42 protein-coding genes, 1 tRNA gene, 21 pseudogenes and 1 other annotated feature are annotated in these 55,587 nt (G+C 42.3%); of the genes and pseudogenes, 63 read left to right on the top strand and 1 reads right to left on the bottom strand.

From position 1 onward, the window contains the following. The first annotated feature begins 512 nt into the window (after window positions 1–512). The 13 genes and pseudogenes from JCM19033_RS17835 to rsmI all read left to right on the top strand — a co-directional run bounded on the left by JCM19033_RS17835 (window position 513) and on the right by rsmI (window position 7,516). Window positions 513–719 carry a sigma factor G inhibitor Gin gene (locus tag JCM19033_RS17835; protein ID WP_054637325.1) on the top strand — a complete coding sequence of 69 codons (207 nt, stop codon included), beginning with the start codon at window positions 513–515 and terminating at the stop codon, window positions 717–719. A gap of 70 nt (window positions 720–789) precedes the next feature. Next, window positions 790–1,482 (top strand): aminotransferase class I/II-fold pyridoxal phosphate-dependent enzyme, encoded by a 693-nt coding sequence (locus tag JCM19033_RS17840; protein WP_054637326.1) that lies wholly within the window; start codon window positions 790–792, stop codon window positions 1,480–1,482. A gap of 2 nt (window positions 1,483–1,484) precedes the next feature. Continuing rightward, window positions 1,485–1,643 (top strand): annotated as a pseudogene (locus tag JCM19033_RS28420) (arginine decarboxylase); the annotation flags it as partial. Between the two features lie 54 nt (window positions 1,644–1,697). After that, entirely contained in the window at window positions 1,698–2,063 is a 366-nt protein-coding gene (locus JCM19033_RS26470) for a hypothetical protein (RefSeq protein ID WP_269758361.1), read from the top strand. After that, window positions 2,033–2,236 carry a hypothetical protein gene (locus tag JCM19033_RS17850; RefSeq protein ID WP_054637328.1) on the top strand — a complete coding sequence of 68 codons (204 nt, stop codon included), beginning with the start codon at window positions 2,033–2,035 and terminating at the stop codon, window positions 2,234–2,236. Before JCM19033_RS26470 ends, JCM19033_RS17850 begins: the two co-directional genes overlap by 31 nt. A 5-nt stretch (window positions 2,237–2,241) precedes the next feature. Further along, entirely contained in the window at window positions 2,242–2,880 is a 639-nt protein-coding gene (gene tmk, locus JCM19033_RS17855; RefSeq protein WP_054637329.1) for a dTMP kinase, read from the top strand. Between the two features lie 165 nt (window positions 2,881–3,045). After that, window positions 3,046–3,375: a cyclic-di-AMP receptor gene (locus JCM19033_RS17860; RefSeq protein ID WP_054637330.1), complete on the top strand. Its 330-nt coding sequence runs from the start codon at window positions 3,046–3,048 to the stop codon at window positions 3,373–3,375. Between the two features lie 15 nt (window positions 3,376–3,390). Next, window positions 3,391–4,374, top strand: a complete 984-nt coding sequence (holB, locus tag JCM19033_RS17865; RefSeq protein WP_054637331.1) for a DNA polymerase III subunit delta' — start codon at window positions 3,391–3,393, stop codon at window positions 4,372–4,374. A 1-nt stretch (window position 4,375) separates the two neighbouring features. Beyond that, window positions 4,376–5,191, top strand: coding sequence for a stage 0 sporulation family protein (locus JCM19033_RS17870; protein ID WP_054637332.1), 816 nt, complete (start codon window positions 4,376–4,378; stop codon window positions 5,189–5,191). A 28-nt stretch (window positions 5,192–5,219) separates the two neighbouring features. Further along, window positions 5,220–5,569, top strand: a pseudogene (gene yabA / locus JCM19033_RS17875) (DNA replication initiation control protein YabA). A gap of 87 nt (window positions 5,570–5,656) precedes the next feature. Beyond that, window positions 5,657–6,396, top strand: a pseudogene (locus JCM19033_RS17880) (tRNA1(Val) (adenine(37)-N6)-methyltransferase). Further along, entirely contained in the window at window positions 6,383–6,646 is a 264-nt protein-coding gene (locus JCM19033_RS17885; RefSeq protein ID WP_054637333.1) for a GIY-YIG nuclease family protein, read from the top strand. Before JCM19033_RS17880 ends, JCM19033_RS17885 begins: the two are co-directional and overlap by 14 nt. After that, window positions 6,643–7,516, top strand: a pseudogene (gene rsmI, locus JCM19033_RS17890) (16S rRNA (cytidine(1402)-2'-O)-methyltransferase). The gene JCM19033_RS17885 and the pseudogene rsmI overlap by 4 nt, the downstream one beginning before the upstream one ends. Before the next feature lie 132 nt (window positions 7,517–7,648). On the opposite strand, the gene JCM19033_RS17895 reads toward rsmI, so the two are convergent. After that, window positions 7,649–7,942 (bottom strand): AbrB/MazE/SpoVT family DNA-binding domain-containing protein, encoded by a 294-nt coding sequence (locus JCM19033_RS17895; RefSeq protein WP_054637334.1) that lies wholly within the window; start codon window positions 7,940–7,942, stop codon window positions 7,649–7,651. A gap of 396 nt (window positions 7,943–8,338) precedes the next feature. Continuing rightward, window positions 8,339–8,597: a binding site (T-box leader), on the top strand. A 158-nt stretch (window positions 8,598–8,755) separates the two neighbouring features. On the opposite strand from JCM19033_RS17895, the pseudogene metG reads away from it, so the two are divergent. From metG to lysS, 50 genes and pseudogenes are all read left to right on the top strand, one after another. Continuing rightward, window positions 8,756–10,726 (top strand): annotated as a pseudogene (gene metG / locus JCM19033_RS17900) (methionine--tRNA ligase). Window positions 10,727–10,871: 145 nt separating this feature from the next. Next, window positions 10,872–11,639, top strand: a complete 768-nt coding sequence (locus JCM19033_RS17905) for a TatD family hydrolase (RefSeq protein ID WP_054637335.1) — start codon at window positions 10,872–10,874, stop codon at window positions 11,637–11,639. A 295-nt stretch (window positions 11,640–11,934) separates the two neighbouring features. Then, window positions 11,935–13,221 (top strand): G5 and 3D domain-containing protein, encoded by a 1,287-nt coding sequence (locus JCM19033_RS17910; RefSeq protein ID WP_054637336.1) that lies wholly within the window; start codon window positions 11,935–11,937, stop codon window positions 13,219–13,221. 717 nt (window positions 13,222–13,938) lie between these two features. After that, window positions 13,939–14,504 (top strand): annotated as a pseudogene (gene rnmV / locus JCM19033_RS17915) (ribonuclease M5). Further along, window positions 14,501–15,381, top strand: a pseudogene (rsmA, locus tag JCM19033_RS17920) (16S rRNA (adenine(1518)-N(6)/adenine(1519)-N(6))-dimethyltransferase RsmA). The pseudogenes rnmV and rsmA overlap by 4 nt, the downstream one beginning before the upstream one ends. A gap of 93 nt (window positions 15,382–15,474) precedes the next feature. Beyond that, window positions 15,475–16,350: a sporulation peptidase YabG gene (gene yabG / locus JCM19033_RS17925; protein WP_054637337.1), complete on the top strand. Its 876-nt coding sequence runs from the start codon at window positions 15,475–15,477 to the stop codon at window positions 16,348–16,350. 346 nt (window positions 16,351–16,696) lie between these two features. Continuing rightward, a pseudogene (locus JCM19033_RS28425) lies at window positions 16,697–16,860 on the top strand (Veg family protein); the annotation flags it as partial. Between the two features lie 213 nt (window positions 16,861–17,073). After that, entirely contained in the window at window positions 17,074–17,250 is a 177-nt protein-coding gene (locus JCM19033_RS17935; RefSeq protein ID WP_054637338.1) for a small, acid-soluble spore protein, alpha/beta type, read from the top strand. A gap of 134 nt (window positions 17,251–17,384) precedes the next feature. After that, a pseudogene (ispE, locus tag JCM19033_RS17940) lies at window positions 17,385–18,247 on the top strand (4-(cytidine 5'-diphospho)-2-C-methyl-D-erythritol kinase). Between the two features lie 59 nt (window positions 18,248–18,306). Further along, window positions 18,307–19,149 carry a pur operon repressor gene (purR, locus tag JCM19033_RS17945; RefSeq protein WP_054637339.1) on the top strand — a complete coding sequence of 281 codons (843 nt, stop codon included), beginning with the start codon at window positions 18,307–18,309 and terminating at the stop codon, window positions 19,147–19,149. Further along, window positions 19,146–19,523 carry a RidA family protein gene (locus tag JCM19033_RS17950; protein WP_054637340.1) on the top strand — a complete coding sequence of 126 codons (378 nt, stop codon included), beginning with the start codon at window positions 19,146–19,148 and terminating at the stop codon, window positions 19,521–19,523. Before purR ends, JCM19033_RS17950 begins: the two co-directional genes overlap by 4 nt. A gap of 146 nt (window positions 19,524–19,669) precedes the next feature. Next, on the top strand, window positions 19,670–19,963 hold the full coding sequence (gene spoVG / locus JCM19033_RS17955; RefSeq protein WP_054637341.1) for a septation regulator SpoVG: 294 nt from the start codon (window positions 19,670–19,672) through the stop codon (window positions 19,961–19,963). A 191-nt stretch (window positions 19,964–20,154) separates the two neighbouring features. After that, entirely contained in the window at window positions 20,155–21,525 is a 1,371-nt protein-coding gene (glmU, locus tag JCM19033_RS17960; RefSeq protein ID WP_054637342.1) for a bifunctional UDP-N-acetylglucosamine diphosphorylase/glucosamine-1-phosphate N-acetyltransferase GlmU, read from the top strand. A gap of 21 nt (window positions 21,526–21,546) precedes the next feature. After that, a complete protein-coding gene (locus JCM19033_RS17965) occupies window positions 21,547–22,497 on the top strand; it encodes a ribose-phosphate diphosphokinase (RefSeq protein WP_083465565.1) in 951 nt (316 codons plus the stop codon). A gap of 179 nt (window positions 22,498–22,676) precedes the next feature. Next, the gene (locus tag JCM19033_RS17970; protein WP_054637343.1) at window positions 22,677–23,342 is read left to right on the top strand and encodes a 50S ribosomal protein L25/general stress protein Ctc; all 666 of its coding nucleotides are present in this window, start codon (window positions 22,677–22,679) and stop codon (window positions 23,340–23,342) included. Window positions 23,343–23,489: 147 nt separating this feature from the next. Next, window positions 23,490–24,061 (top strand): annotated as a pseudogene (gene pth / locus JCM19033_RS17975) (aminoacyl-tRNA hydrolase). Between the two features lie 62 nt (window positions 24,062–24,123). Then, window positions 24,124–24,357, top strand: a complete 234-nt coding sequence (locus JCM19033_RS17980; protein ID WP_054637344.1) for an anti-sigma-F factor Fin family protein — start codon at window positions 24,124–24,126, stop codon at window positions 24,355–24,357. A gap of 230 nt (window positions 24,358–24,587) precedes the next feature. Beyond that, window positions 24,588–28,121 (top strand): transcription-repair coupling factor, encoded by a 3,534-nt coding sequence (mfd, locus tag JCM19033_RS17985; protein ID WP_054637345.1) that lies wholly within the window; start codon window positions 24,588–24,590, stop codon window positions 28,119–28,121. A 210-nt stretch (window positions 28,122–28,331) separates the two neighbouring features. Next, window positions 28,332–28,870, top strand: a pseudogene (gene spoVT / locus JCM19033_RS17990) (stage V sporulation protein T). Between the two features lie 151 nt (window positions 28,871–29,021). Further along, window positions 29,022–29,348, top strand: a complete 327-nt coding sequence (locus JCM19033_RS17995) for an oligosaccharide flippase family protein (protein ID WP_054637346.1) — start codon at window positions 29,022–29,024, stop codon at window positions 29,346–29,348. Further along, window positions 29,339–30,007, top strand: a complete 669-nt coding sequence (locus JCM19033_RS18000) for an oligosaccharide flippase family protein (protein WP_269758362.1) — start codon at window positions 29,339–29,341, stop codon at window positions 30,005–30,007. Before JCM19033_RS17995 ends, JCM19033_RS18000 begins: the two co-directional genes overlap by 10 nt. A 32-nt stretch (window positions 30,008–30,039) precedes the next feature. Then, window positions 30,040–30,627, top strand: a complete 588-nt coding sequence (locus JCM19033_RS18005; RefSeq protein WP_054637348.1) for a polysaccharide biosynthesis C-terminal domain-containing protein — start codon at window positions 30,040–30,042, stop codon at window positions 30,625–30,627. After that, window positions 30,624–32,107, top strand: a pseudogene (gene mazG, locus JCM19033_RS18010) (nucleoside triphosphate pyrophosphohydrolase). The gene JCM19033_RS18005 and the pseudogene mazG overlap by 4 nt, the downstream one beginning before the upstream one ends. Then, a pseudogene (locus JCM19033_RS18015) lies at window positions 32,104–32,384 on the top strand (RNA-binding S4 domain-containing protein). Before mazG ends, JCM19033_RS18015 begins: the two co-directional pseudogenes overlap by 4 nt. 110 nt (window positions 32,385–32,494) lie before the next feature. Further along, a complete protein-coding gene (gene yabP / locus JCM19033_RS18020) occupies window positions 32,495–32,791 on the top strand; it encodes a sporulation protein YabP (RefSeq protein WP_054637349.1) in 297 nt (98 codons plus the stop codon). After that, window positions 32,788–33,387 carry a spore cortex biosynthesis protein YabQ gene (gene yabQ, locus JCM19033_RS18025; RefSeq protein ID WP_054637350.1) on the top strand — a complete coding sequence of 200 codons (600 nt, stop codon included), beginning with the start codon at window positions 32,788–32,790 and terminating at the stop codon, window positions 33,385–33,387. The genes yabP and yabQ overlap by 4 nt, the downstream gene beginning before the upstream one ends. 76 nt (window positions 33,388–33,463) lie before the next feature. After that, window positions 33,464–33,781, top strand: coding sequence for a septum formation initiator family protein (locus tag JCM19033_RS18030; RefSeq protein WP_083465568.1), 318 nt, complete (start codon window positions 33,464–33,466; stop codon window positions 33,779–33,781). Window positions 33,782–33,964: 183 nt separating this feature from the next. After that, window positions 33,965–34,432 (top strand): S1 domain-containing RNA-binding protein, encoded by a 468-nt coding sequence (locus tag JCM19033_RS18035; protein WP_054637351.1) that lies wholly within the window; start codon window positions 33,965–33,967, stop codon window positions 34,430–34,432. Window positions 34,433–34,636: 204 nt separating this feature from the next. Beyond that, window positions 34,637–34,713: transfer RNA gene (locus JCM19033_RS18040), tRNA-Met, on the top strand. Between the two features lie 400 nt (window positions 34,714–35,113). Beyond that, window positions 35,114–36,667: a hypothetical protein gene (locus JCM19033_RS26475; protein ID WP_269758363.1), complete on the top strand. Its 1,554-nt coding sequence runs from the start codon at window positions 35,114–35,116 to the stop codon at window positions 36,665–36,667. Further along, window positions 36,612–37,616 carry a SpoIIE family protein phosphatase gene (locus tag JCM19033_RS26480; protein WP_269758364.1) on the top strand — a complete coding sequence of 335 codons (1,005 nt, stop codon included), beginning with the start codon at window positions 36,612–36,614 and terminating at the stop codon, window positions 37,614–37,616. Before JCM19033_RS26475 ends, JCM19033_RS26480 begins: the two co-directional genes overlap by 56 nt. A 92-nt stretch (window positions 37,617–37,708) precedes the next feature. Then, entirely contained in the window at window positions 37,709–38,452 is a 744-nt protein-coding gene (locus JCM19033_RS18050; protein ID WP_054637352.1) for a VWA domain-containing protein, read from the top strand. Further along, window positions 38,412–39,257, top strand: coding sequence for a serine/threonine-protein kinase (locus JCM19033_RS18055; RefSeq protein WP_306301387.1), 846 nt, complete (start codon window positions 38,412–38,414; stop codon window positions 39,255–39,257). The genes JCM19033_RS18050 and JCM19033_RS18055 overlap by 41 nt, the downstream gene beginning before the upstream one ends. Before the next feature lie 187 nt (window positions 39,258–39,444). Continuing rightward, a complete protein-coding gene (locus JCM19033_RS18060; protein WP_054637353.1) occupies window positions 39,445–40,212 on the top strand; it encodes a threonine/serine exporter family protein in 768 nt (255 codons plus the stop codon). Window positions 40,213–40,219: 7 nt separating this feature from the next. Beyond that, the gene (locus JCM19033_RS18065) at window positions 40,220–40,663 is read left to right on the top strand and encodes a threonine/serine exporter family protein (RefSeq protein ID WP_054637354.1); all 444 of its coding nucleotides are present in this window, start codon (window positions 40,220–40,222) and stop codon (window positions 40,661–40,663) included. A gap of 75 nt (window positions 40,664–40,738) precedes the next feature. Next, complete coding sequence (gene tilS, locus JCM19033_RS18070) at window positions 40,739–42,016, top strand: tRNA lysidine(34) synthetase TilS (RefSeq protein ID WP_054637355.1); 1,278 nt, start codon at window positions 40,739–40,741, stop codon at window positions 42,014–42,016. A gap of 193 nt (window positions 42,017–42,209) precedes the next feature. After that, window positions 42,210–42,749, top strand: a complete 540-nt coding sequence (hpt, locus tag JCM19033_RS18075; protein WP_054637356.1) for a hypoxanthine phosphoribosyltransferase — start codon at window positions 42,210–42,212, stop codon at window positions 42,747–42,749. Window positions 42,750–42,819: 70 nt separating this feature from the next. Beyond that, window positions 42,820–44,859 carry an ATP-dependent zinc metalloprotease FtsH gene (gene ftsH, locus JCM19033_RS18080; RefSeq protein ID WP_054637357.1) on the top strand — a complete coding sequence of 680 codons (2,040 nt, stop codon included), beginning with the start codon at window positions 42,820–42,822 and terminating at the stop codon, window positions 44,857–44,859. Window positions 44,860–45,095: 236 nt separating this feature from the next. Further along, window positions 45,096–45,860, top strand: a pseudogene (locus JCM19033_RS18085) (type III pantothenate kinase). Between the two features lie 39 nt (window positions 45,861–45,899). Next, the gene (gene hslO / locus JCM19033_RS18090) at window positions 45,900–46,799 is read left to right on the top strand and encodes an Hsp33 family molecular chaperone HslO (RefSeq protein ID WP_054637358.1); all 900 of its coding nucleotides are present in this window, start codon (window positions 45,900–45,902) and stop codon (window positions 46,797–46,799) included. A 122-nt stretch (window positions 46,800–46,921) separates the two neighbouring features. Continuing rightward, a pseudogene (gene cysK, locus JCM19033_RS18095) lies at window positions 46,922–47,850 on the top strand (cysteine synthase A). A 165-nt stretch (window positions 47,851–48,015) separates the two neighbouring features. Next, on the top strand, window positions 48,016–49,485 hold the full coding sequence (pabB, locus tag JCM19033_RS18100; protein ID WP_054637359.1) for an aminodeoxychorismate synthase component I: 1,470 nt from the start codon (window positions 48,016–48,018) through the stop codon (window positions 49,483–49,485). Further along, window positions 49,482–50,066: an aminodeoxychorismate/anthranilate synthase component II gene (gene pabA, locus JCM19033_RS18105; RefSeq protein ID WP_054637360.1), complete on the top strand. Its 585-nt coding sequence runs from the start codon at window positions 49,482–49,484 to the stop codon at window positions 50,064–50,066. Before pabB ends, pabA begins: the two co-directional genes overlap by 4 nt. 1 nt (window position 50,067) lies before the next feature. Next, window positions 50,068–50,918 (top strand): annotated as a pseudogene (pabC, locus tag JCM19033_RS18110) (aminodeoxychorismate lyase). Window positions 50,919–50,941: 23 nt separating this feature from the next. Next, a pseudogene (gene folP / locus JCM19033_RS18115) lies at window positions 50,942–51,783 on the top strand (dihydropteroate synthase). Further along, window positions 51,776–52,134: pseudogene (gene folB, locus JCM19033_RS18120) on the top strand (dihydroneopterin aldolase). The pseudogenes folP and folB overlap by 8 nt, the downstream one beginning before the upstream one ends. Continuing rightward, window positions 52,135–52,660, top strand: a pseudogene (folK, locus tag JCM19033_RS18125) (2-amino-4-hydroxy-6-hydroxymethyldihydropteridine diphosphokinase). Beyond that, complete coding sequence (locus tag JCM19033_RS18130) at window positions 52,612–52,815, top strand: helix-turn-helix domain-containing protein (RefSeq protein ID WP_054637361.1); 204 nt, start codon at window positions 52,612–52,614, stop codon at window positions 52,813–52,815. The pseudogene folK and the gene JCM19033_RS18130 overlap by 49 nt, the downstream one beginning before the upstream one ends. 36 nt (window positions 52,816–52,851) lie before the next feature. After that, window positions 52,852–53,394, top strand: a pseudogene (locus tag JCM19033_RS22660) (tRNA-dihydrouridine synthase); the annotation flags it as partial. Between the two features lie 287 nt (window positions 53,395–53,681). Beyond that, window positions 53,682–55,170 (top strand): annotated as a pseudogene (gene lysS, locus JCM19033_RS18140) (lysine--tRNA ligase). Window positions 55,171–55,587 lie beyond the last annotated feature (417 nt).

The raw sequence follows: 55,587 nt of genomic DNA on the forward strand, positions 1-55,587 counted from the left end.
AGGCAAAATCTGAAAGCACCCATGTTATGGGTGCTTTTTTTCATGTCTACCAAAGAAACAATCTCCTGGGAGCACTCAAAGCTGTACACCTATTTTTTGAAGGCTCTGTTGCTGTCCACTGTTGATCAGATAAAAGAGCAGATGGATTCGGGGATAGCATGTGATGCGAAGAATCTCTGCCCGGTGCTTATGTCAAGGAAGCTCAGGCCATGCTCGAGGCATAGAAAATATTGTGAATGCGAATGAAATGAAGCACGGATGGATGTGTCACTTGTACCATGGGGGGTGCAATCGAGCTTTTTTCACAAAAATCAACAACAAATGTAACAATGTTTGTTTCTCGGTGTCTTGGGAGAAGAAACGTCCCACTCGCTTTTTCCTTATGACCATAAGGAAAAAATAGGCACATTCCTTGTTGTTGACGCGTATGCTACTAGAAGAACAAGTGAAATCGTGACGACTTTGTATAAGAAGCAAAAAAGTGGCCATCCTATGTGTAAGGGGTGAAAACTATGAAACCGAGAAATGAAAGCGATTCTAGTGTAACTGAATTATGTTTAATATGTGAAAGAAAAAAAGAAAAAGGGATTCATATTGTAACAGCTTTTATTTGCTCAGAGTGTGAGCAGGATATTGTTCAGGCGACCACAGAGGATCCAAATTACCGCTTTTATATTGAAAGACTTAGAGAGATAAAGACTAACAAGCTGACTTCCTGAAGAGAAGGGCTTGTCTTTTTTTTAAAAGAATATATGGTTAAGGAATGAATGTAAAAAAGGATTGTAAACGATGAATAATCAGTATAAACGTCCTCTATATGACAAAGTTGCAGCTTTTGCAGGCAGCTCTCCTCTTTCTTTTCATGTTCCAGGACACAAGAATGGAGTTGTATTTCCCACCTTTTCCAAGGAACACTTTTCCTCTCTGTTGCCTTTTGATCTCACAGAACTTGAGGGATTAGATGACCTTCATGAACCCGAGGGGGTCATAGGGGAAGCACAGGATCTTGCAGCAGATTTATACGGAACGTTATCAACTTTCTTTTTAGTGGGCGGCTCGACTGCTGGGAACCTTGCTATGATCATGTCTGCTTTTCAAGAAGGAGATAAAGTAGCTGTCCAAAGAGATGCTCATAAGTCAGTCATTAACGGCCTCAGGCTTGCTAAGGTCGAGCCTGTATTTATATCGCCGATTTATGACAATAAGACAGGACTTTCACTTGGAGTAACGATCGAAAGAATAAAGGAAGCTTTTCAATTATATAAAGGAATCAAAGGGATTGTATTAACATCTCCTACTTACTACGGGTGGGCTGCTCCTCTGCACAACATTATTGAGTATGTTCATGAGCAGGAAGGAGTAGTGTTAGTAGATGAGGCTCATGGTGCACATTTTGTTTATGGAGAACCTTTTCCCATACAAGCATTGGATCAGGGGCTGATATGGTTGTTCAATCTGCCCATAAAACATTACCGGCTATGACAATGGGCGCATTTTTACATGTGAAAAGAAGCTCCAGGCTTTTGAAAAAAGCAAAGGAGTATACTGGAATGCTTCAATCAAGCAGTCCATCTTATCCCATTATGATGTCACTGGATATGGCAAGAAGCTATCTGGCTCTCTTAACCAAAGAAGACAAACAGAAGATAAAAAACTCTCTTCTTTCTTTTCGACAAGAACTCCAGCAAATAGAAGAATTGGATATCGTGTTTCCTCCTCCTGGCATAAAGGATGATCTTCTAAAATGCACTCTCAAGGCGCCTTTCTCCCAAACAGGATGGGTTTTTCAATCTTTTTTGCAAAAAGAGGGGGTCTACCCAGAACTAGCTGACCACCGGCATGTTTTATTGGTTCTGCCTCTATCGAGTGATTTCCCCTGGGACATAGCAGCAGAAAAAATAAGAAAAGCAGTGAAAAAAATGGCTGTTTACAAAGAGATACAGTCATCCAGGAGAGTTTGGTCCTTCCCGTTTCCTCCTATTACAAGGCTATCTTTTCCGATAAAGGAACTTGAAAACAAAGGCATCATTTCATGTCCCTTGAGGAGGCAGAAGGAGAAATAGCTGCAGAGGACATGATTCCCTATCCTCCTGGTGTACCTTTGCTGTTAAAGGGTGAGAAAATTGACCGTCCCCGGTTGGATGCGTTAAGTGCCTGGCTTAAGGAAGGTGGAAGAATTCAGGGAGGAACAAAAGAGACAGATAAGTGTATGACTCTACGAATATATAAAGGATGACGAAAATGAAAAAGAATGGTTTATTCGTGACATTTGAAGGCGGCGAAGGTGCTGGAAAGACAACGGTGATAGAAGCTTATTATGAGAAATTAATAGAATCGGGATACCATGTAATTAAAACGAGAGAGCCCGGGGGAATAGATATTGCTGAACAAATCCGTCATATTATACTGACGCCCCAAAACACGGCAATGGAAGGCAGGACAGAAGCATTGCTGTATGCTGCTGCAAGAAGACAGCATTTAGTGGAGAAGGTTATTCCTGCCCTTAAACAAGGCGGGATTGTTCTTTGTGATAGATTCATTGACAGCAGCCTGGCTTATCAAGGATACGCTAGAAACATAGGAATAGAGGAAGTCCTGGCTATCAATGAATTTGCAATTGATCAGTACATGCCTGACTTGACCATTTACCTGGACATTGAGCCTCAGGCAGGAATGAGGAGAATCCAAAAGAACAACAGCCGCGAGGTTAATCGATTAGATATGGAAAAAATTGAGTTTCATGACCAAGTGCGGGAGGCTTATCACAAATTATTAGAGAGATTCCCCGAACGAATACATAAGGTTGATGCAAACAGGGAGATAGAAAACGTTCTCGATGAGGTAAAACAAATCATTTCTCCTGCCTTACCAAACTTGTAAGCCGCAGCCTGCTTCTTTTAAAAAAAGGATTTTCATTGTAAGAGCAATCCAGTAAGATAACAGTAAAGAGTTCTCCCTTCCATGCTCTCCCTATTACGACCCTGGCGCTATCCAAGATTGGGAGAGCAGCTGAAACGGGAGATTATTACGAAGGAAGGGGTTAATATGAAACTTATTATTGCCGTGATTCAAGATAAGGACAGTAACCGTTTGTCTAATGCTCTGGTGGAGAATAATTTTCAAGCCACGAAATTAGCTAGTACAGGCGGGTTTTTAAAAGCAGGCAATACAACGTTTCTGATCGGGGTGAAGGACGAAGAGGTGGAAGACGTTCTTGGGATTATTCAAGGGAACTGTAAAGCAAGAGAACAGCTGGTAGCTCCTGTTTCACCAATGGGAGGCAATGCTGATTCTTATGTGCCTTACCCTGTAGAAGTGCAAGTGGGCGGGGCAACAGTGTTTATTATGCCTGTAGAACAATTTGAAAAGTTTTAATGATAGAGGGATCATATGGATTGGGAGACAATGAAAAAACAACAGCCAACGGTCTTTCAAATGCTTGAACGAAGCTTTGAAAAAAATCGGCTGGCTCATGCCTATATATTTGAAGGAACCAGAGGTGCAGGGAAAAAGGAAACAGCCATTCTCCTTGCCCAGCGGATGTTTTGTAGTAAACATCATAGAACGGTGCCTTGTGGCTCATGCAAAGACTGCACACGGATAAGACATGGAAATCATCCTGATGTTCTTCTAGTGGAGCCGGATGGGAAGTCAATAAAAAAAGGACAAGTAGAACAGCTTCAAAAAGAATTTGGATATAAAGGAATGGAGTCTTCTACAAAGGTTTATATCGTCAATGACTCTGATAAAATGACAGCAAGTGCTGCCAATAGCCTCTTAAAGTTTCTAGAGGAACCAGAAGGGGAAACGCTGGCAATTCTGCTTACTGAAAATATCCATTTTTTACTTGAAACGGTTATTTCTAGGTCGCAGGTTCTCACCTTTGCACCACCTTCTTATGAAAGGAAAGCAAAACTGCTTGTATCCGAAGGCATCGGCGAAAGTGTCGCACCGCTTCTTGCCAGACTTCCAGACCACCTCCTAGAAAGGTATAACGAGGACAAAGAGTGGATTGTACAAGGAAGAAGTCTAGTGATACAATTGACGGAAGAGGCGTTAAATAGGCCTCATCAAATGCTCTTAACGCTGCAGGATAAGTGGCTTGCCCATTTTAAGGATAGAGAAGAGCTGGATGCGGGGTTAGATTTGCTTCTCTTCTGGTACCGGGATCTTCTTACTGTACGACATGAGGAAACAGGTCTGGCTTTTCCAGAACAGCGGGATCAATTGAAGGCAGAAGCCTTTCAACGGACAGAACTGGAGGTTACCAGTCAGTTACAGGCTGTACTGGAAGCGAAGCGGCAGCTGCAAGCCAATGTTAACCCACAGCTCTTAATGGAGCGTTTACTGCTCCGTTTACAGGAGGGATTGTAACTTGCATCAAGTGGTAGGAGTACGATTTAAAAAAGCAGGGAAAATATATTATTTTTCACCTGGTGACTTAGCTATAGAAGAAGGACAATGGGTGATTGTTGAGACAGCCCGTGGCATAGAATATGGGAAAGTCGTTTTGGGAACAAAAGAAGTAGGAGAAGACGATGTTGTGCTCCCATTGAAGAAAGTGATTCGACTGGCCACAGAAAAAGACAATCAGAATGTGGCTGAAAACATGCAGCTTGCAAAAAAGGCTTATGATGTTTGCGTTAGCAAAATTAATGAACATAAGCTGGATATGAAGCTGGTGGAAGTAGAGTATACGTTTGACCGAAATAAGGTATTATTCTACTTTACTGCGGACGGGCGTATTGATTTCAGGGAACTCGTCAAGGATCTTGCTTCTATTTTCCGGACAAGGATTGAGTTACGTCAGATTGGTGTACGTGATGAAGCGAAAATGCTCGGTGGCGTAGGGCCGTGCGGACGTATACTTTGCTGTTCAACTTTCCTGGGTGATTTTGAGCCAGTCTCAATCAAGATGGCAAAAGATCAAAACTTATCTTTAAATCCGGCAAAAATATCTGGTTTGTGCGGTCGTTTAATGTGCTGTCTAAAATACGAAAATGACACATATGAAACAGCCAAGAAGGAATTACCTGATGTAGGCCAGCAAATTAAAACACCGGATGGAAAAGGAAAAGTCATTGGTTTAAATATCTTAGAAAGAGTAATCCAAGTATCTCTCAGTGACCCGGACCGGGTTCTTGAATACTCCCTGGAAGAAATAATGGATGAAGGCTCCTTGACGAGCTAAGGCGAAAGGATGGCGAGGTGGGAAAAAAGTGAACAAAAAAGAAATTTTCTCCCAGGTCATTCATATGGAAGAGAGAATAGGAGCTCTGCACGATGAGTTAGGAGAATTAAAAGAGCAGCTTGTCATGTTAATAGAGGAAAACCAGGCTCTCATGCTTGAAAACAAGCACTTGCGAAAGAGGCTTGACAATAAGGAAGAAGAAGCAGAGAAGAAAGAGACTGAAAAACCAACTCCCCACCTTAAAGCGAATCCTGGAGAAGGATATGATAATCTCGCCCGCCTTTACCATGAAGGTTCCATATCTGCAACCTCCATTACGGAAGCTTGCGGGTAGATGGAGATTGTCTCTTTTGCCTATCCTTTTTAAATCAAAAATAATGAAGAGGCCTTTCCATGATGGAAAGGCCTTTTTTCAGGAATCATTTACTTATAAAAGAAAAAAGGTAAAAGAAAGGAGAAGAAGGAATGAAAGAGGTAAAAGAGGGAGAACGGCTTGATTACATTAATAAAGGAAGGCTTCAAATTATTCAAAGCCCTTCGGTATTTTCTTTTTCCATTGATGCAGTGTTGCTGGCCCGTTTTGCTCAGTACCGCGAACAAAAGGAAATATCATAGATTTTTGCTCTGGAAATGGCATCATCCCCCTTGTACTTACAGAAAGAAGTCAGGTACCTATCCTTGGCGTGGAAATCCAGCCGCTGCTGTGTGATATGGCTCGAAGAAGTGTGCAAATCAATAAAAAAGAAAAGCAAGTGACAATTAAGCAAGGAGATATCATTACAGTGGCGAAGGAAGCAGGGTCTGCTAAATTTGACTTGGTGACGTGCAACCCTCCTTATTTTGCTACAAAAGGGGAGAAAGAATATAATGAAAATCCACACCTTGCTATTGCCCGCCATGAAATATACTGCAGTCTGGAAGAAGTCATTCACGCATGCAGCCAAGTTGTAAAGCAAAAAGGTAAGGTGGCAATGGTGCATCGTCCAGAGCGGCTTTCAGAGATGATAACGCTTTTTGAGAAGCATCGAATAGCACCAAAAAGAGTGAAGTTTATTCACCCAAAGAAAGACAGAGATGCAAACATCGTTCTTCTCGAAGGAATAAAAGACGGAAAGCCAGGGATGGCCTGCCTTCCTCCTCTGTTTGTTTATGATGAAAAAGGAAGCTATACAAAGGAGTTTCAAAATTATTATGAAGGAAAATAAGCACTTTGTGTACATCTTAAAGTGCGGGGATGGCACTTATTACACCGGTTACACTACAGATGTGCAAAAAAGGCTGATCACACATGAGATGGGAAAGGGAGCGAAATATACAAGGGGAAGAGCACCTCTTTCCCTTGTGTATGAAAGTTCTTTTTCCACAAAGTCAGAAGCTCTGAAAGCTGAACGAGCAATAAAAAAACTAACTAAAGCCCAGAAGAAAAACTTAATTGATTCGGGGGAAAGTAAATGAACCAGCAAAAAAGCTATCATACAGCTGAGGCCGATAAAGGCCACTTATATCTTGTGCCGACACCCATAGGGAACCTGGAAGACATGACTTTCCGGGCAGTTCGTATCCTTCAGGAAGCAGATGTGATTTTAGCTGAAGATACAAGGCAGACGAGAAAGCTTTGTACTCACTTTGAAATTCCCGGCCCGCTTGACAGCTATCATGAACATAATAAAGAACAAAAGGAAGAAAAAGTGCTGGGCTACTTAAAAGAAGGGAAAACAGTAGCCTTGGTCAGTGATGCTGGCACTCCACTCGTTTCAGATCCAGGACAGGAGCTTGTATCTTCCTGTGTTCGTGCGGGTTTCTCTGTGATTCCTCTTCCTGGCGCAAATGCTGCTGTCACTGCCCTTATTGCATCAGGGTTAGCAGGAGGTCCCTTTTACTTTTATGGCTTTTTGCAAGAAAAAACAAAGAGAAGGCAGAAATCCTGGATAAACTTTCCTATGTAGACGGCCCGGTTATTTTTTACGAATCCCCATACCGAATTGGTAAAACGGTTGAAGATATTGAAAAGCAGTGGGAGATAGAGAAGCAGCTCTTGCCAGAGAGTTAACTAAGCGGCATGAAGAAATTTTCCGTGGAACCCTTACTACCATCAGGGAAGCTTTAGAAAAAGAGCCAGTCAAAGGAGAATGCTGTCTCATTGTTCAGGGGACTGGAAAAGCTCCGGTTGAAGAACAGGCGTGGTGGCAGGCTCTGGATCCTGCTGAGCATGTGAAGAGCTACATCAAGGAAGGGATGTCTTCAAAAGAGGCGATAAAGCAGGCTGCAAAGGATAGAGAGGTTCCAAAGCGTGAAGTCTACTCGGCTTTTCACGAGTTGGATTAAAAGGGGATAGTGAAAACAAAGACTCTATGCCACAATAAAAAAGGCAAAGCCTGATGAGGCTTTGCCTTTTTTTCTCTATCTATAAGAAATACATTTTTAAGTGTAAGCTTGTTATCTCTTTATCTATAAAGCTTATGCGTTTGTTTTGTGCTTATCGACGTATGACTGAAGATCCTTAATTACTTCTTCTGCGCCTTCAGGGCTTAAGATAATCTTTCCGTCCGCAATGGATACGTTGTCATCAGATACTTCACCAGTAACCTGACAAGTCATGTTAGGCTTGTACTTTTTCAGTACAATGCGGTCATGATCTACATAGATTTCAAGAGCGTCTTTTTCTGCAATATCTAACGTACGACGCAATTCAATAGGAATAACTACACGGCCAAGCTCATCAACCTTACGTACAATACCAGTAGATTTCATTAATAAATCCTCCTTATATTTTCATAGCTTTGTAGGAAGAGTCAATATTCGACAATTTTCTCTTTCTTCTTTCTAAATATACCAATCTTTAGAAAAGACGTCAATTATTATGCATAAAAAAATATTGAAGAAATTTGAAGAAATTGAAAATATATAGGAAAAATAGAAAAATAGTTTTTTATAAAGGCGTTTTATGTAAAAAGTGTTCCTTTGTTAATACAAACTAGCAAACTATGATTAATAATTTTCGACAAAATGCACCGAAACCAAAAATCAACGGATACAAAAAATGGAAATTACAAATAATTCTTCCTATCCTTTTCAAGGAAGCTTGACACATGTTCTTCTCCTTCGATATAGTTTTTTTAAAAGACAGGAAATATGGAAACCATAGATGTAAATCCGATGAAGGGTAGAGTATGCGAAGAAGCTTCTCACAGAGAGCCGGAAAAGGTGAGAACCGGTGAGGCAGAACCGCAGAAAATGGGCCAAGAGGAGTTCTTTCGAGTTGAAAGCCAACAAGGGTGAAACGTCTCCAGCGTTATATGGAACACTGCAAATATGTCTGGCAGCAGAGCAGTGAGAAGAGACCTTTGTTTCACATGAAACAAAGAAATTTGGGTGGTACCACGTGAGCGAAGCTTTCGTCCCTTAGCAGGATGAAGGCTTTTTTATGTCTTTTTAGAGAAAAGAAAGCATCTCTTTGTTTAGACTCTCGCCTTTTAACAAAGATGTAAGATTGGAAGGTGAGAGGAATGAAGCAGGCAGATGAAAAGAACATCAAATATCAAAATACATGAAGGAGGAAATAAAATGGCAAAGCAAAAAGAAACCTTCTATATTACAACTCCTATTTATTATCCAAGTGACAAGCTTCATATTGGTCATGCTTATACGACTGTAGCCGGAGACGCCATGGCAAGATACAAGCGTCTTCGTGGATATGATGTGCGTTATTTAACGGGAACCGATGAACATGGTCAAAAGATTGAAAGGAAAGCTGAAGAAAAAAGGCCAAAGTCCACAGGAATTTGTTGATGAGATTGTCAGTGGCATTCAAAATCTATGGGATAAACTTGATATTTCCTATGATGATTTTATCCGAACGACCGAGGACCGTCATAAAAAGGTAGTTCAAAAGATCTTTGAGCAGCTAAAAGAGCAGGGAGACATTTATCTTGACCACTATGAGGCTGGTACTGTACGCCCTGTGAATCCTTTTATACAGAACACCAGCTGGAAGATGGGAAATGTCCGGATTGCGGGAGAGCTGTAGAAAAAGTAAGGGAAGAGTCTTACTTCTTTAGAATGAGCAAGTACGCTGACCGGCTCCTTGAGTTTTATGAGAAAAACCCTCAGTTTATACAGCCGGAAACAAGAAAAAATGAGATGATTAACAACTTTATTAAACCGGGACTTGAAGATTTGGCTGTATCACGAACGGCATTTTCATGGGGAGTTTCTGTAAAAAGCGACCCTAAGCATGTCGTGTACGTATGGATTGATGCGTTGTCTAACTATATCACAGCATTAGGATACGGAACAGATCAGCCTGATTTATATGAGAAATACTGGCCGGCAGACGTTCACTTAGTTGGAAAGGAGATCGTACGCTTTCACACTATTTACTGGCCGATCATGTTAATGGCTTTGGATCTGCCGCTGCCAAAGAAAGTGTTTGGCCATGGCTGGCTGCTTATGAAAGACGGAAAAATGTCGAAATCAAAGGGAAACGTCGTAGACCCTGTCCCATTAATTGACCGCTACGGCCTGGATGCCCTTCGTTATTATCTTCTCCGTGAAGTGCCATTTGGATCCGACGGAGTCTTTACTCCGGAAAGCTTCGTAGATCGGTTGAACTATGACCTGGCCAATGACCTTGGAAATTTACTAAACCGAACTGTAGCTATGATTAATAAGTATCTAGGAGGCTCCTTACCAGCGTACTTAAAGGACGGCACTTCTTTTGATAACTCATTGGTGGAGTTGGTAAATGCCACAGTTACAAAAGTCGAGAAAGCAATGGAAGACATGGAGTTTTCTGTGGCTCTTACAGCTATTTGGCAGCTCGTGAGCAGGACAAACAAATACATTGATGAAACACAGCCCTGGATTCTGGCAAAAGATGAGGGAGAAAAAGAACAGCTTGGCGCGGTGATGTACCATCTTGCTGAATCCCTGCGGTATATTTCCATTCTTATTCAGCCATTCATGACAGAAACACCAGGGAAGATATGGAAGCAGCTGGGGATTTCAAATGAGTTAACTGAGTGGGAAACAATGAAGGAATTTGGAAAGATACCGGAAGGGACTACCGTCGTAAAAAAAGGAACGCCTCTCTTCCCTCGTCTTGATGTAAAAGAAGAAACCGCTAATATTATTCGCGATATGGGCGGAGTAGTAAAAACAAATGAAGAAGAGAACAGTGAAAGGAAAGACCCAGAAGAAAACGCACAAGATACTGAAATTACCATAGAGGATTTCTCTAAAGTAGATTTACGAGTAGCAGAAGTGCTGAAAGCAGAGCCAGTTAAAAAAGCAGACAAGCTGTTAAAAATCCAGCTGGATTTAGGTTACGAGAAACGACAGGTTGTCTCTGGCATTGCAAAATATTATACGCCTGAAGAGCTCGTCGGCAAAAAAGTGATCTGTGTGGTGAATTTAAAGCCTGTAAAACTTCGCGGCGAAATGTCACAAGGCATGATTCTTGCCGGATCAGAAGGAAAGCAGCTTACCTTGGCAACCATTGATGACAGTCTTCCAAACGGAGCGAAAGTGAATTAATTTAGTGAGAGAAGTCCGGCTTAAGCCGGACTTTTTTATCAATGGTACTACATGGGCTTACACACGATTCTTGAAGAAAAGCCCAGGGCTTATGTATAGTACAAAGATAGTAGAAGCTGAACAAAAGAGCTGAGGAGGATTCATAATGTTGTTTGATACACATGTTCATTTAAATGCAGATCAATTTGAAGAGGATGTGGAACAAGTCATTGAAAAAGCGCGGGGCGAAGGAGTTCGTTTAATGAATGTGGTCGGGTTTGACCGCAAAACAATCAAAGGAGCTCTGTCCCTGGCTGACAAATACGATTTTATTTATGCTTCTGTAGGCTGGCATCCCGTTGATGCGATAGATATGACAGAAGATGACTTGAAATGGTTAGAGGAGCTTTCTGAACATCCTAAAGTCGTAGCATTAGGAGAAATGGGGCTCGATTACCATTGGGATAAATCACCAAAGGAGGTCCAAAAAGAGGTCTTTAGAAAGCAAATACGACTTGCAAAGAAAGTAAACCTTCCAATCGTCATTCATGATCGAGATGCACATCAGGATATAGTAGATATTCTCAAGGAAGAAAAAGCAGAAGAAGTAGGAGGAATCATGCACTGCTTTGGGGGAAGTTTAGAGATCGCCCGAGAGTGCTTAAAAATGAATTTTCATATCTCCTTTGGAGGGCCGGTGACTTTTAAAAATGCTAAAAGGCCAAAGGAAGTAGCAAAGGAAATTCCCATGGATAAGCTTCTTGTTGAAACGGACTGTCCATTTCTTGCTCCGCACCCATACAGAGGAAAAAGAAATGAGCCTGCTTACGTGAAGCTTGTTGCCGAGAAAATTGCTGAGCTGAAAGAACTTTCTCTGGAAGAAGTAGCGGAGCAAACGACAAGCAATGCAAAAAAACTTTTCAACATTAACTAAGTAATTTTGATAGCGGATCTTGTACATTCTCCTCCAAACGTGAGTTTTTTTCTTTAGGAATCCTTACAAATGCTGAATTAGTCGATAAATATTTCTTCTCCTTTTCCCCTGTTTTTTGCATAATGTCAACATATGCCAGCGCTTCTTTTATTGACATAAGGAGGGGAAGAAGCTAACTTCTGATCTTGTATAGAACAGTACGTTTATACATGGCAGCGAAAGGGAGACCCTACGTCTCTTTATATATTTGTAAACCTTATGGAAAAGAGCACGCTAGTTAGGAGGAGAAGAAAATATGGACCTTAAGCAGAGACTCATGCCTTTAACAATGAGCATGAGAAAGAAGCTGATGGCCTTATTTGCTTTCATGCTGATAATTTTTATTTCTACATATGGGATATATGAAATGGCAAAGTCTTCAGTGACTATTGTGGTTGATGAAATGGAAGAAATAACAGCAGCCACTCATGCCCAAACGGTAGAAGAATTGTTCAGGGAGCAAGGGTTGCAAGTGAAAGATGCTGATGATGTAAGCCCTGACCTTACCTCTCCGATAGAAAACAATATGTCGGTTGAATGGACAAGGGCTGTACAAGTTGAAGTAATGATAGGGGATGACTTTGACGAGGTTTGGACGACAGCACGAACAGTTGAAGATTTAACATCAGAATTGGAAGTAGAAGTAAATAAACACGACTATATTAGTCATGACCTTGACCAGACTGTGGAAGAAGGATTAGCACTGAGGTACGAACAAGCTTTTCCAGTAAGTGTAATTGTCGATGGTCAAGAAAAAGAGCTTTATACCACTTCGACTACTGTCGCTGATTTTTTACAGGAAGCTGAGGTTATCCTTGAGGAAGACGACCGGGTAAAACCGGAACTCAAGGAAAAGCTTACGAATGAAACAGAAATTCAAGTGACCAGGGTAGAAAAAATCACCGATGTAGTGGAAGAGGAGATAGATTTTAAAACTGTGACTTCCAAGGATGACAGTCTGGAAAGCGGAGAGGAAAGAGTAAGCGAAAAAGGAGAAAAAGGACTTCTTGAAAAGAAGTATGAAGTGGTTCTTGAAGATGGAGAAGAGGTATCAAGGAAACTTGTAAAAGAAGAAAAAGTGAAAGAAAAGAAGGACAGGCTGGTCACAATAGGCAGCAAGCCATCAACGTCTGGGCAAAGCAACAAGCAGACACAATCAGCACCTGAACAAGACAGCTCTCCTTCCCCTACGAACAGCACTTCTTCAGCACAGAGCAGCTCTGGTCCGGAACATGAGCAGGATTCACAGGAAGAAGAAACTGTTACGATGGAAGCAACTGCTTATACAGCGGACTGTAAAGGGTGCAGTGGAAAGACGGCTACAGGAATTGACTTAAATAATAATCCAGATAAAAAGGTGGTAGCGGTCGACCCCGATGTGATCCCACTTGGAAGTGAAGTACATGTGGAGGGCTATGGGAGGGCTGTGGCTGGTGACACAGGAGGAGCTATCCAGGGAAATCGTATTGATCTTCATGTGCCTACCACTTCTGATGCCACTAGCTTTGGCCGCAAAACGGTAGAAGTTACAATCATTGATTAAACGAACGGGAGCCTTCAGCCAAGTTGATTTTAGTTCCCTGCAGATGAATGCCTGTAAATTGCAGCTGGATAAGAAATAGCTGAAGTGGACGCAGTGAATGGTCTTTGTTCATGTGACTTCCAAAGACAGTCGTCAAACTGTTTCGTGCACATCATTGAGTGCGTTACTGGAACCATGGGGTAAGATCTTAAAAAGGTTGGGTAACTTGTCATATATAAGCCATTCCCCTCTTATATCCGGCAAGGCTTAATGATTTTTCTTCGCCATAAAGGTGCAAATTTCGAAAGTGATGTAGAAACTGGAATAATACGACCATGTTGAGTACGATTCAAACAGGATTCTCCTTTGGTGATGGGTTGTTGTTGGACCTCCCTCATCATAGCGGAGAGTCCTTTTTTTGCTGAACTGTTATTCCTAATAGAAATAAGAATGCAATGGCACTAGGAAATGACAATTTTCCAATAGGATGAATGTTGACCGGCCATGGTTGGAGTTGAAGGGAAGGTTGAACGGAGAACGTACTTGTACCGTTGTGTAAAAGCACCTCCATCCAGCGGTTGCAAATCACAGCTTTTAGCAGTTTTCTGAAGAAGGAGGCGCTTGCTCAATAGGGATCAGCTTTTTTGGGGTAAAATAAAGAAAGAGATAAAGCCTTTCATGTATAATAGATAACGACTTTTGGACTTTGAAGTGTAAATGAGTAAACTTGGAGGAAACATGAAAATAAAAGAGTGTATTGTAGTGGAAGGAAAAGACGATACAACGGCGATTAAACAGGCAGTGGATGCAGATACAATAGAAACAAATGGTTCTGCCGTCTCCCACGGGGTCCTTAAGAGGATTAAGCTTGCATGGAACGGCGAGGAGTGATTGTGTTTACGGATCCGGACACGCCTGGTGATCGTATCCGCAGAATAGTAAGTGAAGCCGTTCCAGGCTGCAAGCATGCCTTCCTGCCAAAACGAAAAGCCCTTTCTCAGAACAAAGGAAGCAGCATCGGAGTAGAACACGCCTCTCCCGAAGCAATCAGGGAAGCTCTCGCGGCTGTCAGAACTGAGAGTGAAGAACAAACTTCTCAAACCATAAGCCAGCAGGATTTAATGGACGCAGGGCTCCTGGCCGGCCCTTTTGCACGAAAAAGAAGAGAACGGTTGGGAGAGGAGCTTGGCATAGGATACGCTAACGGGAAGCAGCTGTTAAAAAGACTGGAAGTATTTTGTATTACCGAGGATGAATTCGCCCGAGCAGTTATGACGGTAATAGAGGAGGAAGATACAAAGTGACAAAAGACATTGCCACTCCAATTCGCACGCGAGAAATACTTAACAATCATAAATTCTCATTTAAAAAAAGCCTGGGACAAAACTTTCTGATTGATGTGAACATCCTGAGAAAGATTGTAGATGCCACAGGCCTGACACAAGAGGATGGAGCAATTGAAGTTGGCCCCGGCATAGGGCACTGACAGAACAGCTGGCCAAAAGAACAAAAAAGGTTACGGCTTTTGAAATTGATCAGCGTCTTATCCCTATCTTGCAAGATACGTTAGCTCCCTACAGCCATGTAGCGGTGCATCATCAAGATATACTAAAAGCTGATGTGAAGTCAGTAATAGAAAACGATATGCAAGATGTAAGACGTGTGGGAGTGGTGGGCAATCTCCCGTATTATGTTACGACTCCTATTCTCATGTCTTTGTTGGAGCAGGACCTTCCTGTCAGCGGCTACACAGTCATGATTCAAAAAGAAGTCGCGGATCGCATTGCTGCAAAGCCGGGTACCAAGGATTATGGTTCTTTATCTATTGCTGTTCAGTATCACGCGAAAGCAAAGAAAGTGATGACTGTCCCAAAGACCGTCTTTGTTCCCCAGCCTAATGTTGATTCAGCTATCCTTCACTTAGAGCTTCTTGAAGAGCCCCCAATAAAAGTTCCAGATAAGGATTTTTATTTTCAGGTTGTACGAGCCTCCTTTGCCCAAAGACGCAAAACCCTTCTGAACAATCTTCAGCATAATCTGTTAGGTAAGGAACAAAAACAGGAAATTATTCAGGCTCTGGAGGAAGCAGGCATTGATTCTCAGCGGCGGGGAGAAACCTTGTCCATGGAGGAGTTCTCTCGCTTAAGTTTTGCTTTGTACCCCCTTTATAATCAAGGGTAATCCAAGGGGATCACCAGAATAAACTAATTACAGAGTGGGCAGGCACACCTCTTTTTGCTGTGCATAGGCTATGTGGTGAAGGAGGAGTGTCTAATGGGCTTTCAAGCAGGTGACTTGGTAGCGAGATACTCGTATAACTGCGATATTTTGTTTAGAATTACGGCGGTTAAGGATGGGAAAGCCGAGCTGATTGGAGAAGAGGTTCGGCTTCAGGCGGATTCTCCGTTGTCGGATTTAAAAAAGATTGACGATCAGGAAAGAGAAAAACGTCAGAAGGAATCCAAAGAAAAAGAGGAAAACTGCTATCGCCTTTTCCGTCAGGAATGCAGGCTCTTAAAAGAAAGAAATGAGTATGAAACAACGGATAGTTATTCCTCATCGACTCCTTATTTTGAAATGAGAGGAAGGGTTCTCCATCTGGATGGAGACCCCTCTTATTTGGAAAAGTGTACGGCTTTATATGATCGTTTGGGGATCCCGGTATATGGTGTCCATCTTCCTGAAAAAGAAATGCCTAATCAAGTTGCCTCTCTTCTTCATATGGTCCGACCGGATATTTTAGTAATAACCGGCCACGATGCCTATTTGCCTTCTAGAGGAGAAGAAAATGATCTTAAGGCATACCGGCATTCAAAAGCGTTTGGCCAGACAGTGCGGGAGGCGAGAAACATTGTACCCCAGCTGGATGATCTCGTTATCTTTGCAGGGGCATGCCAGTCCTATTTTGAGTGGCTGATTAAAGCAGGGGCTAACTTTGCCAGTGCTCCGAATAGAGTCAACATCCATGCCTTGGACCCGGTTTATATTGCTGCCAAAATAAGCTTGACGCCGTTCATGGATCAAGTGAGTATCCTTCAGCTTATCCGGAATACAATAACCGGTGAAGAGGGACTGGGAGGACTGGAGACAAAAGGAGTACTTCGAAGAGGCGTACCGTGGAAAAGTGAAGATTCTGCATTGAACCGCTAGCCAAAAAGGTGAGCGGTTTTTTGTACGCCTCCTTATTTCAGAAAGGAGAAAATAAAAATATTTTTAGCGAAGGAAAAAAGGCAGTAGTGTCGAGAAAGCAAGGAAAAAAATCCTCTATCTTGTGGAAGTATGTATGTATTTATCGAAAACCCTTTTAAATAATAAAAATAATCACTAGTTTTTTACATATTTTTGAGAAAGTGGTACAGACTAAACAAAGCAGTAGCAGATGGAGAGGGTTAAAGGTTATTGACAACACTTTCAAAACACTGTTATAATAAAAAATTTTATTTGACAATGTGAAGGTGAAGTGATACAATTCATATTAGTGAGGTGGGTATTAACTATGGGAAAAACGCTGGTCGAAATTAAACAAGCTTTAGATGCCAATGTAGGTAAACGAGTGACAGTAAAGGCGAACGGCGGAAGAAGAAAGACTGTAGAACGCTCTGGCTGATTGAAGAGACATATCCTTCAGTTTTTATTGTTAAGCTGGATAGGGAAAAGTATCCAATTGAAAGGATTTCCTACAGTTACACAGACGTGCTCACCAAGACGGTTCAGCTCACGCTTACAGAAGAAGAAGAGCTGCAAGCATAACAAACATACCAGCTCCCAGTTATGGGAGAAGATGGCTTTCTGTTCTTTGGGCAGAAAGCTATATTTATGTCTGTTTAAGCTCATACTATTCTTGACCAGCGGTGAAAAAAGGGGCTGGTGACCTTGAGTCGCAGACGAGGAATCATGTCCGAGAATTTCAAGTATGAGTTGGCCAAAGATCTGGGATTTTATGAAACCGTGCAAAAAGAAGGATGGGGTGGAATCAAATCTCGTGATGCAGGAAACATGGTCAAACGTGCAATAGAAATGGCCGAAGAACAGATGGCAGGAAAGAAGTAACATTACACCGCTGGTTTTGGGTCAGGCATTCATGCCTGACCCCTATTTTTCTGTACATGGCTTCATTTTTCGACTAAAATGGACAGATGATAAGCAATATGAAAGGAAACAAAGCAAATGAAGGAGAATGGAACGTGAAGCTATCTGTAAAAGCTCCTGCCAAAATAAATTTATCCCTTGATGTTCTGAACAAGCGGGAAGATGGCTACCATGAAGTCAAAATGGTTATGACACAGGTTGATCTTGCTGACAGGGTGGAACTTCAAAGCCAAGAAGGAACTAAAATCACTGTTGAGATGTCCTCAGGTTTAGTTCCAACCGATAACCGAAATTTAGCGTATCAGGCTGCTGCCCTGCTGCAAAAGCGATTTACTGTGAATCAAGGGGTCTCAATTTACATAAAAAAGAACATCCCGGTAGCTGCAGGCTTAGCCGGAGGAAGCAGTGACGCTGCTGCTGTGTTAAAGGGATTAAATATCCTTTGGGACCTTCATTTAAGCAAAGAAGAGCTTGCTGGCCTGGGGGCAGAAATCGGTTCCGATGTTTCGTTTTGTGTTTACGGAGGAACAGCCCTTGCTACAGGCAGAGGAGAAATTATTCAGCCACTGTCTTCGCCGCCTCCTTGCTGGGTAATCCTGGCAAAACCGCCGATTGGAGTATCTACTGCCGATGTGTACCGACGACTCAGCATCGATCAATCAAAGCCAAATTGTTCGGATATCATGAAGAGAGCCATTGAAGAACATGATTATAAAAAATCTGCGACATGCTTTCTAATGATTTGGAAGACGTTACGCTGAAGATGCATCCAGAGGTAAAACAAATAAAAAAGCGAATGGAAAAGTCCGGTGTTGATGCAGCATTAATGAGCGGCAGCGGGCCTACTGTTTTCGGTCTGATTCAAAAAGAAGCAAGAGTTCATCGTGTATATAATGCCCTGAGAGGATTTTGTGACCAGGTTTATGCCGTCCGTTTAATTAGTCAGCCCAACACTTGATAAAATCCGTACAAAGATGGTATATTAAACTAAAATATTCGGTTTTTCCGGAGGGGCTTATGAAAAAAATGAAACGCAGCGGACGTCTAGTTGACATGACTCATTTTCTCTTACAGCATCCGCACCAGTTAATCTCGTTAAGTTATTTTGCCGATCGATATACATCTGCTAAATCCTCAATTAGTGAAGATTTAGGTATTGTAAAAGAGATGTTTGAATCACAGAGTATCGGATCTCTTTTAACCATTCCCGGGGCAAACGGCGGGGTGAAATATGTTCCCACTGTTGCTCCTGAAGAAGGGGAAGAGATTATTTATAACCTTTGCAGGAAGCTAGAAGATCCGGAGCGGCTGTTGCCAGGCGGGTATTTATACATGATGGACATTCTTGGTTATCCCCGGTTAATGAATGAAATTGGACGATTATATGCAGCTGTATTTGCAGATCAGAAGATTGATGCCGTGATGACTGTAGCTACCAAGGGAATACCGCTTGCTTATGCGGTAGGCTCCTATTTGGACGTGCCAGTGAGCATCGTGAGAAGAGATCATCGGGTCACGGAAGGCTCAATGGTAAGCATTAATTATGTCTCTGGTTCATCGAAGCGGATTCAAACCATGTCTCTTGCCCGCCGCAGCCTGCCAGAAGGTGCCAATGTATTAATTGTGGATGACTTCATGAAAGCAGGAGGCACTGCTTTAGGCATGATGGATCTCTTGAAGGAATTCCGCGCCAACGTGGTCGGGATTGGTGTTCTTGTAGAAGCAGAAGATGTGGAAGAACGCCTTGTTACCGATTACGTGTCAATCACCAGACTGGCTCAGGTAAATGAAAAACAAAAAGAAATAAAAGTGGTACCAGGAAATTGTCTCGACAAAATCAAAGAGGTGGTCAAAGCATGAAAAAAGTATACACGACCAAGGCACCAGAAGCCATCGGTCCTTATAGTCAAGGGATTATAGTAAACAATATATTTTATAGTTCAGGCCAAATTCCTCTTACTCCCGAAATGGAAATCGTAGAAGGCGGAGTTCAGGAGCAGACCCATCAGGTCTTTCAAAACCTCAAAGCTGTCCTTGCTGAAGCCGGAGCATCACTGGACACCGTGGTAAAAGCCACCGTTTTCATAAAAAATATGGACGAATTTCCGTTAATCAATGAAGTATACGGTGAATATTTCAGTGAGCATCAGCCAGCTCGTTCTTGTGTAGAAGTGGCACGTCTTCCAAAGGATGTGCTTGTGGAAATTGAAGTAATTGCTCTTATAAAAGGGTAGAAGAACCATTTGAATCCACCCTTCTTTTCTTCAGAAAAATAAAAGGAACAAAAAAATATTATTTTTATGAAAGGAAAGAAGGAATTGCTGCCTTAGTCGTTGAATTTGAGTATCAAGACTTTTATTTGGCAAAAGGTGGTGACAGAATGGAAGTGACAGACGTAAGACTTCGCCGGGTAAATACCGATGGAAGAATGAGAGCGATAGCCTCTATTACAATTGATAATGAGTTTGTTGTTCATGACATTCGTGTGATTGATGGGAATAATGGTTTGTTTGTAGCTATGCCTAGTAAACGTACCCCGGATGGAGAGTTTAGAGACATCGCCCACCCTATTTCTTCACAAACGCGTGAAAAGATCCAAACAGCTGTTTTGGGTGAGTACGAACGTCAGGGAGAATTAGAAAACGTAGAATTCGAAGAAGCTGGAGCTTCTTAATTTATACTTACACGCCAAGCGGCCTTGCAGAATTTGAGCAAGGTCGCTATTTTTTGGGAAAATAATGAAGTTAATGTGAGCCGCGTGAAAAAAAGTTGTAAAGGTTTTATGACCAGATCAAGACAAACCTTGAAAAGGTCTTTTTTTTAGGATATATTCGTAATGGAAAAAGCATGCTTGGGGGATAAATAATGAGTGATCGCTTTGCAGTTATTTTGGCTGCGGGACAAGGAACACGAATGAGATCTGACTTGTATAAAGTACTTCATCCTGTATGTGGTAAACCTATGGTTCAACATGTGGTAGAGCAGGTCCGCCATGCAGGCTTATCAGAAATCGTTACAATTGTAGGGCACGGTGCGGAGATGGTAAAAGATCATTTGGGAGACCGGAGTTCTTACGCTCTGCAGGAAGAACAACTGGGAACAGGGCATGCTGTAGAACAGGCAGAAAACCAGCTTGCCGGCAGGGACGGAATAACCGTTGTTTTATGTGGTGATACACCGTTACTCACTGCGGAAACAATAACCGATTTAATGGACCACCACGAAAAAACAAGTGCAAAAGCTACAATTTTGACTGCTAAAGCAGATGACCCAACGGGCTACGGCAGGATTCTGCGTGATGAAAAAAGTGGAGTTGTTACCCGTATTGTAGAACATAAAGATGCAAATGATACTGAACGGGCTGTAAAGGAAATAAATACAGGTACCTATTGTTTTGATAATAAATCCCTATTTAAGGCTTTAAAGCAAGTTGAAAATAATAATGTTCAAGGAGAATATTACCTTCCTGATGTGATTGAAATCTTAAAAGAGCAGGGGGAAACGATCTCTGCCTGGCAGACTGAAGATTTTACAGAAACGATAGGTGTAAACGACCGGGTAGCTCTTTCCAAAGCGGAGCAGGCTATGAAACGCCGAATCAATGAGAATTGGATGAGGCAGGGTGTTACTCTTCTTGACCCTGATAATACTTATATTTCTTCAGAAGCAGAAATTGGACGCGATACGGTCCTTTCTCCAGGTGTAATAATAACAGGCCATACAAAAATCGGAGAAAAATGCACAATTGGCCCTCACAGTGAATTAATTGACAGTACCATTGGAAACAGCACTCATATTAAACAGTCTGTTGTGGCTGACAGTGAAGTGGGGAACAATGTAAATATTGGCCCATTTGCTCATATCAGGCCTCAATCACAAATTAGTGATGAAGTGAAGATCGGGAACTTTGTGGAAGTGAAAAAGTCTTCCATGGATAAAGGAAGCAAGGCTTCTCACTTAAGCTATATTGGGGATGCCGAAGTAGGCACAAACGTTAATTTAGGCTGTGGTTCGATTACAGTAAATTATGACGGGAGTTCAAAGCATCTGACAAAGATCGAGAATGATGCTTTTATCGGATGCAATTCTAATTTGATCGCTCCTGTAACTGTCGGAGAAGGTGCATATGTGGCTGCTGGATCGACAATTACCGACGATGTACCGGGCAAAGCTTTATCCATTGCTCGCGCAAGGCAGACAAATAAAGAAAATTTTAAAAAGAAATCTAACCAATAATAGCACGGAGGGAATAAAGAAATGGCAATGTATGATGATCCGTATTTGAAGGTATTCACCTTAAACTCTAATCCAAAGCTGGCTGAGGAAATAGCAGAACATATAGGGATTGATTTGGCAAAATGCTCGGTAAAGCGTTTTAGTGACGGCGAAGTTCAAGTCAACATCGAAGAAAGCATCCGAGGGTGTGACGTATTTATAGTCCAGTCAACTTCTGAGCCTGCAAATGAACATCTTATGGAGCTTTTAATTATGGTGGATGCCGCCAAACGTGCTTCAGCTAACACCATCAATGTGGTGATACCTTATTATGGATACGCCCGTCAAGACCGTAAAGCCCGCTCACGTGAGCCGATTACTTCAAAGCTTGTAGCAAACCTCCTAGAGACAGCAGGAGCCACGAGAGTGCTTAGTATGGATCTTCATGCTACACAAATACAAGGATTCTTTGATATTCCTGTGGATCAGCTTCTCGGTGTGCCCCTTCTTTCCAAGCATTATGAGGAAAAAGGATTAGAGGATGTAGTCATTGTTTCTCCGGACCACGGAGGTGTGGTACGGGCAAGAAGAATGGCTGACCGTTTAAAAGCTCCGATTGCTATTATTGATAAAAGACGTCCAAAGCCTAATGTGTCCGAGGTTATGAACATTGTCGGTAACGTAGAAGGAAAAACTGCCATTATTATTGATGACATTATCGATACCGCCGGAACGATGACATTAGCTGCAGATGCATTAATTGAGCATGGCGCCAAAGAAGTGTATGCATGCAGCACGCACCCGGTATTATCAGGGCCTGCTATTGAACGGATCAAGAATTCGCAAATTAAAGAGCTGACTGTAACAAATACAATCGCTCTCCCAGAGGAAAAGAAAATCGAAAAGATTCATGAGCTTTCCGTTGCTGGTCTAATGGCAGAAGCGATTATCCGTGTACACGAGCACACGTCTGTCAGCACGCTGTTTGATTAAAGCAAAGAAGTATGGTTTTCTATAAAGAAGAAACATTTCCACTAAGGTGTACAAACGAAAAACTTACCACTTGCCAGTAACATTCAACAACCTTTTCAAGTAATTTATTCAGATTTTTGGTTTCGGAAGATGAAATGTCGGGAATAAAGAATAATGGACACTAATAAGGGGTGAATAGAATGTCAGCAGTATTAGAGGCTAAGTCACGTACAGATTTAAAACGTTCTGCCACAAGAAAGCTTCGCGTGGAAGGTTTTGTGCCAGGTGTACTATACGGTAAAAAAGTAGAGAGCACACCGGTAGCGGTTGAAAATGTTGACTTTATTAAAACCATTCGTGAAGTAGGACGTAACGGCATTGTAGAATTAGAAGTGGAATCTACAGGAAAGAAACATAAAGTTATCGCTCATGATATTCAAGTAGATCCGCTTAAGGACCATATCATGCATATAGACTTCTTTGAAGTTGATTTAGATGCTGAAATGGATGCAGATGTTACAGTAAGTCTAACTGGAGAAGCACCGGGTGAGAAAGAAGGAGGCATTGTCTCTCATCTTCTTTACAACATTACCGTGCGAGCTAAGCCAGAAGATTTTCCAGAAGAAATAACAGTGGATATTTCTGAACTAAACATTGGTGATTCCATTCAAGTTGACGCCTTGAAGTCCGGCAGAAACTTTGAAATTCTAGGTGAACCGGATGAAACAGTGGTAACCGTGCTTCCACCTCAAGAAGAGGAAGAGCCTGCTGCTGAAGAAGGCGGAGAGCCTGAGCTGGTAGGCGAAGAGGGTGCAGAGGAATCTGGTGAAGACGCCTCTGAAGACAATAATGATTCAAATCAATAACAAATAGATTACAAGGTATAGCCGGTTGTGGCCGGGTATACCTTTTTCACATCTGAGATTTTTGAAAGGAAAGACGGAGGTAGAGCCTGTACGGGCTCTTCTCCGTCCATTCTGCGTGAAAGAAAGCGATGAAGTGAGGGAAAGATTATGAAGCTCATTGTCGGTTTAGGCAATCCAGGGGCAAAGTACAATGAAACAAGACACAATGTTGGCTTTGAAGCTATTGATATAGTGGCAGAAAAATTGAGTATCTCTTTAGATCAAAGCAAATTTAAAGGGGTATACGGGACAGGAGTTCAGGGTGGCGAAAAAGTATTTTTACTTAAGCCCCTGACCTTTATGAACTTATCAGGGGAATCGGTTAAGCCGTTGCTTGATTACTTCTCCATTGAACCTGAAGATGTACTAGTAATATATGATGATTTAGACCTGGAACCAGGTTCATTGCGCCTTCGGCAAAAGGGGGGCCATGGAGCCATAATGGCATGAAGTCTCTTATCAACCATTTGGGCACAAAAGATTTTAAAAGAATCAGAATAGGTGTTGGACGTCCCGAAGCAGGAGCATCCATTACCTCTCATGTGCTGGGTAAATTTCCGCCTGAGGAAAAGGAAGCTGTAAAGGAAGCGATTGAGAAGTCAGCTGAAGCCGCTGCTCTGTGGACGAAAGAGGATTTTGCTTCAGTGATGAATGAGTTTAATCGCAAAGAAGGAGTATAGGGAATGCTTCTGCCGTTTATACTACGAAAAAATAGCTGTAAACGGTAGAAGGGAGTATGCATATGGCAATTTCATATCACTGCCGTCATTGCGGGACAACCATCGGTGAGGTAGAAGACGATCGGCTGCTGGATTCTCATAAGCTTGGTTTACAAGAGCTTACAGAAAGTGAACGGGCAGAAATGGTTCATTACGGAAATAATGGAAATACCTATGTGAAGGTCACATGTGAGCATTGTCAGGAGGCATTGGAGAGAGATCCTTCTTTGCATGCAATTGAGCGTTGGATTAACTAATTAATCGTATTATCATGATAGTATATAAGATAGAAAAACAGCTTTGGTGAGACGTGAGCCAAAGCATTTTTCTGTTCTCTGGCTGCAAGTAAGGTGGAAAGAAGCAGTCTTGGATTGTATATAATTGGTGTACAGCAGCTATGTGCATCTGAATAGATAAGTAGGAGAAGGCCGTCATCCTGTTCCAAAGAGTGGGAGAGGTGGTTGAGAAATGAGGAGGAACAAAAAGAATGAAGGGTATCCAACAGGTCTTACTGAACAATAAAGATGTTCAAGCGGTAAAAGAGGGGGTGGAAGCGGGTTTAAAGGAGCAGTTGGTAACAGGGTTGACAGGGTCGGCCCGCACGATGTTAATGGCTTCGTTTTTTGAAGAGACTTCCCGCCCACAGGTTGTGATCACACATAACCTGTACCAAGCTCAAAAACTCTATGAAGACTTAATAGATCTTTTAGGTGATAATGTTTACTTATACCCTGTGAATGAACTTATTTCCTCGGAAATAGCTGTGGCCAGCCCTGAAATGATGGCTCAGCGAATCGAGGTATTAAATTCACTGCTGCATGGAAAGAAAGGCGTTGTGGTTGTCCCTATTGCAGGAATGAGACGTCTTCTCCCTCCTCCATCTCTATGGGAGCGCTGTCAATATCGTTTAAGAGTCGGGGAAGATCTGCCTATAGATGACTTTGTGTATACGCTGACATCTACGGGGTATCAACGAGCGGATATGGTCAGCTCTCCAGGCGAATTCAGCATTCGCGGAGGTATCATCGATATCTATCCACTGACAGAGGAAAATCCTCTGCGTATTGAACTTTTTGATACCGAGATTGATTCCATTCGCTACTTTCACGCAGAAGACCAGCGTTCATTAACGCAAGTAAAAGAAGTGCTCATTGGTCCGGGCCAGGAAATTATTCTGTTTAAAGAGCATCTATACCGGGGAGCAGAAAAGCTTGAGCACTCCCTTGCAGCCTCTTTAAAGAAATTGAAAAACAACGAAGTGAAGGAAAAGCTCCAAAGCTATTTAACGTATGAAAGGGATCAGCTCCGCGAGGGAAGCAGATTTCAGGGGCTGTATAAGTACGTAAGTTACTACTACGAGGAAACCGGCACGTTATTAGATTACCTGCCGGAAGACTCACTGGTAATGGTTGATGAATTAACAAGAGTTCAGGAAATGGCAGAAAGGCTGGACAAAGAGGAAGCTGAGTGGAACACCGCATTACTGGAGCAAGGTGAAGTCCCACATGACCTTGAATTATCCATCCCATTTGAAAAGCTTTTTACTCGTATGAAGCAGCCAAAGGTTCACCTGTCCTTGTTTTTACGTCATGTGCCTACCATTAATCCGCAAAATATTGTAAATGTGAACTGTAAGTCAATGCAGCAGTTCCATGGGCAAATGCCTGTGTTACAGGGGGAAGTTGACCGATGGAAAAAAGGCAGCTTTACAGTGGTATTCGTAGCAAGTGATGATGAGCGGGCGAAAAAGCTGCAAAATATACTGAGTGATTATGATATCGTAACGGAAATAGCGAAGGAAGGTACCTCACTTCGACCAGGATATCTATATATCACCACGGGGTATTTAAACAGCGGCTTTGAGCTTCCTATGGAAAAGATAGCTGTGATTACGGAAAAAGAAACGTTTACGAAGAAAGTAACAAGAGCAAGAAGAGGTCAGAAGATTTCTAATGCTGAGCGGATCAAAAGCTATTCAGAGCTTCAGGTCGGTGACCTTATCGTTCACACTAATCATGGGATAGGTAAATATTTAGGAATTGAAACTCTTGAAGTAAACGGTATTCATAAAGATTATTTAAATATTTCCTACGCAGGAAACGATAAGTTGTATGTGCCTGTGGAACAAATAGACCAGGTGCAGAAATACGTCGCTTCAGAGGAGAAAGACCCTAAGATCTACGCGCTTGGGGGAAATGAATGGAAAAAGGTTAAACGAAAAGTACAAAATTCAGTAGAAGATATAGCAGACGACTTAATCAAGCTTTATGCCGAAAGAGAAGCTTCGAAAGGTTATGCCTATTCACCTGACAGCCCTGAACAAAAAGAATTTGAATCTTCTTTTCCTTATCAGGAAACAGAGGACCAACTAAGGGCAATTCAAGAAATTAAAGAGGACATGGAGAAAGGCAGGCCAATGGACCGTCTTCTTTGTGGAGATGTTGGTTATGGGAAAACGGAAGTTGCAATCAGGGCTGCCTTTAAAGCCATTATGGATGGGAAGCAGGTAGCAATACTGGTGCCGACGACCATACTTGCCCAGCAGCATTACGAGACCATCCAGGAACGGTTTTCGGAATACCCTATTAATGTAGGCCTCTTAAGCCGTTTCCGTACACGAAAGCAGCAAAATGAAACGATAAAAGGGTTAAAGGCAGGAAGCGTAGATATTGTAATCGGTACCCACCGCGTTCTTTCCAAGGATGTAATATTCAAGGATTTAGGTCTATTAATCGTGGATGAGGAGCAGCGTTTTGGCGTGACCCATAAAGAAAAGATTAAGCAGCTGAAATCTAATATCGATGTGCTTACGCTGACAGCCACTCCTATACCAAGAACCCTTCATATGTCTATGCTCGGTGTCCGGGATTTGTCTGTTATTGAAACACCTCCGGAGAACAGGTTTCCCGTTCAAACGTATGTGCTCGATTATAATGCATCGCTCATCAAGGAGGCCGTAGAAAGAGAATTGAGCCGGGGAGGACAAGTGTATTTCCTCTACAACCGCGTAGACGATATAAGCCGTATGGCAGATCAAATTTCTATGCTTGTTCCGGAAGCAAATGTCACCTATGCACACGGGCAAATGAACGAACAAGAGCTTGAGTCAGTGATGATAGACTTCCTGGAAGGAAATAAAGATGTCCTGGTGACAACTACTATTATCGAAACAGGTGTAGATATACCGAATGTAAACACTTTAATCATTTACAACGCTGATAAGATGGGGCTCTCGCAGCTGTATCAAATACGTGGACGGGTAGGAAGATCTAACCGGGTGGCTTATGCCTATTTTACCTACCAAAGGGATAAGGTGCTAAGTGAAGTTGCTGAAAAACGGCTGCAGGCTATTAAGGAATTTACAGAATTAGGCTCCGGTTTTAAAATCGCGATGCGCGATCTTTCTATCAGAGGTACAGGAAATCTTCTCGGTGCCCAGCAGCACGGCTATATTGAATCCGTGGGGTTTGATTTGTATTCACAAATGCTGAAGGATGCAATTGAAGAGAGGAAAGGGGATAAACCAAAAGAGAAAGCACCTGAACTTGAAATTGATATGAAAGTAGATGCTTATATACCTGCCAGCTATATTGAAGACTCCAAGCAAAAAATTGAAATGTACAAACGTTTTAAAGGAGTGGAGTCAACAGAGGATATCAGGGATCTGGAGGATGAAATGATTGACCGCTTTGGTGATTTCCCTGTGGAAGTCAAGAACCTTATTTCTCTGACAAAAGTTAAGGTATACGGACAGGAAGAAGGAGTTGAGGCTTTGCTGCAGGAGAACAACAAAACTTCACTCATTCTTTCAAAAGAAACGAGTGATCAGATAGACGGGGCAAAGCTGTTTGCTGTCATAAATGATCTTGGCAGAGAACTGGGTCTAGGAGCGACGGATCAAAAAATCAAAATTGTTCTTCAACGACGCAAGATGTCAGATGAAAAGTACTTGGGCATACTCGAAAAGCTTTTGAAAAGGCTGCCAGAAGCAAAAAAAGAAACGGTTAATCAGACCAATTAAACAGTATTAAAGGGAAAACAGGCAAATTTTAAAAAATATATGGAAATTGAATGAATAGTTCTTTTTTGGTGACGGATAATAGGAGTAGCAAAACGATGAAGTAGAACTTTTCAACAGAAAAGTCTCGAAAAGAAAGGCAGCTAAGTTTATACCACCATTCTTTTATTCATCTCATCAAGAGAAAACAACTTAGAAAGTGAGGCATCTCAGATGAAAGCTACTGGTATTGTCCGTCGGATTGATGATCTCGGAAGGGTCGTCATTCCTAAAGAAATTCGCCGAACTTTACGAATAAGGGAAGGCGATCCATTAGAGATTTTTGTAGATCGAGACGGGGAAGTCATACTGAAGAAATATTCCCCTATCTCAGAATTGGGTGATTTTGCAAAGGAATATGCAGAGGCATTATACGAAACACTGCACCATCCTATTTTGATCGCTGATCGCGATACGTACATTGCTGTTTCTGGGGGATCAAAGAAAGAGTATGGCACGAAAAGCGTTGGAGAAGTAGTTGAGGAAGCCATCTCCGAACGTCAGACAAAGATCGAGAGCAGTCAAGGAGAATATAACGTCGTCAGTGACCATAAGGAAGAAATGCAAGGCTATGTGGTAGCTCCTATCATTGCTAATGGTGATCCTATTGGAGCAGTTGTTATGGTTGCCAAAAGTGAATCATTCATAGTGAAGTAACACAAAAGCTTCTGGAAACAGCAGCAGGTTTTCTTGCCAGACAAATGGAGCAATAATAAAGATTATAACCGATTTCAAAAAAGCAGCCAGCGGGCTGCTTTTTTGCAGTCATCTTTCGTTCTCTTAGGAAAGTCGTACAATGTGATATAATTAACGCCGGATACAATCCCGGGAGATAAAGCTACATATGAGAAAGGAAGAGCCTTTTTGGAGAATCGGAACATACCCGCTGGCAGTAAATTAATAAAGGGAGCTCTTATCCTTTCAGCAGCCGGTTTACTGGGAAAAGTACTTAGTGCTCTATACAGAGTCCCTTACCAGAATTTAACCGGAGACTTAGGTTATTATGTTTATCAGCAGATTTATCCATTCTACGGAGCTGTAATGGTCATCTCCATGTATGGGTTTCCGGTGATTATTTCAAAAATGATGCTTGAAGATCGTTTACATAGATCCAAGGGAGAGGAAATCGCAGCCGCCTCTTTTATATTACTTTCACTTTTTTCCTGCCGTTATGTATTCTATTGTGGGTAGCTGCTCCTTTTCTTGCAGAGTGGATGGGAGACGAAATGCTAGCGTTCCCGCTTCAAATCATCTCTTTATCCGTATTGACAGTCCCCTTTCTAGCTTCAGTCCGCGGGTACGGACAAGGAAGGGGAAATATGGTACCTACAGCTGTTTCTCACCTATCCGAGCAAGTGCTGAGAGTAGCGGTGATATTGATATTTGCTTGGGTTACATACATAAGCCAGGGAACAGCATATCAGGCAGGAACAGGAGCAGCCCTTGGGTCAGTTATCGGAAGTGCAGCGGGAGCTGTGGTACTCTTTTTTGTTACATTTAAAAGCCACCCGATTTCCTTTACACATCTTCACTGGCCAAGTGTGTTTGCTTCAAGCAGACAAATAGGAAAAAGACTTTTTGTAAATGGTATGCTCGTTTCTTTAGGAGCTATGATGTTTATTATCTATCAGCTTGTTGATGCATTGATGGTCATTCGAATGCTTCAAGGAGCAGGACTTGCTGGAGAAGAAGCGATGGTGGCAAAAGGTGTATTCGACCGCGGCCAGCCTCTCTTACAGTTTGGAACACTGGCGGCTACTGCATTTTCCTTAGCTGTAATTCCATATATCAGCAGAGAAGTTTCAAGGAAAAACGAGAAGGAAGCCGCATATTCGGGGAGCTTGCCATAAGGGTAAGCATCATTCTTGGGGCAGCAGCTGCCTTGGGGCTGTGGGTCATTGCTGAATCCGTAAACGTCATGTTGTTTGTTAATGGACACGGTACAGAGGTGCTTAGGTGGCTTGGCTTAACACTAGCCGTAAGCGGCGCAGCCGTCACATCAGCAGCTGTACTTCAAGGCAGAGACCACTTTTATCTGCCGGCTATTCACTTAAGTATAGGTATTATCGTCAAAATTTCTTTGAACATTTTGCTTATTCCAGCTTTCACAACAATTGGAGCTGCGGCAGCAACCGTAACAGGGATAGGAGTTACAGCTCTGCTAAATATTATTTTTATTTACCGAAAAGGCTATGCTGTAAAAATACAAGCCTTGCATGTTGTCAAAGGGGGAGCTGCTCTGCTTTTTATGTTACTGTTCACTTGGATTTTACATACCTGTCTTATGACTGCAGGGGAAGGTGGACGGGGAGTTCATGCCATTGCGGCGGTATGTTCTGCCACCGGAGGAGGAGGCATCTTTTTGCACCTCTTGTTACGCTGGAAAGTGATCTCCTCTCCTGAAAGCAGCTATCTCCCTGGCATGGACCGTTTAGAAAAGATTCTGTTGGTAAAGGAGCGATCAGCATGACTAGTAAAAAAATTTCAATCGTAGGTCTAGGACCTGCAGGTCTTGAATTTCTTCCACTAGGAGCATACAGGTTCATTAAAAAACAAGAGAAGGTCTACGCCAGAACAACAGATCATCCTGCTGTGAAAGATCTTCAGGAGGAATCTATAGCAATTGACAGCTTTGATTATTTATACGAAAAGCATGGAAATTTTGAGGATGTTTATAAGGAGATTGTAGAACGGCTCAGTGAGGAAGCACGCTCAACGAATGTTTGCTATGTCGTTCCTGGTCATCCCATGGTTGCTGAAATGACGGTACAGCTGCTCATTGAAAAAGAAGCAAAGGGTGAAGTGTCTATAGAATTTAAGGGAGGAGCAAGCTTCCTTGATCCCATGTTTCAAGCTCTTCAGATTGACCCGAGTGATGGTTTTCAGCTTTTAGATGCGACTGAGCTGAGTAAGGAAAATATGAATGTACGACAGCATATGATCATTACCCAACTATATGATCCACTTATTGCTTCGGAGGTTAAGCTTACTCTGATGGAAAAAGTTCCAGATGACTATGAGGTAAAGCTGGTAACAGCGGCAGGGTCTACGAGGGAAAGGGTAGAGACGCTCCCTTTGTATGAGTTGGACAGAAAAGCGGAGATAAGCAATTTAACAGCACTATATATTCCTCCAGTAAAGGATGAAGCGCTCCTGTACCAGGACTTCAACACACTTCGGCAGGTAATTGCAGAGCTTAGAGGTCCAAATGGCTGCCCGTGGGACAAAAAGCAAACACACCAGTCTCTTAAAAAATATCTTCTTGAAGAAGCTTACGAAGTATTGGACGCTATTGATGAAGAAGATGACTGGCATCTTCAAGAAGAGCTGGGAGATGTATTGCTTCAAGTCATGCTTCATGCGCAAATTGGAGAAGATGAGGGTTACTTCACGATAGATGATGTGATAGAAACCATTACAGAAAAAATGATTCGCCGCCATCCTCATGTATTTGGAGAAGAGCAGGCAGAAACGGCCGACGAGGTAGTGACTAATTGGGATGCAATAAAAAAGGAAGAGAAAAAAACAAAGGGGAAGATACAGAGACATCCTCTATATTAAGCAGTATCCCCGTGTCCCTTCCGTCCTTAATGAGAGCATTCGATCTCCAAAAACAAGCAGCGAAAGTGGGGTTTGACTGGGGCGAAGCAGAGCCAGTCTGGGCTAAACTTCAGGAGGAAATAGAAGAAATAAAGGCTGAAATTCAACAAGCTGACAAGGAAGCGATGAAAAAGGAATTCGGGGATCTGTTGTTTGTCCTGGTAAATCTGGGCCGCCACTATGGCCTTCATCCTGAAGAATCCCTTCATATGACGAACCAGAAATTCCAACGTCGATTTGCCTATATCGAAAAAAGGGTACGAGAAGAAAAGAAAAACCTTGAGGACATGAAATTAGAAGAAATGGATGCTTTATGGGAAGAGGCAAAAAGGAAGGAGAGAGAATCATGAGAATTGATAAGTTTTTAAAGGTTTCCCGTTTAATCAAACGCAGAACCTTAGCAAAAGAAGTGGCTGCCAAGGGAAGAATTACAGTTAACGGAAACAAGGCTAAAGCCGGCACCGAGGTAAAAGAAGGCGACGAGATTGCGATTCAGTTGGAAGTAAAAAAGTTACGGTAAGGGTAGAGGCAATCAAGGATACGACAAAGAAAGAAGAATCAAATTCGATGTACACTGTTTTAAAAGAAGAAGTGCAAGAGGCAAAAGAAGAGGAGAGAAATTACTAAAGTTAACCTGGCTGCGGTCAGGTTATTTTTGTTTTGCTTATTCGTTTATTCTATTACTCTCTTGTGACGCATAGGGATGAAACAAGCTAAAGAAACAGGAGAGTGGTCGTATGACATACCGTGATGATTATCAAGTAGAGCGTCCTCAAAAGATTCATGATATTACCCTCAAAGGAAGAAAAACATTAGAGATTTCAGGTGTGAAAGAAGTTGAAAGCTTTGACAATGAAGAGTTTCTATTAGAAACAGAGCTTGGCTATCTTTCCATCAGGGGCCATAACCTTCACATGAAAAACCTGGATGTAAAGGAAGGCGTTGTTTCTATTGAAGGGAAGGTAGATGACCTCATCTATCTGGATCAGCAGGATAACAAAACAAAAGGCTTATTCGGGAAGTTGTTCAAGTGACACTCTCTGTCCAGTTCTACACTATGCTTGTAATGGTCCTTATGGGAACAGCAGTAGGAATGAATTTAGATTTATATCATCGGTTCCTGGGGAAAGAACGATATTTTTCCTGGAGACGAGCTTTACTTGATGTATTGTTCTGGGTGGTTCAAGCCTTGTTGATATTTTATTTTCTCCTTCATGCTAATGAAGGAGAAATGCGTATTTATGTTTTTCTTGCTCTCCTCTTTGGCTTTTATTTTTACCGTCTTTGGGGCAGAGAAGTTTTTATGTCTACCGTCGAGAAAGTAATTACCTTTGTAAAACATTTGCTTCGTATTTGCAAGCAGATAATTACATTAACCGTTTTCAAACCTGTCAAATTCATATTGAAAGTCTTGGTAAGCTTAGGTATGATAGGAATAACAACCTTGTGTTCGATAGCAATAGGAATCTTCCGTGTAATTATATTCCCTCTTCGCTGGTTGGCATCGCCAATTGTTAGCCTGTTTATCCGCTGGTTCCCTCCTTCTTTGCGAAAAAGCATAAATTCTAAGGTAGATTTATTAAAAAAATGGGTAAAGGAGTGGCGGATATTTAAACGTAAAGGTGGTTAGAAATGGCAGATCAAAAAAGAAAATTACCAGACTGAAAACACAGTACGCAAGCGAGAAGAATCGTGAGCAGGAAAGAATGAAAGCTGTAGAAGAAAAGCGTAGACGCGGCCTGTCACGGCGCCTTACTGCTCTTGCAGCAGTCGGCATTCTTTTTACTATTATTGCCTCCGTTACTTTAATATCCCAGTGGTCCATGCTTGAAGCAAAGAAAGAAGAAAGAAACAGCTTGGAAATAGAGATAAAAGAGCTGCAAGCGGAGGAAATAGAATTGAAGCAGGAGATCGAGAACTACAACGATATAGACTACATAGCAGAAATTGCTAGAAGAGATTATTATCTAACAAAGCCTGGAGAAACGTTATTTAAAGTTCCGGCACAACAACAGTCTGATTGACACTTATTTTTTCATTCAAGTATAATAGTGGTGGCTGGCGGAAGGCATGCATGAAAACTTGCCCTGCTTACAAATAAGTGATTAACAAATTGTCTCACTTATCGTGTATAATAAAGGTGCAGGATATTCTTGCCCAAGGCCGCAATGAAATTTGAGAAGTATACAAGGAGGAGCATTTTTTTCATGTCAATTGAAGTAGGCAGCAAGTTGGAAGGGAAAGTAACCGGTATTACCAACTTTGGAGCATTTGTGGAACTTCCGGGAGGCAAAACCGGACTGGTGCATATCAGTGAAGTTGCCGATAAGTATGTGGATAACATTAATGAATTTTTAACTGTGGGAGATACAGTCACAGTGAAAGTAATGAAAGTAGAGGACGATGGTAAAATCGGCCTTTCTATCCGCAAAGCGCAGGATCGTCCTGAACGTCCAGAGCGTCCAGAGCGACAAGAAAGAACAGACCGTCCTAAAGGTGACCGTCGTGGCGGCTCCGGACGCGGGCCGGGCCGTGGTGGACCAGGCGGACGACCGCAACGCCCCGCTTCTTTTGAAGATAAAATGAATCGTTTTCTAAAAGACAGCGAAGAGCGTTTGGCCTCGTTACGTAAGAACACTGATTCCAAGCGAGGTGGCCGTGGATCTAAGCGCTAATCTTGCTGCCGGCTCTTGCAAATAATATAAGAAAAAGGGTGACTTATACAGGGTGGTGCCTGTTTGCCTCTAACCTTTCCTCCTGATCGTTAAAAAGGAAAGAAGAGACTGTAAGCATTCCCTGCCTGTCACCCTCTTTTCTGTTAAAAAAACTATTGACTTATTTGTAGAGAAAAGATACAATATTTATTGTCGCATAAACGAGGCGGTGTAGCTCAGCTGGCTAGAGCGTACGGTTCATACCCGTGAGGTCGGGGGTTCGATCCCCTCCGCCGCTACCATACTTAGTTTATCTTTACTAAATTAATAGATAAATCTTATAAATACGACCGAAAGGGATCTCCCTTTCGGTTTTTTTGTCTAATAAATGATTGTTTCCTGTTATTTGAAATATATGTAGCCAAATAAAAAGAACCGGATTTAATTATCTGACTTTTTCAACTTCTTTCGCCTTGATCTGTCTTTATAGACAGGTCCTTTTTTTGAAAAAAGAAAAGTTTTAAGATTATAATCAGCTATTTATTTTTGGAAAAAAAAGTAAAATCCTTAGTGGGACAGGGAATTGGTTTAAGAAAAAGAAAACGTCGAAGAGTTTTTTGGGGGGGATTTGGCATTTTGACAAACATTGTACTTTTCAACATCTATACTTGCTTTACAACTCCTTACAAGGCGGTGAAGCATGTGTTACAAAAAGAGACCACGACTAAAAGAAGCGTAGACGTGTTATGGCCTGTTAAACAAACATGGGGAATGATAACCGCAACAGGAAAAAAAGGAAAGGAACGAGCGATACGAGGATCTGAATTGGTTTTTCTGCAGTGGGGAGGGCTCCTTTTTATTGTAGGGGTGCTATTGGGAAGAGCTGTGCTGTTAGCAGAGCTTTATCCTTTTGCCATCCCTTTCTTTGCTGCCGTGTATGTGTGGAGGCGAAACAAAGGGGTCGTTGCAGCGGCAGGTATTCTTTTAGGAACGTTCCTCGGAGCTCCTTTTCACGCTACGTTTGTATTAGGAGGAATTATTCTTTTTGTTTTACTCTTTGAATGGATGAAACGATACAGCTGGAAAACCTCCATGTCTCTTCCTATAAGTGTTTTACTGGCCACCGGGCTTTCACGGTTGTTCGTAAACTGGGCTTCCCTTGGCGAAATTACTAGTTACACAGGGGTAATGACCGGTGTGGAAGCTGGGCTGAGCTTCGTACTTACTATGATATTTATGCAGAGCCTTCCTCTCCTGATGACTAAAAATCGCAGACAGCCTTTAAAACACGAAGAAATTGTCTGCTTCATTATACTTTTGGCTTCAATAATGACTGGCGCTATTGGTTGGGTAATTTATGGCTTAGCTGCCGAGCATATGCTGGCTCGTTACTTGGTGTTGTTGTTTGCTTATATTGGTGGAGCAGCAATTGGTTCAGCTGTCGGGGTAGTCGTAGGTCTGGTGCTAAGCCTTGCAGCGGTAGCTAACCTGTATCAGATAGGGCTCCTGGCATTTGCCGGCTTGCTTGGAGGACTATTAAAAGAAGGGAAAAAACTGGGGGTGAGCCTGGGGCTGTTGTTAGGAACGGCTCTGATTGCTTTATATGGAAATGGAATGGGAGCCGCAAGCTTGACGTTAGCAGAGTCTGCTGTAGCCGTTTTGTTATTTTTCTTTACGCCTAAAGTGGTGACGAGCTTTTTAGCTAAATATGTTCCCGGGACTTCTGAACACGTGCAGGAGCAGCAAAAGCATGCCAAGAAAATAAAAGACGTTACAGCTATGAAAGTCGAGCAGTTTTCAAAGCTGTTTCAAACGCTGTCTCATAGCTTTTCCGTACCCCCGTCTGTTCACAGGAGAGAGGAGGAACAGCATGAAGTGGATTTAATGCTGAGCCAGGTGACGGAAAAAACGTGCCAAACGTGCTTTAAAAAAGAAAGATGCTGGGTTAATCAATTTAATGAGACCTATGAAAGCATGTCAACCATGATTGAAGAATTACAGGTAAGTGGAGGGATTTCCCAAAAGACACAAGGGAGCTGGAGCCGCTTATGCCACTACAATACAAAAGTAATCAATGTGATGAAGGAGGAATTGGCTGATCATGAAAAGAGACAAACATTAAAATTAAAAGTAGAGGAGAGCAGAAGACTTGTAGCGGATCAATTAGAAGGAGTCTCCAAGATTATGGAAAACTTTGCTGGTGAAATACAAAAAGAAAAAAGAAAACCATTATTGGCAGGAGGAACGAATACATGATGCGCTTAATCATGCCGGGGTAGAAATTAATCACATTGATATTTATAGGCTGGATGAAGGCAATGTAGAAATAGAAATGATAATGGAAAAGGATGAAGGGTTTGGTAAAGGAGAAAAAGTGATCGCGCCGATGCTTTCCGATATTTTAAATGAACATATTGTTGTAGCAAAAGAAAAAAGTGATGAAGCAGAGGTTGGATATTCCTGCATTACCTTTGTATCAGCCAGGACATACACCGTGGAAACAGGAATAGCGACTGTCGCTAAAGGAGGGACGTGGGTATCTGGTGACAGCCACTCAGCAGTGGACATTGGGTCAGGAAAGTTTGCCGTGGCAATTAGTGACGGCATGGGAAATGGAAAACGAGCCCATGAAGAAAGCAAGGCCACTCTGCAGCTCTTGCAGACCATTTTGCAGTCGGGAATGGATGAAACAGTAGCGATTAAGTCTATTAATTCAATCCTCTCCCTTCGTACAAATGAAGAGATGTTTTCTACACTGGACTTGGCGATGATAGATTTACAGGATGCAGACGCCAAGTTTCTAAAAGTTGGTTCCATACCGAGCTTTGTAAAAAGAGGGAGTAAGGTATTTCAAATAGAAGCAGGTAACCTCCCGATGGGGATGCTGGACAACGTTGAGGTGGATGTCGTAAATGAGCAGTTAAAAGATGGGGATCTTTTAATTATGATGAGTGATGGAATATTTGATGTTCCTAAAGGAATCGAAAACAAAGAAGTGTGGATGAAACGTCTTGTCTATCAGTTAAATGTTAATAAGCCGCAGGAGGTGGCAGATCTTTTATTAGAAGAAGTGATTCGGGCCGGACAGGGGGAAATTAACGATGATATGACGATCGTGGTAGCAAAAATTAAGCGAAATATACCAAAGTGGGCGTCAATACCAGTTGGACAGCATGTAAATCTGTTAAGGAAAAAAGCTCAGTAGCAGAATCATAGAAAGAAAGGAGAGAAAAGTATATTCCCCTTCGGATTTGTGAAAGATGGTACCATTACATCTTCATAACGGAGGGGTATTTTATGAGTAAAGGCACGTTAAAGCAAATTTTGTTGTTAACTGATGGGTGCTCGAATCAAGGTGAAGATCCGGTTGCTATAGCTGCTCTTGGGAAAGAGCAAGGAATAACCACAAACGTTATCGGTGTCCTTGAAGAAGGGATGATGAGCCAGCAAGGGGAGAAAGAAGTTGAGGAGATTGCTTTAGCTGGAGGGGGAATAAGCCAGATTGTATACGCAAAGCAGTTGGCACAAACGGTACAAATGGTAACAAGAAAAGCGATGACACAAACTCTTCATGGGGTGGTGAACAAAGAACTTTCGAGTATTCTTGGAAAAAATCAAGAGTTGGATGATCTTCCTCCTGAGAAGAGAGGAGAGGTGATGGAGGTCGTTGATGAGCTGGGAGAAACCATTCGCCTTGAAGTACTAATTCTAGTAGATACTAGTGCCAGTATGAAAACAAAGCTGCCCATGGTGCAGGAAGCTCTTACTGATTTGTCTGTAAGTTTAAATTCCAGAGTTGGAGAAAATCGCTTTTCCTTATATTCATTTCCCGGGAAAAGAAAAGAGGTAGATCAGCTTCTGGACTGGACTCCAAAGATAGAGTCATTGACCGGCAAATTCCAAAAGCTTACGGTTGGAGGAGTTACTCCTACAGGGCCGGCTTTACAGGCTGCTTTGCTCAATTTTGGAAGACGTCAGGATAAAAGGAGTCTGATTTCTCGTGGTCACGAAGAAGACTACATGGAAGAGTCAGGATTCTAACTTGCAAAGGGGGACATGTATAACAGGGAAATGGCACGGGCACAAGTACCACGTATTAAAAAAGCTTGGGGAAGGAGCGACGGGTACTGTTTATCTGGCCGAATCGCCAAAAGGAAAAGTAGCGGTAAAAGTGGGAAAAAACAATATGTCTATTACTTCAGAGGTCAACGTATTATCCCACTTTTCAAAAGTAAAAGGACAGGTCTTGGGGCCTTCCCTCCTTGATATGGATGATGTGATCCTTCAAGGAGAGGCCTTTCCGTTTTATGTAATGGAGTATTTAGAAGGAACAACTCTCCTTTCCTTTGTAGAGAACAGAGGAAGTGAATGGGCACCTATATTTATTGTTCAGCTGCTTGGAGACTTGGATCGCCTTCACCGGGCCGGGTGGGTATTTGGAGATCTTAAGCCTGATAATTTAATTATTACCGGTCCTCCTGCAAGAGTCAGATGGTTTGACGTGGGCGGCACTACCCTCATAGGAAGGTCGGTAAAAGAATACACAGAGTTTTTTGATAGAGGATATTGGGGATTGGGAGACCGAAAAGCAACCCCATCCTATGATCTTTTTGCTTCCGCCATGATCTTTCTTAATGTCGCCTATCCAAATAGATTTGAAAAAAAGGGAGGAGAAAACCCTCTTCCTTATCTTTCAGGAAAAATAGAGTCGGCTCCTTTGCTGCGTCCGTACAAGAAAGTATTGATTAGGGCATTAACCGGGGAATATCCAAACGCTCAATTAATGAAAAAAGATTTAATGGAATCCATCTCTGACAAACAGAGAAAAGAAAAGAATAAAGCCTGAAAAAAAAGGAAAGCAATTGAAGAAAAAAAAGAGTCCCCCCCCGCCAGTGCTCCTCCTGAGAAAAAGCCTTCCTACAAAATAGAAATAATGTTAACTGCCTCTTTTCTCTTTTTAGCATCTGTCTTATACTTAGTGGGACAGTGGATATAATTGAGAAAATTTACTAAAAAGCGAGGTGGGCCTGCTTATGGCAAAAGCAGAAGAAACAATGGATGTATGCCTTTTAGCAGGGCACCTTTTACTAAAATACGGAGCGGAAACATACCGAGTAGAGGATACAATGAAAAGAATGGCGCAAGCCTCGCATATGAAAAAGGTCAACAGTTTTGTTACCACTACCGGTATCTTTTTATCGTTTCAGACTGAAGATGGCTCTGATTTAATGCAGATGATTCGGATCGTCGAAAGGTTTCAGGACTTAAGCAAGGTTACGTCAGTAAACCAAATATCAAGAGAGTTTGTAATTGGAGATATTTCATTAGAAGAAGCAAATCTTCAGCTTCTTGATGTAGAAAACGCTCCTATGAATTATCCTCTCTGGCTCATCTATTTAGCTTCAGGAATAGGTGGGGCAGCTTTTTCGTTTCTAATGGGCGGGAACTTGTTTGATATGCTTCCTGCATTCATAGGAGGAGTCATTACTACATTAAGTCTCGTATTTTTTCAGCATTTTTTGAAAGCCAAGTTCTTTTCAGAGTTCATGGCTGCTTTTATAGGAGGAGGGACAGCTTTTTTTCTTGTGGGTATTGGTTTTGGCTCAAATATTGATCAGATCATTATAGGGTCATTAATTCCGCTGGTCCCGGGTATTCCATTAACGAACTCTGTCCGTGACTTGATGTCGGGAGATCTGGTTGCCGGGGTGGCGAGGGGCTCTGAAGCAGCTTTAACATCACTTTCCATTGCTTCCGGGATAGCCTTATCAGTGACAATATTTTTAGGAATAATAGGGTGATAGAGGTATGTTGTTAGAGTTATTCCTTTGTTTTATAGCTACTGCTGCCTTTGGCATAATCTTTAATGTACCTTTCCGTCTTGTTTGGGTTGGAGGGTTCATCGGTGTACTTACATGGTTTCTTTACCGAATCTTGCCTGAATTTGATATTCCATTAGCCTTTGCCACCGGAGCTGCGGCTTTTAGTGCAGCATTTATTTCACACTGGCTGGCACGTTTTCAAAGAGTACCTGTCACTACTTTTACCATTCCGGGGATTATTCCTCTTGTTCCTGGTGGCAAAGCATATGCTACCATGCTTGCATTTGTTGATGAGGATTATATAACCGGCCTTGAGCAGGGAGTAGGGACCTTGCTTCAAGCAGGTGCGATCGCAGCCGGCCTAGTGTTTGCTTTATCTGTGTTTTCAATAGGCAGAGGAGTGGGACAGCGTTATGAAACAAACCGTTAAGGATTTTATTACCTCCCACAAGTTAATTGACAAGGGAGATACCATTGTTGCAGCTGTTTCAGGCGGCCTGATTCCATGGCTCTTCTTCATTACCTTCATGAGATGAAAGATACCTGGGATCTTCAGGTTGTAGCAGCACATGTGGAGCATGGCCTCCGCGGTACACCCTCTATAAAGGATGCAGAATTTGTAGAGGAGTGGTGCCGGGAGCATTCTGTCTATTTTGAAAAGGTGCACCTTTCATTAGCTGATAAAGTAAAGCAAGACAAAGGATCAGTGCAAAAGACAGCTCGCCAGGCAAGGTACGAATTCCTGGGAAATGTAATGATCAGATGGGGAGCACAGAAGCTTGCAACCGCCCACCACGGAGACGACCAAGTAGAGACAATGCTTATGAAGCAGACGTCAGGAAGAGCGTTAATTGGAGAAATGGGGATACCGGTGAAAAGAGAAGAGGCATATGGCGTAATTATCCGGCCACTTCTCTCGGTTACAAAGGAAGAGATTTTGGCGTATTGTCAAAAAGAAGGAGTTACATACCGGGAAGATGAGAGTAATAAGAAAGACGACTATTTAAGAAACAGGTTTCGAAAAAGGATCCTTCCTTTTTTAAAAGAGGAAGAACCAGAAGTCCATTCTCATCTACAAAAACTATCTGAATGGATGAATGAAGACAGAAAGTATATAGAAGCGATGGCAGAATCAGAAATAAAGAAGTCAGTCATCTCTAAACAGCCTGATGAAATTACCATATCTGTCCCTTGCTGGGCATCTCTTCCTGTTTCTTTACAAAGACGGGGGATTCCTCTACTATTAAAGTATCTTTTTAGGGATAAAGAGCCAGAACTTTCATCAATACATATAGAGGATTGTCTGCGCCTTATTTCGGGTACTAGTCCCTCAGGACAACTGGATCTCCGCCAGGGACTGATGGTGGTTCGTTCATACGAGAAATGCCGTTTTACAATGGAAAGACGCGTGGAGAACAGGAATACAGAGGAAAAAAGAAGTCTGAAGGTACCTGGTGAAACAGTGTGGAACGGTCACAAGGTCACAGCAAGGATTAGTGATCAGCTTCCACCTGCCTGGAAAGAAAAGGACATATTTGTATGTGAGCTTGAGGGGCTGCCTCTTCCCCTGACAGTGAGAGGGCGTCAGCCAGCTGATCGCATACGGCCAGCGGGGATGAAAGGAAGACAGAAAGTGAACCGGATTTTTATTGATGAAAAAGTCGATAAAAGCATACGTGATCACTGGCCGGTCATTGTTGATGGAGAAGGGGATATTTTGTGGCTTCCCCTGTTAAAAAATCTGAGAGAGCGCTCACTGCAACACAAAGCAAGCCTTTTTTAATTTTATTGTATGAAAAAAGGTGAAAGTGACAAAATGGTGAAAGATACGGCATCGTGGAGTTTTATGTGCCTATTTAAAGTGCAGGAAGGGTGTAGAGTGCTTTTTCTCATGGTAAGATAGGTCTCGAGGTAAAAAGACGCACGCTTTTGAGGCTTGCAAACATACATTCCATTCGGGAGGGTACACATAAAGAATGAAAGATGAAATCCAAAAAGTTCTAATTACTGAAGAAGAGATCCAGGAAAAAATAGGTGAAATTGCGAAAGATATGACGGCTGAATACGAAGGGCGTTTTCCATTGGTGATTGGAGTGCTCAAAGGAGCTCTCCCTTTTTTGACCGATTTGACGAAACGAATTGATACTCATTTGGAATTTGATTTTATGGATGTATCGAGCTATGGCAACAGTACTGTTTCTTCTGGAGAAGTAAAGATTATTAAGGACCTTGATACATCAGTTGAGGGCCGGGATGTTATTATTCTGGAAGATATCATTGACAGCGGATTGACATTAAGTTATTTGGTAAGCCTAATAAAGCACAGAGGGGCTAAATCATTAAAAATTGTTACTCTTCTCGATAAGCCGGATGGCCGAAAAGTTGACTTAGTTCCTGATGTAGCAGGTTTTAATGTTCCGGATGAGTTTGTCGTCGGGTATGGATTGGATTATGCAGAAAGATATCGAAACCTCCCCTACATTGGTATTCTTAAGCCGGAAATTTACAAGAGCTAATTATTGTGAGGAAGAGAGCAAATATGATACTATTATCTAAGCTTTTATTGTCCGTGGGAGGAGGTCAGGAATGAATCGTATTTTTCGTAATACAATCTTTTACTTGCTTATATTTCTCGTTATCATAGGGATTATCAGTTTCTTGGGAGATGATCCGCAACAAGCTGACCTAGAGGTAACGTCTAATGAATTTGTTAGCACTCTGGAAAACAACGAAGTAACATCCATGATGGTACAGCCTGAAGGAGAAGTGTATTTCGTTCAATATCAAACTCAAGAGTCCGCTGAGGACGAGTATTTTCATACACACATTCCTATTTCAGAAGCATCAACTAACTTACTTATGACAGCACAAGGACCTGATGGGAACGTGGTGACGTTTGAAACGGAACCAGCCGAAGAGCCTGGAGGCTGGGTTACTTTCTTTGTTTCAGTTATCCCTTTCATCATCATCTTTATCCTGTTCTTCTTCTTGCTTAGCCAGGCCCAGGGCGGCGGCAGCAAGGTTATGAACTTTGGTAAGAGTAAGGCCAAGCTTTATCAGGAAGATAAGAAGAAAGCCCGCTTTAAAGATGTGGCTGGTGCAGATGAAGAGAAACAGGAGCTTATGGAAGTTGTTGACTTCCTTAAAGACCCGCGGAAATTCGCCACAATCGGTGCCCGTATCCCTAAAGGTGTTCTTCTTGTAGGACCGCCGGGAACAGGTAAGACATTAATCGCAAGAGCTGTGGCTGGGGAAGCCGGAGTACCGTTTTTCTCCATCAGTGGTTCAGACTTTGTGGAAATGTTTGTCGGTGTCGGTGCATCCCGTGTTCGTGACCTCTTTGAAAATGCAAAGAAAAATGCTCCGTGTATTATTTTCATTGATGAAATTGATGCCGTGGGCCGCCAGCGTGGTGCCGGTGTCGGCGGCGGGCACGACGAACGTGAGCAGACGCTTAACCAATTGCTCGTAGAAATGGACGGGTTTGGTGCCAATGAGGGGATAATTATCATTGCTGCGACAAACCGTTCGGATATTTTGGACCCAGCGCTCTTGCGTCCTGGACGTTTTGACCGTCAGATTATGGTAGGCCGTCCTGACGTGAAAGGCCGTGAGGAAGTACTTAAAGTACATGCCCGTAACAAGCCTTTAGCAGATGACGTGAATTTGAAAGCCATCGCACAGCGTACACCTGGTTTTTCAGGAGCTGATCTTGAGAACCTCTTAAACGAAGCTGCCCTGGTGGCTGCTCGGGAAGACAAAACGAAGGTTCACATGAAGCATGTAGAGGAAGCCATTGACCGTGTGATTGCTGGTCCTGCGAAGAAGAGTCGAGTGATTTCCGAGAAAGAAAAAGGAATCGTTGCGCATCACGAAGCAGGCCATACGGTCGTCGGTGTGAAGCTTGAAAATGCGGATATGGTTCATAAGGTAACGATTGTTCCTCGAGGACAGGCAGGCGGTTATGCTGTTATGCTTCCAAAAGAGGACCGTTACTTCATGACGAAGCCGGAGCTTCTCGACAAAATTGTCGGTCTACTTGGCGGACGTGTAGCTGAGGAAATTATCTATGGCGAGGTAAGTACAGGAGCCCATAATGATTTCCAAAGAGCGACTGGTATCGCAAGGAAAATGGTTATGGAATACGGTATGAGTGATAAGCTGGGACCTCTGCAGTTTGGTTCAGGGTCCGGCGGTCAAGTATTCTTGGGACGAGACATCCAAAATGAACCAAATTACAGTGATGCAATCGCCCATGAAATTGACCAGGAAGTTCAGCGCATTATTAAGGAATCATATGAGCGCTGCCGCCAGATTTTAACCGAAAACAAGGACGCTCTTGAACTGGTTGCTCAAACGCTTCTAGAGCTTGAGACCCTGGATGCTGAACAAATCCAATCTCTTGTTAATGAGAAGAAGCTTCCGGAAGGTCATCATGCGAACCCTGAAAACCAGGACAATGATGATGTGAAGGTAAATATTCAGTCTAAATCAGACAATGACAAGGCTGATGTCTCTTCTTCTGAAGAAGGAAATGTGACAAAAGAGCCAGAAGATGGAATCGAAGAATCTGGGCCAAACGATCTGCCTGAGAATCCAGATCCTGAAGACAGAGATAAGCGTTAAGATGAGTATTTTTTAAAAAAAGGGGTGCCTGCGGGCATCTCTTTTTTAATGCCTGGTATTGTAGCTGAGCAAGCTGGATCAGAAAAAAGGTGTAATACCTCTGGTAAGAAGGGGACAAGTTCTATAGGAATCTGATCAGGGGAAAAGACATTTTGCTTTCATATTTTTTGTCTATAAGCTATTCTTTGTAAGCAAACGTTTTAACAATTAAAAAAGGTGCAATAGTGGTGATATAAATGATTTGTGTAATTGACGTGGGAAACACCAATATAGCGTTAGGGTTATATGATAAAGAGACACTTTTATATCATTGGCGCATTTCTACTGACCGAAGAAAAACGGAAGACGAGTATGGGATGATAATTAAATCTCTAATGGAGAATAATAATGTACCAGCCAAAGTGTAGAAGGCATTATTATTTCTTCCGTTGTTCCTTCCATGATGTTTGTATTTGAGCATATGTGCAAAAAATACTTCAACCTTTCACCTATGGTGATTGGCCCGGGAATTAAAACGGGACTGAACATTCGGTATGACAGTCCAAGAGACGTAGGGGCTGACAGAATTGTTAATGCAGTCGCAGCTCTGCATCAATACAATGGTCCTTTAGTGATTGTAGACTTTGGGACAGCGACGACTTTTTGTTATATTGATTCCTCAAATCAATACGCAGGGGGGGCAATTGCTCCCGGCCTCACGATTTCCACAGAGGCCCTGTACAATCATGCCTCTAAGCTGCCAAGAGTTGAAATAAGCAAACCAGAGAGCGTAGTAGGGAAAAATACGGTTCATGCTATGCAGTCTGGAATATATTATGGTTTTGTAGGACAGGTAGATGGGATAGTATCTCGAATGATTGACCAGGCTGATCAGACCCCATTTGTCATTGCTACCGGTGGGCTTGCCAAGTTAATCAGCAAAGATTCAAAAACGATCAACAAAGCAGATCCATTTTTAACCTTAAAAGGTTTAAAAAGTCATTTATGAAAAAAATAAATAAATCATTAAAAGGAATTTTCTACGGAAAGGATGGACTAGTATGTCTGATTATCTTGTAAAAGCAACGGCCTATGAGGGAAAAGTAAGGGCCTATGCAATTAAATCCACCGAAATGGTGAATGAAGCGGTCCGCAGACATCAGGCGTGGCCAACAGCCGCAGCAGCTTTAGGACGAGCGATGACGGCTGGGTCCATGATGGGAGCCATGCTAAAGGGAGACGATAAACTAACGATTAAAATCGAGGGTGGCGGCCCAATGGGACCAATCGTAGTTGATAGTGACTCTAAAGGGAATACGAGAGGGTATGCTCATAATTTACAGGTTCATTTTGATTTAAATAAGCATGGAAAATTGGATGTAGCCCGGGCAGTAGGAACAGAAGGACATTTGGCAATAGTAAAGGATTTAGGAATGAAGGAGCACTTTACTGGTAACAGTCCTATTGTATCTGGTGAACTTGGAGAGGACTTCACTTATTACTTTGTTACCTCTGAACAGGTTCCTTCATCAGTGGGACTGGGAGTACTTGTTAACCCTGATAATACGATAATGGCTGCTGGTGGTTTTATTCTGCAACTGCTTCCAGGAGCTGATGATGAGCTGATTGACAACTTAGAGAAGCAGCTTGGTGCAATGCCTCCTATTTCTAAGCTCATTGAAAAGGGAAAAAATCCTGAAGAAATTCTCCAAATTATCTTTGGAGAGGAAGTAAAGATTCTTGATAAACAAGAAGTGAAATTCACTTGTCAATGCTCTAAAGAACGAGTTGGAAATGCAATTGTGAGTCTTGGAAGCGAGGAATTAGAGGATATGATCCAAAAGGACAAGGGAGCGGAAACACAGTGCCATTTTTGTAATGAAATCTACAATTTTTCTGTAGAGGACTTACAGGAACTAAAGGAACGTGCGTTGAATAGTGAAAGTAATACCCCTGGATAAAAAGGGGTATTATCATTGAGCCCCGGCTTTAATGAATAAAGTGTTTGACACTTTAAATAATCTACTGGTAAGATAAAAACAATAAAGCCTATGAAATTACTAGGGTATTAGGAGGAGTCTTAATGAGAGTAGCAAATTCAATTACTGATTTAATTGGAAACACTCCGCTAGTAAAGTTAAATCGTTTAGTGGGAGAAAACGACGCAGATGTATACTTAAAGCTTGAATTTATGAATCCGGGAAGCAGTGTTAAAGATCGTATTGCGTTAGCGATGATTAAAGACGCTGCAGAACAAGGAAAGCTTAAAGAAGGAGATACACTTATAGAGCCAACAAGTGGAAACACGGGTATTGGATTAGCAATGGTTGCTGCTGCTCAAGGATACAAAGCAGTGCTTGTCATGCCTGATACAATGAGCATGGAGCGCCGGAATCTGTTACGCGCATATGGTGCAGAACTTGTACTTACACCTGGATCTGAGGGTATGGGTGGAGCAATCCGTAAAGCGAACGAGCTGGCAGAAGAAAATGGATATTTCATGCCTCAGCAATTTGAAAATGAAGCAAACCCTAAGATTCATCGTGAGACAACAGGAAAAGAGCTTCTGGAACAAGTAGACGGTCAAATTGACTCATTCGTATCTGGTATTGGAACTGGCGGCACCATTACAGGTGCAGGTGCCTCTTAAAAGAAAATTATCCGGAGATGAGAATTGTAGCTCTTGAGCCAACTGACTCCCCGGTTCTTTCTGGCGGAAGCCCCGGCCCGCATAAAATCCAGGGCATTGGCGCCGGTTTTGTACCAAAAATCCTCGACACTGACGTGTATGATGAAGTCGTTCAGGTAAGCAAGGATCAAGCTTACGAATATGCTCGCCGTGCAGCGAGAGAAGAAGGCATCCTTGGCGGGGTATCTTCGGGTGCGGCGATTTATGCTGCATTAGAAGAAGCAAAAAAGCTTGGTAAAGGAAAGAAAGTTGTAGCTATCATTCCTAGTAATGGAGAGCGCTACCTCAGTACACCTCTTTATCAATTTGAAGAATCAGAATAAGAAGCTATTAAAAAGCAGCCGTTTCTGGCTGCTTTTTTTGGAATCTTTTAAACGATGGGGTAAGACACATTAGCGGAGAAGGCTCCTTATTTTTTTCTTGTCTCTTAATGGTACAATGAGGAACGATTTAAAGCTTCCCATGGAAGAATGCGAGGAGTGACAATGATGAATGAAGCTTTTTCCCCGCTTCCTGCAAAAGAAAGCCGTCGATACGTCAAAGCGCAGAGCTTTTCTTTTCCAGAGGAGAAGTGGTTTCACACATATAAACATATGAGCAAAAATCTAGAATATCACGTTCTGCTTGAAAGTGGCCGAAGCGGCCGCTACAGCATGGCCGGCCTCTCTCCTTTTGCTTTATTAAGAGGAAAAGACGATCTATTTACCGTAGAAACAAAAGAGGGGAAAGCTGAAACCAAAGGAGATATCCTTGAGGAAATGAGGCGGTGGCTGGCACCTTACCAAACTAAAAAACATCCGGAGCTTCCCGATTTCCAGGGAGGAGCTATTGGTTTTTTCAGCTATGACCTTGTCCGGCAGGTCGAGCTTTTACCACAGGATTCAAGCGATGATTTAAATACAGATGATTTTTATTTTCTAGTGTTTAACGATGTCTTTCTTTATGATCATCAAGAGAAAAAGCTATGGATAATCGTTCATTACCAAGAGAGTGAACAGCAGAAAGCAGAGGCCAAAATAGCAGATTATTATGCAAGCTGGTCTGATCCTTATCCCTCCTGGGAATGGTCAAACAAAGAAGAGCAAGAGGAAATGTGGGAGGTTTCTCTAAATGAAGGTGAGTTCTCACAAGCTGTACGAAAGGTACAAGACTACATCAAAGCTGGTGACGTGTTTCAAGTAAATCTATCAGTGCGGCAGGCGAAGACTCTTCAAACGGAACCCCTTCATATTTATGAAAAGCTAAGAGAACTTAACCCGTCTCCGTATATGGCTTACATTCACACTCCAGATTTCCAGCTTGTGAGTGGATCACCGGAATTATTAGTAAAGAAGGATGGAGAGGAAGCAAGCACAAGACCGATTGCCGGGACGAGGTCAAGAGGGAAAACCAAGGAGCAAGATCTGGCCCTTGAAGAAGAGCTCCTCTATAATGAAAAAGAGCGGGCTGAGCACGTTATGCTCGTCGATTTGGAAAGAAACGACTTAGGAAGAGTGTGTAAATACGGGAGCGTCTACGTAGACGAACTCATGGTTATTGAACGATACTCCCATGTCATGCATATCGTTTCAAATGTAAAAGGAATACTTGCCGAAGACATAGATGTATATGATATGATAAGAGCAACCTTTCCAGGAGGAACCATTACAGGTGCTCCTAAGATTAGAACCATGGAAATCATTGAGGAGCTGGAGCCTGTCCGACGGGGAGTGTACACAGGATCTATAGGCTGGATTGGGTTTAACGGAGACATGGAAATGAATATTGTCATTCGAACCTTGCTTGCAAAGGAAGGGAAAGCTTATGTCCAGGCTGGAGCAGGTATTGTAATTGATTCTAATCCTGCGGCTGAATATAAGGAGTCCTTGAAAAAGGCAAAGGCCTTGTGGAAGGCAAAAGAGCTGAGTGAAGAAGAGGTATCAGGAAAACAGAGTAGAGCGGAGGAGGAACATTTATGATTTTAATGATTGATAATTACGATTCATTTACGTATAACCTAGTACAGTATCTGGGTGAAATGGGAGAGGAACTGGTTGTAAAAAGAAACGACCAGGTAACTCTTGAAGAGATAGAAGAATTAGCACCGGATTTCATTATGGTATCCCCGGGCCCTTGTACTCCAAACGAGGCAGGGATCAGCATGGAAGCGATCCGTCATTTTGCTGGAAAAATTCCTATTTTTGGAGTGTGTCTGGGTCACCAGTCTATTGCCCAGGTATTCGGCGGAAAAGTGATTCGTGCTGACCGTTTAATGCACGGGAAAACATCCGACATTTATCACGAGGATAAAGGAGTGAACAAGGGACTGCCACAGCCTTTTACAGCAACTCGCTATCACTCGTTAATTGTGGAAAAAGAAAGTCTGCCTGACTGTTTTGAAATTACTTCTTCCACAAAAGAAGGAGAGATTATGGGTATCCGCCATAAAACACTGCCGGTGGAAGGTGTGCAATTTCACCCTGAATCCATAATGACAGGAGACGGAAAAACTCTTTTACGCAACTTTATTGAAACCCACCGGGCTGTACAAGGAGTATAAGATGTATATTCATATAAACGGAAAAATTATGAAGGCGGGCGAAGCTCGCCTTTCCCCTTTTGAACATGGATTTATGTACGGATTAGGGCTTTTTGAAACATTCAGGGTGTATGAGAATCACCCTTTTTTGTTAGATGATCATTTTAGGCGGCTGGAAGAAGGTCTAGCGATGATGAATATTCGGTGGACATACGAGCGGTCATCTGTAGAAGAAGAAATAAATCTTCTTCTTAACGCCAACAATCTTCAAAACGCTTATGTCAGATATAATATCTCAGCAGGAGAACAGGACCTAGGGCTGACAACAAGCCAGTATCACAACCCCACGAAAATTATCTACATGAAGCCTCTCACGCCTCCTGTTTCTTCTCTAACAAAAAAAGGAGTAATCCTTTCTACCTCCAGGAATACGCCAGAAGCTGATATTCGACTAAAGTCCCACCATTACTTCAATAGTATATTAGGAAAAAGAGAGCTTGGAGATCATCCGGATGAAGAAGGTATCTTCCTGACCAGAGAAGGTATATAGCAGAAGGAGTAGTTTCTAATATATTCTGGCTGAAACAGGGAACACTATATACGCCATCTGTAGACACTGGCATTTTAAACGGAATCACTCGACAATTCGTAATGACATTAGCTAGAAAGCTAGGCTATTACATTCGCACTGGAAGATTTTCGTTGGATCATTTATTGAGTGCAGACGCAGCATTCGTGACAAATTCAATCCAGGAAATTGTGCCTTTATCGGAAATAGATGAAAGAAAGTTTAAAAAGTCTGAGGATATCACACGGTTGAAAGCACACTATGCTTCGTTTCGTGAAAAATTATGGAGCCGTCAAGAAATCTAAACATGCAAGGAGGGACAACAATAATGAAACATTCATTTGTTTCCTGGGGGAAATGGGAGCTCGATTTTACAGAAAAGACGTTTGTTATGGGAATTATTAACGCAACACCTGATTCCTTTTCCGACGGGGGAAGATACAATAATGTAGAAAAAGCGGTTAAAGGGGCGGTTGAGTTGTAAGACAAGGCGCTGATATTATAGATGTAGGCGGGGAATCAACACGTCCTGGAAGCACAAAAGTAGAGGAGAAGGAAGAGCTGGAAAGAGTCATTCCTACAGTAAGAGAGATGGTAAAACATCTCACTGTTCCTATTTCAGTGGATACATATAAAGCAGAGGTGGCAAGGCAGGCGATTGAAGCAGGCGCCGCGATTATTAATGACGTGTGGGGGGCAAAGGCTGACCCTGACATGGCTCGTGTAGCCGCAAAGTACGACGTACCGATCATTTTAATGCATAACCGAACGAATACTGATTACGGTGATCTGCTTGAAGACATGATTAACGATGTACAGGAAAGCATTGATATTTGCCGCAGGGCCGGAGTGAAAGAAGACAAGATTATACTTGATCCAGGAATCGGTTTTGCTAAGACATATGAACAGAATCTAGAAGCAATGAGAAGAATGGATGAATTTACAGCACTTGGTTACCCGGTTCTTCTAGGAACCTCCAGAAAGTCACTTATTTCAAAAACACTTAACCTCCCGCCTTCAGAAAGAGTAGAAGGAACAGGGGCCACGGTTTGTCTAGGGATAGAAAAGGGATGCAATATTGTCAGGGTGCATGATGTGCTGGAGATGAGCAGAATGGCTACAATGATGGATGTGATGCTTGGAAAGAGGAAGGTGAGTACTTTTGGATAAAATTTTTGTAAATGGGATGGAGTTTTACGCCTATCACGGGGTATTTCCGGAAGAAAACAAGTTGGGACAACGTTTTCGAGTGGATTTGACTCTTGAAGCAGATCTGAGCGAAGCAGCAGCCAGTGATGATTTAAAGAAAAGCGTGAATTATGGAGAAGCTACCAGGTTGTAAAAGAAATTGTCGAAGGACAAACATATGATTTAGTGGAAACCATAGCCCAGGCAATTACTGATAAAGTACTGGCAGAGTTTTCAATTATTGAGAGGGTCACTGTTAAAGTGATTAAGCCTGATCCTCCAATACCCGGACATTATGATTACGTTGCCATTGAACTAACGAGGGAAAGATAAATGAATGAGGCCTATATCTCACTTGGCTCAAATATGGGGAACCGGGAGCAGTATTTGTTCGAAGCGGTTCACTTATTACAGCAAGTTCCAGGTGTTATCGTGGAAGAAAGTTCGTCTTTATATGAAACCGAACCGGTAGGTGTAACGGATCAGAAATCTTTTTTGAATATGGTCACTAAGATTCAAACAGAGCTTTCACCTGTGGAACTACTAGAAGCAACACAGGAAATTGAAAATAAATTACAGAGAGTAAGGGTTGTTCGGTGGGGCGCACAATAGACCTTGACATTTTACTCTACAATAAAGAAAATATTGAAATGAGTCACTTAAATATCCCCCATCCCCGCATGATGGAAAGGCTTTTGTATTAATACCGCTGCAAGAGCTTGCTCCTCACCTTATCTTGCCGGGGTTTCATATAACGATAGATAAAGCGGTAGATCAGCTGTCAGATAAAGATAAAGAAGGTGTAAGCGCATGGAAAAGCAACATTGGGCAAGAAGAATTCGGGCATACCGAAAATTAAAAGGCTATACCCAGCAAAGCTTTGCTAATGAGCTTGGAGTATCTGTTTCTTTATTGGGAGATGTTGAGCGTGGAACGCGCATCCCCGATGAAGAATTTATAGAGAAGGTCACCGAGGCACTAGGGATTTCAAAACACGAGCTTCAATCAGGTTGACACAAAACGAAGGTGAAAATGCTATAGGCATTTGAAATGAAGAATCGAGTGGTTCCTGCTCCGATGGCTGGTGTATGTCATCCGGCATCTCTGACCGCCAAGGATTTTGGAACGGGTTTGGTATGCGCAGAAATGGTGAGTGGCAAAGCCTCTTGCATAGGAACGAGAAATCTCTTCAAACGCTTTACGTAGAGGAAAGAGAAAAGCTGCTGAGTCTCCAGATTTTCGGAGTGACTAAAGAAACGGTAACAACAGTCGCTAAGGTCATTGATAAGCAGACGAACGCGGACATTATTGAATATGTCCGGTTCCAAAAGTAACAAAGTGTGATGCCGGTGCCAAGTGGCTTCTCTACCCAAGGTCTATGAGATGGCAGCCGTACCGTTGATGCCGTTGACAAGCCAGTGACAGTGAAAATGCGCATGGCATGGGATAAGGACCACATACATGCCGTAAAAAATGCAAGAGCTATTGAAAGAGCGGGCGGACAAGCGGGTATCCCTTCATGGACGAACGAGAGTGCAAATGTATGAAGGGACTGCAAATTGGGATATCATTAAGGAAGTAAATGATCACTTGCATACAAGAGAAGAAATTTCCAATGTTCTTTACAACTACGTAGAAGAAGTGGAAGCGAGAGAAGCTGAAAAAGTTTCTGCCTGCTAAAAAGTGCTTGGATGTGCACGCCCCCTTCTTTAAACTGTAACTAGAGGTCTCCCTCCAAAGCGTCTTCCTTCCGTTGTTCTTTAAGGAGTTTTAGACGAAAGGAGCTAAAGCAGGGCTCCCTCTTTTTTACATACTTTACTTAGGTTCAATAGAGTTGAAAAATGGTGTACCGAAAATAAGCAGGATCGGGAGTTGATGATATGAGCGAAGAGCTTGAATATAATGACCAGATGAGTGTACGAAGAGATAAGTTGAAGGCAATGCAAGAAGAGGGACAGGATCCATTTGGAGGCCGCTTTGAAAGAACTCATACTGCAGAGTCCATGAAAAAAGAATTCGATCAATATACCAAGGATGAGCTTTCAGAAAAAGAAAGCCATGTCACTTTAGCTGGACGAATCATGACAAAGCGCGGGAAAGGGAAAGCAGGTTTTGCCCATATTCAGGACCTTACCGGGCAGGTTCAGATCTACGTAAGAAAGGATCAAGTAGGCGAGGAACAATACGAAATATTCCAAAGCGCGGATATTGGCGATATTGTAGGTGTTAAGGGATCAGCTTTTAAAACAAAAGTTGGAGAGCTTTCAATCAAAGTGAGCGATTTCACCTTTTTATCTAAATCTCTTCGTCCTCTTCCAGATAAGTTTCACGGTTTAAAGGATGTAGAACAAAGATATCGGCAACGCTATCTGGATTTAATTGTGAACCCCGAAGTGCGCGATACATTTGTGACTCGAAGCAAAATCCTTCAATCCATGCGTCGGTACCTTGATGAAAATGGCTACTTGGAAGTGGAAACCCCTATGATGCATTCAATCCCCGGGGGGCATCCGCGCGTCCTTTTGTGACTCATCATAATGCCTTAGACATGGAGCTATACATGCGAATCGCGATAGAGCTTCATCTAAAAAGGCTCATTGTCGGTGGAATGGAAAAGGTGTATGAAATCGGGCGAGTGTTCCGAAATGAAGGAGTTTCCACTCGTCACAATCCCGAATTCACCATGATTGAATTGTATGAAGCGTATGCAGACTACAAAGATATAATGAAATTAACGGAAAACGTGATCGCTCATATAGCACAGGAAGTGATCGGATCAACGAAAATTACCTATGGGGACTATGACGTAGACTTGACACCGGAGTGGAAAAGGGTTCATATGGTAGATGCAATAAAAGAATATACTGGTGTCGATTTTTGGCAGGATATGAGTGATGAAGAAGCAAGAGCTCTTGCAAAAGAGCATAAGGTACCTGTCAAAGAGACAATGAGCTTTGGGCATGTCGTTAACGAGTTTTTGAACACTTTGTAGAAGAGAAACTTATTCAGCCAACGTTTGTGTATGGACACCCCGTTGCTATTTCTCCCCTTGCCAAAAAGAATCCGGAGGATCCTAGATTTACGGATCGCTTTGAGCTGTTCATCGTAGGGAGAGAACATGCAAACGCCTTTACTGAATTAAATGATCCGATAGACCAGCGGGAACGTTTCGAAGCACAAGTGAAGGAACGGGAGCAAGGAGACGATGAAGCACACATGATGGATGAAGATTTTCTAGAGTCTCTTGAATATGGTCTTCCGCCTACCGGTGGATTAGGTATAGGAATTGACCGGCTCGTTATGCTGTTAACGGATTCTCCATCTATTCGTGACGTTTTGCTTTTCCCGCAAATGCGGCACCAAGAATAATAACCAAATGTAATAACAAAAACACCTGCAGAAAAGGCAGGTGTTTTTTGTAACTAATGCAAGGGTAAAGGAGGGGGGAAAAGAACTATCATTTTCAGAGAGGTTCCGTTATCATTATAAAAGACATTAAAAAAAGTTAGTAAAGGTGTTGCATTTCTTTTTAGATGGTGATATATTATTTCTTGTCGCCAAAAAGCGATGAGGAAACAAACAAATAAAATTGAAGCAGTTATTATACTACGGTAATACAGCTTCTGGTCAGTCATTTCTTTTTATAGGTATTGACACTTTAGCCAGAACTTGTTACTATAACATTCCTGCTTCAAAAAGCGCTCAAAAAACTTTAAAAAAGTTATTGACTTTTTATCAACTATAGTGATATGATAATAAAGTCGCAAAAAGAGCGGCAGGGAAATG

Source organism: Thalassobacillus sp. C254 (assembly GCF_001310615.1).

Coding starts and splice junctions, on each gene's coding strand:
- JCM19033_RS17835 (WP_054637325.1), top strand. CDS start 513: ATGAAACCGAGAAATGAAAGCGATTCTAGTGTAACTGAATTATGTTTA.
- JCM19033_RS17840 (WP_054637326.1), top strand. CDS start 790: ATGAATAATCAGTATAAACGTCCTCTATATGACAAAGTTGCAGCTTTT.
- JCM19033_RS17850 (WP_054637328.1), top strand. CDS start 2,033: ATGTCCCTTGAGGAGGCAGAAGGAGAAATAGCTGCAGAGGACATGATT.
- tmk (WP_054637329.1), top strand. CDS start 2,242: ATGAAAAAGAATGGTTTATTCGTGACATTTGAAGGCGGCGAAGGTGCT.
- JCM19033_RS17860 (WP_054637330.1), top strand. CDS start 3,046: ATGAAACTTATTATTGCCGTGATTCAAGATAAGGACAGTAACCGTTTG.
- holB (WP_054637331.1), top strand. CDS start 3,391: ATGGATTGGGAGACAATGAAAAAACAACAGCCAACGGTCTTTCAAATG.
- JCM19033_RS17885 (WP_054637333.1), top strand. CDS start 6,383: ATGAAGGAAAATAAGCACTTTGTGTACATCTTAAAGTGCGGGGATGGC.
- JCM19033_RS17895 (WP_054637334.1), bottom strand. CDS start 7,942: ATGAAATCTACTGGTATTGTACGTAAGGTTGATGAGCTTGGCCGTGTA.
- JCM19033_RS17905 (WP_054637335.1), top strand. CDS start 10,872: ATGTTGTTTGATACACATGTTCATTTAAATGCAGATCAATTTGAAGAG.
- JCM19033_RS17910 (WP_054637336.1), top strand. CDS start 11,935: ATGGACCTTAAGCAGAGACTCATGCCTTTAACAATGAGCATGAGAAAG.
- yabG (WP_054637337.1), top strand. CDS start 15,475: ATGGGCTTTCAAGCAGGTGACTTGGTAGCGAGATACTCGTATAACTGC.
- purR (WP_054637339.1), top strand. CDS start 18,307: ATGAAAAAAATGAAACGCAGCGGACGTCTAGTTGACATGACTCATTTT.
- JCM19033_RS17950 (WP_054637340.1), top strand. CDS start 19,146: ATGAAAAAAGTATACACGACCAAGGCACCAGAAGCCATCGGTCCTTAT.
- spoVG (WP_054637341.1), top strand. CDS start 19,670: ATGGAAGTGACAGACGTAAGACTTCGCCGGGTAAATACCGATGGAAGA.
- glmU (WP_054637342.1), top strand. CDS start 20,155: ATGAGTGATCGCTTTGCAGTTATTTTGGCTGCGGGACAAGGAACACGA.
- JCM19033_RS17965 (WP_083465565.1), top strand. CDS start 21,547: ATGGCAATGTATGATGATCCGTATTTGAAGGTATTCACCTTAAACTCT.
- JCM19033_RS17970 (WP_054637343.1), top strand. CDS start 22,677: ATGTCAGCAGTATTAGAGGCTAAGTCACGTACAGATTTAAAACGTTCT.
- JCM19033_RS17980 (WP_054637344.1), top strand. CDS start 24,124: ATGGCAATTTCATATCACTGCCGTCATTGCGGGACAACCATCGGTGAG.
- mfd (WP_054637345.1), top strand. CDS start 24,588: ATGAAGGGTATCCAACAGGTCTTACTGAACAATAAAGATGTTCAAGCG.
- yabP (WP_054637349.1), top strand. CDS start 32,495: ATGACATACCGTGATGATTATCAAGTAGAGCGTCCTCAAAAGATTCAT.
- JCM19033_RS18030 (WP_083465568.1), top strand. CDS start 33,464: ATGAAAGCTGTAGAAGAAAAGCGTAGACGCGGCCTGTCACGGCGCCTT.
- JCM19033_RS18035 (WP_054637351.1), top strand. CDS start 33,965: ATGTCAATTGAAGTAGGCAGCAAGTTGGAAGGGAAAGTAACCGGTATT.
- JCM19033_RS18050 (WP_054637352.1), top strand. CDS start 37,709: ATGAGTAAAGGCACGTTAAAGCAAATTTTGTTGTTAACTGATGGGTGC.
- JCM19033_RS18060 (WP_054637353.1), top strand. CDS start 39,445: ATGGCAAAAGCAGAAGAAACAATGGATGTATGCCTTTTAGCAGGGCAC.
- JCM19033_RS18065 (WP_054637354.1), top strand. CDS start 40,220: ATGTTGTTAGAGTTATTCCTTTGTTTTATAGCTACTGCTGCCTTTGGC.
- tilS (WP_054637355.1), top strand. CDS start 40,739: ATGGCTCTTCTTCATTACCTTCATGAGATGAAAGATACCTGGGATCTT.
- hpt (WP_054637356.1), top strand. CDS start 42,210: ATGAAAGATGAAATCCAAAAAGTTCTAATTACTGAAGAAGAGATCCAG.
- ftsH (WP_054637357.1), top strand. CDS start 42,820: ATGAATCGTATTTTTCGTAATACAATCTTTTACTTGCTTATATTTCTC.
- hslO (WP_054637358.1), top strand. CDS start 45,900: ATGTCTGATTATCTTGTAAAAGCAACGGCCTATGAGGGAAAAGTAAGG.
- pabB (WP_054637359.1), top strand. CDS start 48,016: ATGAATGAAGCTTTTTCCCCGCTTCCTGCAAAAGAAAGCCGTCGATAC.
- pabA (WP_054637360.1), top strand. CDS start 49,482: ATGATTTTAATGATTGATAATTACGATTCATTTACGTATAACCTAGTA.
- JCM19033_RS18130 (WP_054637361.1), top strand. CDS start 52,612: ATGGAAAAGCAACATTGGGCAAGAAGAATTCGGGCATACCGAAAATTA.